At 74.1% G+C, this 44,919-nt stretch carries 45 protein-coding genes, 2 tRNA genes and 2 pseudogenes; 15 read left to right on the forward strand and 34 right to left on the reverse strand.

The window, feature by feature from the left end; genetic code table 11:
- The 6 genes from AB0D08_RS24800 to AB0D08_RS24825 all read right to left on the reverse strand — a co-directional run.
- A partial coding sequence (locus tag AB0D08_RS24800; RefSeq protein WP_359891644.1) for an SRPBCC family protein occupies positions 1–590 on the reverse strand: 590 nt, incomplete at its 3' end.
- A 54-nt stretch (positions 591–644) separates the two neighbouring features.
- On the reverse strand, positions 645–1,451 hold the full coding sequence (locus AB0D08_RS24805) for a thioesterase family protein (RefSeq protein ID WP_359891647.1): 807 nt from the start codon (positions 1,449–1,451) through the stop codon (positions 645–647).
- A 31-nt stretch (positions 1,452–1,482) separates the two neighbouring features.
- Positions 1,483–2,118, reverse strand: coding sequence for an RNA 2',3'-cyclic phosphodiesterase (gene thpR, locus AB0D08_RS24810; RefSeq protein WP_359891649.1), 636 nt, complete (start codon positions 2,116–2,118; stop codon positions 1,483–1,485).
- A 113-nt stretch (positions 2,119–2,231) separates the two neighbouring features.
- Positions 2,232–4,073, reverse strand: coding sequence for a S8 family serine peptidase (locus tag AB0D08_RS24815; protein WP_359891652.1), 1,842 nt, complete (start codon positions 4,071–4,073; stop codon positions 2,232–2,234).
- A gap of 149 nt (positions 4,074–4,222) precedes the next feature.
- On the reverse strand, positions 4,223–5,794 hold the full coding sequence (locus AB0D08_RS24820) for a HAMP domain-containing sensor histidine kinase (protein WP_359891654.1): 1,572 nt from the start codon (positions 5,792–5,794) through the stop codon (positions 4,223–4,225).
- Positions 5,791–6,489, reverse strand: coding sequence for a response regulator transcription factor (locus tag AB0D08_RS24825; RefSeq protein WP_359891657.1), 699 nt, complete (start codon positions 6,487–6,489; stop codon positions 5,791–5,793). Before AB0D08_RS24825 ends, AB0D08_RS24820 begins: the two co-directional genes overlap by 4 nt.
- Before the next feature lie 193 nt (positions 6,490–6,682).
- Here AB0D08_RS24825 and AB0D08_RS24830 point away from each other — a divergent pair, with 193 nt between their 5' ends.
- A complete protein-coding gene (locus tag AB0D08_RS24830; RefSeq protein ID WP_359891660.1) occupies positions 6,683–7,258 on the forward strand; it encodes a dihydrofolate reductase family protein in 576 nt (191 codons plus the stop codon).
- A 20-nt stretch (positions 7,259–7,278) separates the two neighbouring features.
- Here AB0D08_RS24830 and AB0D08_RS24835 read toward each other — a convergent pair whose 3' ends face one another.
- Positions 7,279–8,127 carry a LysR family transcriptional regulator gene (locus AB0D08_RS24835; RefSeq protein ID WP_359891663.1) on the reverse strand — a complete coding sequence of 283 codons (849 nt, stop codon included), beginning with the start codon at positions 8,125–8,127 and terminating at the stop codon, positions 7,279–7,281.
- 95 nt (positions 8,128–8,222) lie between these two features.
- On the opposite strand from AB0D08_RS24835, the gene AB0D08_RS24840 reads away from it, so the two are divergent.
- Entirely contained in the window at positions 8,223–8,954 is a 732-nt protein-coding gene (locus AB0D08_RS24840; protein WP_359891665.1) for an SDR family oxidoreductase, read from the forward strand.
- Positions 8,955–9,184: 230 nt separating this feature from the next.
- Positions 9,185–10,729, forward strand: a complete 1,545-nt coding sequence (locus tag AB0D08_RS24845) for an FMN-binding glutamate synthase family protein (RefSeq protein ID WP_033826150.1) — start codon at positions 9,185–9,187, stop codon at positions 10,727–10,729.
- 92 nt (positions 10,730–10,821) lie between these two features.
- On the opposite strand, the gene AB0D08_RS24850 is transcribed toward AB0D08_RS24845, so the two are convergent.
- Positions 10,822–12,201, reverse strand: a complete 1,380-nt coding sequence (locus AB0D08_RS24850) for a hypothetical protein (protein WP_359891667.1) — start codon at positions 12,199–12,201, stop codon at positions 10,822–10,824.
- 167 nt (positions 12,202–12,368) lie between these two features.
- Positions 12,369–13,724 carry a hypothetical protein gene (locus tag AB0D08_RS24855; RefSeq protein ID WP_359891670.1) on the reverse strand — a complete coding sequence of 452 codons (1,356 nt, stop codon included), beginning with the start codon at positions 13,722–13,724 and terminating at the stop codon, positions 12,369–12,371.
- Between the two features lie 1,038 nt (positions 13,725–14,762).
- On the opposite strand from AB0D08_RS24855, the gene AB0D08_RS24860 reads away from it, so the two are divergent.
- The 3 genes from AB0D08_RS24860 to AB0D08_RS24870 all read left to right on the forward strand — a co-directional run bounded on the left by AB0D08_RS24860 (position 14,763) and on the right by AB0D08_RS24870 (position 17,504).
- Positions 14,763–15,095, forward strand: coding sequence for a hypothetical protein (locus tag AB0D08_RS24860; protein ID WP_359891673.1), 333 nt, complete (start codon positions 14,763–14,765; stop codon positions 15,093–15,095).
- Between the two features lie 144 nt (positions 15,096–15,239).
- On the forward strand, positions 15,240–16,697 hold the full coding sequence (locus AB0D08_RS24865; RefSeq protein ID WP_359891675.1) for an EF-hand domain-containing protein: 1,458 nt from the start codon (positions 15,240–15,242) through the stop codon (positions 16,695–16,697).
- Between the two features lie 81 nt (positions 16,698–16,778).
- Positions 16,779–17,504 carry a class I SAM-dependent methyltransferase gene (locus AB0D08_RS24870; protein WP_033826147.1) on the forward strand — a complete coding sequence of 242 codons (726 nt, stop codon included), beginning with the start codon at positions 16,779–16,781 and terminating at the stop codon, positions 17,502–17,504.
- A 25-nt stretch (positions 17,505–17,529) separates the two neighbouring features.
- Here the strand turns inward: AB0D08_RS24870 and AB0D08_RS24875 are convergent, their stop codons facing one another.
- The 6 genes from AB0D08_RS24875 to AB0D08_RS24900 form a co-directional block, all read right to left on the reverse strand.
- Complete coding sequence (locus AB0D08_RS24875) at positions 17,530–17,952, reverse strand: hypothetical protein (protein ID WP_033826146.1); 423 nt, start codon at positions 17,950–17,952, stop codon at positions 17,530–17,532.
- A 79-nt stretch (positions 17,953–18,031) separates the two neighbouring features.
- The gene (locus tag AB0D08_RS24880; protein WP_033826145.1) at positions 18,032–18,817 is read right to left on the reverse strand and encodes a helix-turn-helix transcriptional regulator; all 786 of its coding nucleotides are present in this window, start codon (positions 18,815–18,817) and stop codon (positions 18,032–18,034) included.
- Between the two features lie 18 nt (positions 18,818–18,835).
- Positions 18,836–19,066 carry a hypothetical protein gene (locus tag AB0D08_RS24885; RefSeq protein WP_033826144.1) on the reverse strand — a complete coding sequence of 77 codons (231 nt, stop codon included), beginning with the start codon at positions 19,064–19,066 and terminating at the stop codon, positions 18,836–18,838.
- Between the two features lie 456 nt (positions 19,067–19,522).
- Positions 19,523–20,500, reverse strand: a complete 978-nt coding sequence (locus AB0D08_RS24890) for a hypothetical protein (RefSeq protein ID WP_359891679.1) — start codon at positions 20,498–20,500, stop codon at positions 19,523–19,525.
- 58 nt (positions 20,501–20,558) lie between these two features.
- Positions 20,559–21,338 carry a hypothetical protein gene (locus AB0D08_RS24895; protein WP_359891682.1) on the reverse strand — a complete coding sequence of 260 codons (780 nt, stop codon included), beginning with the start codon at positions 21,336–21,338 and terminating at the stop codon, positions 20,559–20,561.
- Between the two features lie 135 nt (positions 21,339–21,473).
- Positions 21,474–22,658 (reverse strand): erythromycin esterase family protein, encoded by a 1,185-nt coding sequence (locus AB0D08_RS24900; RefSeq protein ID WP_359891685.1) that lies wholly within the window; start codon positions 22,656–22,658, stop codon positions 21,474–21,476.
- A 78-nt stretch (positions 22,659–22,736) separates the two neighbouring features.
- Between AB0D08_RS24900 and AB0D08_RS24905 the strand changes: the two genes are divergently transcribed.
- Positions 22,737–23,456, forward strand: a complete 720-nt coding sequence (locus AB0D08_RS24905) for a MerR family transcriptional regulator (protein ID WP_359891687.1) — start codon at positions 22,737–22,739, stop codon at positions 23,454–23,456.
- Between the two features lie 31 nt (positions 23,457–23,487).
- Here AB0D08_RS24905 and AB0D08_RS24910 read toward each other — a convergent pair whose 3' ends face one another.
- The gene (locus AB0D08_RS24910) at positions 23,488–24,975 is read right to left on the reverse strand and encodes a carboxylesterase/lipase family protein (RefSeq protein ID WP_359891690.1); all 1,488 of its coding nucleotides are present in this window, start codon (positions 24,973–24,975) and stop codon (positions 23,488–23,490) included.
- Between the two features lie 39 nt (positions 24,976–25,014).
- Positions 25,015–25,683 (reverse strand): TetR/AcrR family transcriptional regulator, encoded by a 669-nt coding sequence (locus AB0D08_RS24915; protein ID WP_033822695.1) that lies wholly within the window; start codon positions 25,681–25,683, stop codon positions 25,015–25,017.
- A 204-nt stretch (positions 25,684–25,887) separates the two neighbouring features.
- On the opposite strand from AB0D08_RS24915, the gene AB0D08_RS24920 reads away from it, so the two are divergent.
- On the forward strand, positions 25,888–26,919 hold the full coding sequence (locus tag AB0D08_RS24920) for a PHB depolymerase family esterase (RefSeq protein WP_359891694.1): 1,032 nt from the start codon (positions 25,888–25,890) through the stop codon (positions 26,917–26,919).
- A gap of 39 nt (positions 26,920–26,958) precedes the next feature.
- Here AB0D08_RS24920 and AB0D08_RS24925 read toward each other — a convergent pair.
- Positions 26,959–27,186 (reverse strand): annotated as a pseudogene (locus AB0D08_RS24925) (FAD-dependent monooxygenase); the annotation flags it as partial.
- 152 nt (positions 27,187–27,338) lie between these two features.
- Complete coding sequence (locus tag AB0D08_RS24930; protein ID WP_359891747.1) at positions 27,339–27,584, reverse strand: hypothetical protein; 246 nt, start codon at positions 27,582–27,584, stop codon at positions 27,339–27,341.
- Positions 27,585–27,684: 100 nt separating this feature from the next.
- On the opposite strand from AB0D08_RS24930, the gene AB0D08_RS24935 reads away from it, so the two are divergent.
- Positions 27,685–28,407: an SDR family oxidoreductase gene (locus AB0D08_RS24935; protein WP_359891697.1), complete on the forward strand. Its 723-nt coding sequence runs from the start codon at positions 27,685–27,687 to the stop codon at positions 28,405–28,407.
- Between the two features lie 29 nt (positions 28,408–28,436).
- Here the strand turns inward: AB0D08_RS24935 and AB0D08_RS24940 are convergent.
- A tRNA-Cys gene (locus AB0D08_RS24940) sits at positions 28,437–28,531 on the reverse strand.
- Positions 28,532–28,635: 104 nt separating this feature from the next.
- Complete coding sequence (locus AB0D08_RS24945) at positions 28,636–29,343, reverse strand: TetR/AcrR family transcriptional regulator (protein ID WP_359891700.1); 708 nt, start codon at positions 29,341–29,343, stop codon at positions 28,636–28,638.
- A 146-nt stretch (positions 29,344–29,489) separates the two neighbouring features.
- Here AB0D08_RS24945 and AB0D08_RS24950 point away from each other — a divergent pair, with 146 nt between their 5' ends.
- Both AB0D08_RS24950 and AB0D08_RS24955 read left to right on the forward strand, forming a co-directional pair.
- On the forward strand, positions 29,490–30,635 hold the full coding sequence (locus AB0D08_RS24950) for an NAD(P)/FAD-dependent oxidoreductase (RefSeq protein ID WP_359891703.1): 1,146 nt from the start codon (positions 29,490–29,492) through the stop codon (positions 30,633–30,635).
- Between the two features lie 122 nt (positions 30,636–30,757).
- Positions 30,758–31,096: a hypothetical protein gene (locus tag AB0D08_RS24955; protein ID WP_359891706.1), complete on the forward strand. Its 339-nt coding sequence runs from the start codon at positions 30,758–30,760 to the stop codon at positions 31,094–31,096.
- On the opposite strand, the pseudogene AB0D08_RS24960 reads toward AB0D08_RS24955, so the two are convergent.
- The 4 genes and pseudogenes from AB0D08_RS24960 to AB0D08_RS24975 all read right to left on the reverse strand — a co-directional run bounded on the left by AB0D08_RS24960 (position 31,055) and on the right by AB0D08_RS24975 (position 34,232).
- Positions 31,055–32,259, reverse strand: a pseudogene (locus AB0D08_RS24960) (transposase). The gene AB0D08_RS24955 and the pseudogene AB0D08_RS24960 sit on opposite strands and share 42 nt — an antisense overlap.
- Before the next feature lie 122 nt (positions 32,260–32,381).
- On the reverse strand, positions 32,382–32,912 hold the full coding sequence (locus AB0D08_RS24965; protein ID WP_359891707.1) for a hypothetical protein: 531 nt from the start codon (positions 32,910–32,912) through the stop codon (positions 32,382–32,384).
- A 109-nt stretch (positions 32,913–33,021) separates the two neighbouring features.
- Positions 33,022–33,116, reverse strand: a tRNA-Cys gene (locus AB0D08_RS24970).
- Between the two features lie 684 nt (positions 33,117–33,800).
- On the reverse strand, positions 33,801–34,232 hold the full coding sequence (locus AB0D08_RS24975; protein ID WP_359891710.1) for a hypothetical protein: 432 nt from the start codon (positions 34,230–34,232) through the stop codon (positions 33,801–33,803).
- Between the two features lie 221 nt (positions 34,233–34,453).
- On the opposite strand from AB0D08_RS24975, the gene AB0D08_RS24980 reads away from it, so the two are divergent.
- Both AB0D08_RS24980 and AB0D08_RS24985 read left to right on the forward strand, forming a co-directional pair.
- The gene (locus AB0D08_RS24980; protein WP_359891713.1) at positions 34,454–35,149 is read left to right on the forward strand and encodes an alpha/beta hydrolase; all 696 of its coding nucleotides are present in this window, start codon (positions 34,454–34,456) and stop codon (positions 35,147–35,149) included.
- A 53-nt stretch (positions 35,150–35,202) separates the two neighbouring features.
- Positions 35,203–36,012 (forward strand): DUF1963 domain-containing protein, encoded by an 810-nt coding sequence (locus AB0D08_RS24985; RefSeq protein ID WP_359891716.1) that lies wholly within the window; start codon positions 35,203–35,205, stop codon positions 36,010–36,012.
- Between the two features lie 65 nt (positions 36,013–36,077).
- On the opposite strand, the gene AB0D08_RS24990 is transcribed toward AB0D08_RS24985, so the two are convergent.
- From AB0D08_RS24990 to AB0D08_RS25005, 4 genes are all read right to left on the reverse strand, one after another.
- A complete protein-coding gene (locus AB0D08_RS24990; RefSeq protein ID WP_359891718.1) occupies positions 36,078–36,482 on the reverse strand; it encodes a hypothetical protein in 405 nt (134 codons plus the stop codon).
- Positions 36,483–36,591: 109 nt separating this feature from the next.
- Positions 36,592–36,759, reverse strand: coding sequence for a hypothetical protein (locus tag AB0D08_RS24995; RefSeq protein WP_359891721.1), 168 nt, complete (start codon positions 36,757–36,759; stop codon positions 36,592–36,594).
- 13 nt (positions 36,760–36,772) lie between these two features.
- Positions 36,773–37,129 (reverse strand): PRC-barrel domain-containing protein, encoded by a 357-nt coding sequence (locus AB0D08_RS25000; RefSeq protein WP_359891723.1) that lies wholly within the window; start codon positions 37,127–37,129, stop codon positions 36,773–36,775.
- Between the two features lie 180 nt (positions 37,130–37,309).
- Positions 37,310–39,148 (reverse strand): glycoside hydrolase family 15 protein, encoded by a 1,839-nt coding sequence (locus AB0D08_RS25005; RefSeq protein WP_359891744.1) that lies wholly within the window; start codon positions 39,146–39,148, stop codon positions 37,310–37,312.
- A 174-nt stretch (positions 39,149–39,322) separates the two neighbouring features.
- On the opposite strand from AB0D08_RS25005, the gene AB0D08_RS25010 reads away from it, so the two are divergent.
- Complete coding sequence (locus AB0D08_RS25010) at positions 39,323–40,090, forward strand: DUF6193 family natural product biosynthesis protein (RefSeq protein WP_359891726.1); 768 nt, start codon at positions 39,323–39,325, stop codon at positions 40,088–40,090.
- Here AB0D08_RS25010 and AB0D08_RS25015 read toward each other — a convergent pair.
- From AB0D08_RS25015 to AB0D08_RS25035, 5 genes are all read right to left on the reverse strand, one after another.
- Positions 40,059–40,499, reverse strand: a complete 441-nt coding sequence (locus AB0D08_RS25015; RefSeq protein ID WP_359891729.1) for a VOC family protein — start codon at positions 40,497–40,499, stop codon at positions 40,059–40,061. The genes AB0D08_RS25010 and AB0D08_RS25015 overlap by 32 nt on opposite strands.
- A gap of 70 nt (positions 40,500–40,569) precedes the next feature.
- A complete protein-coding gene (locus AB0D08_RS25020; protein ID WP_359891731.1) occupies positions 40,570–41,622 on the reverse strand; it encodes a DUF2804 domain-containing protein in 1,053 nt (350 codons plus the stop codon).
- A gap of 59 nt (positions 41,623–41,681) precedes the next feature.
- Positions 41,682–42,095: a hypothetical protein gene (locus AB0D08_RS25025; protein WP_359891733.1), complete on the reverse strand. Its 414-nt coding sequence runs from the start codon at positions 42,093–42,095 to the stop codon at positions 41,682–41,684.
- A gap of 81 nt (positions 42,096–42,176) precedes the next feature.
- Positions 42,177–43,337 carry a glutamate--cysteine ligase gene (locus AB0D08_RS25030; RefSeq protein WP_359891736.1) on the reverse strand — a complete coding sequence of 387 codons (1,161 nt, stop codon included), beginning with the start codon at positions 43,335–43,337 and terminating at the stop codon, positions 42,177–42,179.
- A gap of 165 nt (positions 43,338–43,502) precedes the next feature.
- The gene (locus AB0D08_RS25035; RefSeq protein WP_359891739.1) at positions 43,503–44,147 is read right to left on the reverse strand and encodes a GAP family protein; all 645 of its coding nucleotides are present in this window, start codon (positions 44,145–44,147) and stop codon (positions 43,503–43,505) included.
- Between the two features lie 262 nt (positions 44,148–44,409).
- Here AB0D08_RS25035 and AB0D08_RS25040 point away from each other — a divergent pair.
- The coding region (locus tag AB0D08_RS25040; protein ID WP_359891742.1) for an ATP-binding protein at positions 44,410–44,919 on the forward strand (510 nt) is incomplete at its 3' end.

Here is a 44,919-nt window from a genome sequence, read left to right on the forward strand (position 1 = left end):
TGCTCACGGAGACCCCCGCATTGCTGCGCAGCAACAACCGGCTGGCGTCGAGCAGCGCCCAGGTTCGGCTCCGGGCAGTCCTCGCTGCAGGAGAGCGGCGGCCTTGGGGGCCGGGCGCCCGCCGCGGCCGTGGCCAGCCGGGCCAGGGTGGTGCGGATGCCGGCACGGTTGACCTCGATCCGGCGTTCGGGGCCGGTGCCGGCGAAGACCAGGCCCAGCAGTTCCGCCGCCCGGGCGCCGCGGCCGGTGCGCAGGTCCTGCCAGGACTCGGTGACCCGGGTGCCGGTGCCCTCGGGCTCGAACCGGTACCGCCAGCGCGCGATCGGCAGGCCGAACACGCCCACGTCGAAGGTGAACTCGGCGCCCGGGTCGGCCACCGTCACCCGGCCCGTGGTGAACCACACGAACGGGCCCCGCCGGTTGAACCCGACGAACCGGGTGCCGGGCCGGGCGGCCGGCCCCGCCAGCCAGACCCGGCGGCACTCCGGACTCCACCGGCCCATCGCCCGCAGGTCCGACACCAGCCCGTAGAGCACCTCGGGAGCGGCGTCGACCAGGATGGACTCCTCGATCTCGAACTGACGTGACATCGGCTACTTCCTCACGAAGGGACGCCCGGCCGACCCGGCCGGGCCCGGGTGCCGTCAGCCGCGGGCGGCGACGAACAGGCTCTGCGCAGCGCGGCCGATCGGGCCCCGCTCGTCGTGGAGTCCGGCCTCCGCCGCGCCGATCCCGTCCGGGGCGACGGCGGTCCGGGCATCGATGCAGACCCATTCGCCGACGGGGTGGCGGTGCAGGTTCACCGTCAGGTCCGGGTTGACGAACAGGTGCGAGGTGAAGTCGAGTTCGTTGCTGACCCCGTTGATGGAGTCCGCCGCGACCAGCACCCGGTCCAGCGGGTCGGTCTTCTCCCCCGCCACCAGCGGCACCCGCATCCGCAGCCAGCAGGCGGCCGGCCCCCGCTCCAGGAAGGACCCGGCCGCGAACCGGAACTCCATGGCGCTGTGGTAGCCCTGCTCCCAGGGCACCGCGAAGAACGGTGCCGGGCGGGACCGCCCGACCGGTGCCACCTCGGGCTCCCGCGCGACCTCCGGCACCGAGCCGGGAGCCGTACGGATGCTCAGCGCGGTCGCCCGCATCACCTCGGTGCCGCCGTCCACGGCCAGCGAGACCTCCACCAGCTCCACGCTGCGCCCCGCCCGCAGGACCCTGGTGGCCACGGTCAGCGGCTGCAGCGGCACCGGCCGCAGGATCTCGAAGGTCATCCGGGCCACCCGCAGGTCCTCCCGGGCGCCCGGGCGCAGCAGCACCGCCCGGCCCAGCAGGGCGGCGGGCGGCCCGGCGTGCTGGCTGTCCGCGTCCCACGGCCCCCGGGTGTACCCGGTCGGGGCGAACCGCTCCTGCGAGAGCTGCTCGAAGAACGCCTCGGCCCCGCTGATGGTCCCGGTCATCGTCTGTCTCCCGTCGGTCGCCAGCAGCAGGCTACTCGCCGGTAGCCATAGCTGTCCCGGGTTCCTCCCGGCCGGGGCCGGCACCGTGGCCGGCGCCCAGCCTCCACGCCTCGATGTCGCGGTAGCGGATCGGCCCCGGGCCGCGGCCGATGTTGCTGCCGACGAGGTGCAGCTGCTCGGTGCGCCACGGCCGGCCCACGAACCCGGTCAGTGCGGCCGCGGCCTGCGGCACGCCGACGGGATCGTCACGGCGGGACCGCGCCAGGGTCAGGTGCGGGCGCAGCGGGCGGTCCCTGAACTCGATGCCGCAGGACCTGACCAGGTCGCGGACGTCGGCGGCGAGCAGGTGCAGCCCCTCCAGGTCGCCGTCGATCCCGCTCCACAGCAGCCGGCCGTCGAAGTGGCCGCCGCCCCGCAGGCCCAGCTGCAGCGCGGGGTACGACGCCGCCCGGCGGGCCAGCACCGCTCGCAGCAGCGGCACCGCCGTGGACGGCAGTTCGCCGAGGAAGGCCAGGGTGATGTGCCAGTCCTCGATCCGGTTCCACCGCAGCTGCGGATGCCCGGCGTACATCGGCTGCAGGGCCCGCGCCAGCTCGTCCTTGGCGTCGTCGGGCGGGGCCAGCGCCACGAAGACGCGCACGGTCGGGGGTCCAGGATGATCGTCCACCAGGGATTTCTAGCACCCCACCGTCCCCTCCTGCCGCGCCCGGCCCGCCCGCGCCCGGGCGGGGCGGGCGGTGCTGGTGGGCGGGAGGGGACGGTTCAGAAGGGTCGGAAGGGTCAGAAGGTGAGGTTCCAGGCGTCGATCTTGCCGGTGTCCTGGGCCGCGATGTCGCGGACCCTCAGCTTCCAGGTGCCGTTGGCGGCCTCGGAGGAGGCGTTGACCGTGTAGGTCTTGATGACGTTGTCGGCGCTGTCGCTGTCGGGGAAGTCCTCGAGCAGGTAGACGGTGCCGTCGGGGGCGACCAGCGAGACCACCAGGTCACCGCGGTAGGTGTGCTTGATGTCCACGCCGACTTTGAGGGCGGCGGGGGCGTTGCCGGTCACACCGGTGACGGTGATCGGGCTCTCCACGGTGGCGTTGTCGGTGACGGCGACGTCGGTGAGGTTCTCGAAGTACGGGCCGGCGGGCGGGATGGTGCCGCCGACCGCCTTCAGCGCGTCGACCTGGCCGTCGCCGAAGAAGGCGTTGTTGGCCGTGGTGCCGGTGCAGCGGCTGTCGGACGGGCAGGGCGTGTCGGTGGCGTCGGCGGCGAGCCTGGCCCGGATGTCGGCCGGGGTGAGCGTGGGGTTGGTGCTGGCGATCAGCGCGGCGACGCCGGTGACGTGCGGGGACGCCATCGAGGTGCCGCTCTTGGTGCCGTACTTGCCGCCCGGGAGGGTGGAGTACACGCCGTCGGCGCCGTCGCCGCCGGGCGCGGCGACGTCGATGACGTTGCGCCCGAAGTTGGAGTAGGAGGCCTTGACGTTGCCGTTGCCCATCGCCGCGACCGTGACCACGCCGGGGAGTTCGGTCGGGATGTCGACGCAGGCGTTGGTGATGGTGCGGGTGCCGGGGGTCGAGTCGTTGGGGCTCGCCGAGTCGGTGGTCTTGTTGGCCAGGTCGTAGTTGGAGTTGCCCGCGGCGGCGACCTGGAGCGAGCCCTTGCCCTCGGCGTACGCCTCGGCCCGCCGGACGCCCTCGATGATGGCGGCCTGGTCGACGTTGTCGGGGCAGTTGAACTGCCACGGATCGGTGTAGTAGCTGTTGTTGGTCACCTTGAATCCGTGGTCGCCGGCCCACATGAACCCGCACACGGTGTTCTCCGCGAAGAACAGCGTGGTGCCCGGCTCGGCGATCCGGACCGAGGCGATCTTCACCCCCGGCGCGACGCCGACGACGCCCTTGCCGTTCTTCGCCGCCGCGATGGTGCCCGCGACGTGGGTGCCGTGGGTGTCCACGTCCCGCCAGGCGCCGGTCCGGGTGTCGGCCTTGCCATAGGCGCAGGAGGCGGAGTCGGCGGCGTCGAAGTTGGGCGCCAGGTCCTGGTGCTGGTCGTCGACGCCGGTGTCCAGGACCCCGACCTTGACGGCGGCCGAGCCGGTGGTGACGGCCCAGGCCTGGTCGGCCTTGATCCGGGTCATGTCCCAGCGGTTGGTCTCGGCCAGGGTGGTGGCGGCCTGGGCCGGGTTGGCGGGCAGCGCCGGGTTGTAGGCGTCGGCCGGGACGTCGGAGGTGCGGGTCGCTCCCACCTGCTGGACACCGGCGACCTGACGGAGGGTCGCGGCGAAGGTGGCGGAGGCCGAGTGGGCGACGATCACGCCGATCGCGTCGTAGGAGGCGAAGACCGAACCGCCGTTGCCGGCTACGGCCGCGCGGACGGCGGAGGTGTCACCCGGCGCGGTGATGACCAGGTAGGCCCGGGTGCCGGCCGCCCAGGCGGCGGCCGGCGCGGGGGCCGCCGGGGCGGCGGCGGGCTGTGCGGCCGCGGCCGCGCCCGTGGGGGCGATCAGGGCCGCGGCCGTGCCGAGGGCGGCGACGGCGACAGCGACGGCCGAGCGGGTCAGCCGGCTGGATATGAGCGAGAACAAGTCGTCGTCCTCCGAGGACCAGGTGGCGCGGACCACTCCGGTCGCGCCCATGACAAGTAAGGGTGGGCGCAATGTGTCAGATCCCCCCTCAGGAGGGGAAGGGGTCGAACGTTACAAGTTCTTTTCACTGCCTTGACCGGCCCTGTGCACGGCCCGGCCCGTATCCCTTGCTCCCGGATGCGGGCCGGGCCGACGCACCGTCACTCCGTGTCGGCCGGTACCTTCGGCACCCGCAGGACGAACACCGCGCCGCCCGCCTCCGGCTCCCCGGGACCGCCCGTGGCCGGCTCCGCGGTGTCCCCCGCCGCCAACTCCAGCTCGGCGCCGTGCAGTCGGGCGTTCTCCCGCGCGATCGACAGCCCCAGCCCGTGGCCCGGCCCGCCGGAGCGGGCCGTGTCGCCGCGCACGAAGCGGTCGAAGATCCGCCCCCGCAGCTCCGCGGGCACGCCGGGCCCCGCGTCGGCCACCCTGACGGTGACCGCCGCCGCCGTACCGTCCACCGTCACCCGCACCGGCGCGGCGCCGTGCCGCAGCGCGTTGCCGACCAGGTTGGAGAGCACCCCGTGCAGCCTCCTCGCGTCCACCGCTACGACGCTCTCCCCGGACCGCTCCAGCGTGACCGCGTCCGGATCCGCGCAGTGGGCGAGGACGTCGGCCGCCAGGTCCGCCAGGTCCACCGGCCGGCGGTCGAGATGTGCCTCGCCCGCGTCCATCCGGGAGATCTCCAGCAGGTCCTCGGTCAGCACCGACAGCCGGCGCAGCTGCGGAGCGACCAGCCGGACCGCCTCGTCCCGGGTACCCGGGTGTTCCAGTGCGGTGGCGGCGGCGAGCAGCGAGGCGGTCGGGGTGCGCAGTTCGTGGCTGACGTCGGCGACGAAGCGGCGGTGGCGCGCCTCGTGTGCGGTGAGCTGCCCGACAGCCTCGGCGAGCCGGTCCGCCATGCCGTTGAACTCGCGGCTGAGCGAAGCGAGTTCGTCCCGCCCGCGGACCGGCAGGCGGACCGAGAAGTCCCCGTCCCCGAAGGCCCGCGCCGCCGCGCCCGCGGCCCGGACCGGCCGCTGGACCCGCCCGGCCACCAGCCAGGCGAACACCACACCCACCAGGACGGTCATCCCCGTCACCAGCAGAAGACCGCGCAGGTACGAGGCGGCCTGCTGGTCCACCGCCGCCAGGGAGTGGTACTCGACCGCCAGCACCGGCTGCCCCGGGTAGTGGTCGTCGGGCCCCTGCTGCCCGACCACCGCGCCGACGGCGAGCCAGTCGGTGCCCGGGAGGCGCCGCACCACCAGGTCCCGTTCGCTCAGTGCCTGGTGCCGGAGGTCGGCGGTGAGGAAGTCGGCGACCGGGGTCGCGGTGATCTGGGCGGTGCTCGCGTCCGTGATCAGGGTCGGCCTCGGCCCGGGCCACACCTCGGGCGGCTCGGACGGGCCGGACGGGTCGTCGGGCGCGACGGTCCCCTCCGGCGTCAGGGCGAAGACCGTGAAGGTGTTGAACTTCCGTACCGCCAGCGCCTGGAAGGTCAGGACCACGGCGTTCGGGCCGTCACCGGTGCGGACCGTGTTGGCCGCCGAGGTGAGGTCGGAGAGCGCACCGGACAGCATCCGGGCCCGGAAGTCGCTTTCGATCCTTGCCCGTTCGGCCCCGTAGGAGAGCGCCGAGAGTGCGACCGAGGGCAGCAGCAGGGCGAGCAGGACGCCCACCGCGATCCGGCCGCGCAGTCCGAGACGGCCGTCGGCGGCCGGTGCACCGGCTTTCGGCGTGCGGCGCCTCACGGCAGGTCCAGCCGGTAGCCGACGCCCCGGACCGTGGCGATCAGCCTGGGACGGGCCGGATCGTCCTCGGTCTTCGCCCTCAGCCGCCACACGCAAGCGTCCACGATCCGTGAGTCCCCCAGGTACCCGTAGTCCCAGACCCGGTCCAGCAGGACCTGCCGGGTCAGCACCTGGCCCGGGTTGGTCACGAACTCCAGCAGCAGCCGCAGTTCGGTCGGGGTCAGCTCCACGGGTGCGCCGCCCTTGGTGACGGTCATCGCCCGGGTGTCCACCCGGACCGGGCCCAGGTCGACCGTGCCGTCCGCGCCGCTCTCCCGCTCGACCGGGACCGCCCGGCGCAGCACCGCCTTGATCCGGGCGTCCAGCACCCGTGGCTCGACCGGCTTGGCCACGTAGTCGTCGGCGCCGCACTCCAGTCCGGCGACGATGTCGATCGGCTCCGAACGCGCGGTGAGCATGATGATCGGGAGCCGTCCGAGCCGGCGGACCTCCCGGCACACCTCGAACCCGTCGATGCCCGGCAGCATCACGTCCAGCACCACGCACTCCGCGGCCGGCGCCGACGGCGCGGCCAGTGCCGCCAGTCCGGCCGGCCCGTCCGCCGCCACCGCGACCTCGTGGCCCAGCCCGACCAGTGCCAGGCGCAGCGCCTCCCGCAGCCCGTCGTCGTCCTCGACCAGCATCACGCGTGCCATTCCCGCTCCCCTCTCCCGGTGGATCAGCATGCCCGGAGCGTGGCACCGGTGTGTGTGCGGCCCGTGTGGATCACGTCTGAGCCGTGTCACAGGGCGTCACCGCGCCGTCGGCGCCGGGTTCGGGCGCGCCGTAACGGCTGCTGCGGCGGTCGGCAGCCGTAGGGTCGTAGCTGTTCCCGGCGGAGGAGTTCGGATGCGCAGCGTGACCTACTCGATGGGTGTCTCCCTCGACGGCTACATCGTCGGGCCGGACGGCGACTTCGACTGGACGGCGCCCGACGACGAGGTGTTCCGTTTCGTCACGGACGAGATCCGGCAGGTCGGTGTGCACCTGATGGGGCGGCGGCTGTACGAGACGATGCTGTACTGGGAGACGGCCGAGCAGGATCCGTCGCTCTCCGCTCCGATGCTGGAGTGGGCGGCGGTGTGGAATCCGCTGCCGAAGGTGGTGTTCTCGACCACGCTGCGGTCGGTGCAGGGCAATGCCCGCCTGCTCTCCGGCGGTCTGGCGCAGGAGATCGAGCGGCTGCGGGCCGAGCCCGGGGACGGCGACATCGCGATCGGGGGCGCGGCTCTCGCCGCCGAGGCGGCCGCGTCGGGTCTGATCGACGAGTACCGGCCGCGGGTCCACCCGGTGCTGGTCGGCGGTGGCGTCCCGTTCTTCCCGCGGGCCGAGCGCCGGGTGGACCTCGATCTCGTCGAGACCCGGACCTTCGACTCCCGGGTCGTCTGTCTCCGCTACCGCGTGGCGCGTCGGGCGGCGCGGTAGGCCGCGACGGGGGCGGCTCGCTACAGGCGGGTGGCGGTGCGGACGAGGTCGGCGACGGCGCGGGAGCGGCTGTGCGGCGGCCAGGCGATGACGGTGGTGACCGGTGGGGCGTCGGGTACGGGGACGGCGGCGAGGCCGTCGTGCAGGTTGGTGCGGCACGACTCCGGTGACAGGGCGCAGGCGCGGCCGAGCGCGACCAGCTGCAGCAGTTGCGCGTGGTCGCGGACCTTCGGGCCGGGGCCGGGCGGGTAGCCGCCGTCGGGGTCGGGCCAGCGGGGCAGCGGCAGTCCGGGCAGTGCCGCGAGGTCGGCCAGCCGGACCTCGGCGCGGGCGGTGAGCGGGTGTCCGGCCGGCAGGACGGCGATCTGGCCCTCGGTGCCGAGTTCCTCGGTGTCGAACCCGTCGGTCGGGTCGAACGGCCGGTGCAGCAGGGCCACATCGGCCCGGCCCTCGCGCAGGAGGCGGGCCTGCTCGGCGGGGCCGGACAGGATGACGTCGACCGGGACGGCGCCGGGTTCGGCGGCGTACGCGGCGAGCAGCTTCGCCAGCAGTTCGTTGGACGCGCCGGCCTTGGTGACCAGGACCAGGGCGGGCCGGCCGGTCGTGGAGGCGGCGGCGCGGCGGGTCCGGCGTTCGGCCGCGGCGACGGCGTCGAGCGCGGCCCGGCCCTCGGCCAGCAGCACGGCGCCGGCCTCGGTGAGGGTGACGGTGCGGCTGGTCCGGTCCAACAACGCCGCCCCGAGCCGGCGTTCGAGCTGCTGGACGGCGCGCGACAGGGGTGGCTGGGCGATCCCGAGCCGCTGCGCGGCCCGCCCGAAGTGCAGTTCTTCGGCGACGGCGACGAAGTAGCGCAGTTCCCGGGTCTCCATCCGGCGACGCTACCCCGGATTCATACCCGGAGGGTATCGATGCCCACCGGATCGGTCTTGGACCGCCGGTCGGGGGCCGGGCCAGCATGGTGCCCATGAGCGAACGAACGATTGCGCTGGTCACCGGCGCGAACAAGGGCATCGGGTACGAGATCGCCGCGGGCCTGGGCGCCCTCGGCTGGAGCGTGGGCGTCGGCGCCCGCGACGACGGACGCCGGACGGCCGCGGTGGAGCGGCTGCGCGCGGCCGGCGTCGACGCGTTCGGCGTGCCGCTGGACGTGACCGACGAGGTGGGCGTCGCCGCCGCGGCCCGGCTGATCGAGGACCGGGCCGGGCGGCTGGACGTGCTCGTCAACAACGCGGCCATCGCCGGCGGCGCGCGACAGGAACCCAGCCGGGTCGACCCCGCCACCCTCCGGGCGGTGATGGAGACCAACGTGGTCGGCGTCGTGCGCGTCACCAACGCGATGCTGCCGTTGCTGCGCCGCTCCCGGTCGCCCCGGATCGTCAACATGTCCAGCAGCGTCGGCTCGCTCACCCGTCAGGCCGGGCCGGGCGCCGAGCGGACGGCCGGCCCGGTGGCCGTGGCGTACGCGCCGTCGAAGACCTTCCTGAACGCCGTCACCCTCCAGTACGCCCGGGAGCTGCACGGTACCGGCATCCTGATCAACCTGGGCTGCCCCGGCTACGTCGCGACCGATCTCAACGGATTCCGCGGCGTGCGCACCCCCGAGCAGGGCGCGGCGGTCGCCGTCCGGCTCGCGACCCTGCCCGACGACGGCCCGACCGGTGGGTTCTTCGACGACTCCGGCGAAGTGCCCTGGTGACACCGGCCGGTGACGTGCCGAGGGGTGGGCCGCCGGTGCGGGATCGTCCCGGCGGCCCGCCCCTCTGCGGCCCCCTGGCCGCAGGCCCGGACGGCCGGGCTCCTACTATCGTTCCGCATTCCTTGACGGACGCCGGGGCCCACAAGGCCGGGTGCCCGCCGTCGGGTGCCCCACACGACACAACGGCTCCACCGCACGGTGATCGAGCCGTGCATCGAGGAGGAACGTTCATGCACGCCCGGAAGATCGGCGCGGCCGCCGCAACAGCGGTGGCGCTCCTGGCCGCCCGCGACCTCCTCCAGAAGAGGCACGCGCTGCTCCGCAACTTCCCGGTGGTCGGGCACGCCCGGTACCTGCTGGAGACGATCGGGCCGGAGCTGCGGCAGTACATCGTGACCTCCAACGACGAGGAGCGCCCGTTCAGCCGTGACCAGCGCACCTGGATCTACGCGTCGGCGAAGGAGGAGAACAGCTACTTCGGGTTCGGCACCGACGTCGACGTCGAGCACGTGCAGGGGCACGCCTACCTGAAGCAGCGCACCTTCGCCGGCGCGCTGCCCGACGCCCACGACCCGCAGGCACCCCTGCCGTCGGCCAAGGTGCTGGGCGGGCCGCGCGGGCGCGCCAAGGCGTTCCGGCCGGCGAGCGTGGTGAACATCTCCGCGATGAGCTTCGGCTCGCTCTCCGGCGCGGCCATCACCGCGCTCAACAAGGGCGCGGCGCTCGCCGGCACGATGCACAACACCGGCGAGGGCGGTCTGTCGCCGTACCACCGCAACGGCGGCGACCTCGTCCTCCAGCTCGGGACGGCGTACTTCGGCTGCCGCAACGAGGACGGCAGTTTCAACCTCGACAAGCTCAAGGACGTGGTCGCCGGCGCCCCGGTCAAGGCGATCGAGATCAAGCTCTCCCAGGGCGCCAAGCCGGGGCTGGGCGGGATGCTGCCGGGGGCGAAGGTGACCCCGGAGATCGCCGCGATCCGCGGCATCCCGGTGGGCAAGGACTGCGCCTCCCCGTCGCGGCACTCCGCGTTCGGCGACGTCGACTCGATGCTGGACTTCGTCGAGCTGCTCGCCACCGAGACCGGTGTGCCGGTCGGGATCAAGAGCGCGGTCGGCGAGATGGGCTTCTGGCAGGAGCTGGCCACCCAGATGGCCCGCGGCGACCGCGGTGTCGACTTCGTGACCGTCGACGGCGGCGAAGGCGGCACCGGCGCGGCACCGCTGATCTTCACCGACTCGGTGTCCCTGCCGTTCCGGATGGGCTTCTCCCGGGTCTACGGCACCTTCGCCGAGCTGGGGCTGACCGACGACCTGACCTTCATCGGCTCCGGCAAGCTCGGCCTGCCGGAGAACGCCGCGGTCGCCTTCGCCCTGGGCGCGGACATGGTCAACGTGGCGCGTGAGGCGATGCTGTCCATCGGGTGCATCCAGGCGCAGAAGTGCCACACCGACAAGTGCCCCACCGGCATCGCGACCCAGAACCCGTGGCTGGCCCGCGGCGTCGACCCGACGTCCAAGTCCACCCGGGCGGCCGTCTACCTGCGGGCCCTGCGCAAGGAGCTGATCAAGGTCTCCGGTGCCCTCGGCGTCGCCCACCCGGCCCTCATCACGCCCGACGACATCGAGATCATGAACGGCGACTACGAGGCCCGCACGCTGGCCGGCGTCTACGGCTACAAGGACGGCTGGGGCCGGCTCGGCCCGCACCTCGCCGACGGGATCACCGCGCTGCTGACCGCCGCACCGGACGCCGCCGGGAGGCCGGTCCTCTGACGCGTCGGCGGCGACGGTCCCGGTCCGGGCCGTCGCCGCGTGGTTCGGGGCCGGGACGGCTCGACGCCGCCCGGCCCCGGGGGGGTTGGGGTTCAGCCGAGGTTGGGGGTACCGACCTGGGTGGTGACGTCGAACAGGGACCAGACCCCGGAGGTGGGGAGGTAGGTCAGCTGGAGGTGGCTGTTCAGCGAGTTGCGGCTGAAGATGGCCAGCGTGCCCGAACCGTCCACGACCGAGCTGACGTTGCCGTCGCTGACCGGTGCGCCGAAGCCACTGGTCAGGTCACTGGTGGTCCAGGGGCCGTCGGCGGGCTTGTAGGTGATCCGCAGGTGCCCGTTGGCCGCGTCGGCGGTCACCACCCCGAGGGTGCCGTTGTTCTGCAGGAACGCGGCGGGCGCACCCCCGCCCGGCGCCGGGGTCCCGGCGTTGTTGGTCAGGTCGAAGGTCGACCAGGACCCGGAGGTCGGCAGGTAGGTGAGGTTGGCGTGCCCGTTGAGGGAGTTGCGGCTGAAGATCGCCAGTGTGCCCGAACCGTCCACGATGGCGCTCACCTTGCCGTCGCTGACCGGTGTGCCGAAGTCCGCCGTGAGGTCGCTGGTCGCCCAGGCGCCGTTGGCGGGCTTGTAGGTGATCCGCAGGTGCCCGTTGGCCGCGTCGGCGGTCACCGCGCCCACCGTCCCGTTCGGCTGGACGAACGCGGCCGGCGCGCCGCCCGCGGAGGGCTCGGTGCCCGCCTGGCCGCTCAGGTCCGCCGTCGCCCAACTGCTCGACACCGGACGGTAGGTGACCTGGAGGTGCCCGGTGCCCGCGTCGCGGGTGAAGGTGATGTTGTTGCCGTCGGCGCCGATCACCGATCCGCGGTCGCCGAGCGGCGCCGCCGCCTGGGCGGGCGTGGCGGGGGCCTGCCGGGAGATGGCGTCGACGATCCGCTGGGCGTCGGCGGCCTGGGGCTGGTAGCGGTCGGGGAAGGCCGAGCGCTGGACGCCCTGGCACACCGCGCCGATCTGCTGGCTCTGCCAGGCGTTGCCCGGGTAGATCCTGACCATCTCCTTGAGGAAGGCCCCGGTCGACCAGGCGGGGTCGAGGCGGTCCGCCGTGCTGCCCCAGCTGTCGAGCTGCTGGAACAGGCCGACACTGGTGTGGTCCAGCACGTTGGGGTTGTTCTGCAGCGTCGACTCGACGATGGCCGTCGTGACGGCGATCACGGCGGCGCGGTCGGACATGCCCCGCGCACGGACGGCGTTGACGATCGCCCGTGCGCAGGAGACCCGGTAGGAGTCCATCGCGTTGCTGAGGCTGCCGGTCAGGACCCGGTTCAGGGCCGCCGCCGTGGAGGTGTCGGCGGCGGTCACGGTTCCGCAGGACACATTGGGCATGGCGGCGAGGGCCGGGGTGACACCGGTGCTCACCGCGGCGGCCACGGCCGTTGCCACGAGCAGGGCGGAGAGCGTGCGGCGGCGGTTCCTGGGCAAGGGGGTCTCCTAGGTCGAGGGAGGAGGGAGCACGGACGTCGGTGGGTGCCCGGCCCTGAGCTGCCGGTGAGCTACGGGCCGGGCGGTACAGGTCGGGCGGTGGTACAGGTCGGGCGGTGCTACGCGCCGGGTGGCGGGTACCGGCCGGGGCTTGCCCGGGCGGTGGGTCAGCCGAGGGCCGGGGTGCCCGCCTCGCCGGTCATGTCGGTGGTCCCCCACGCGCCGCCGGTCGGCAGGTAGGCCAGGTTGAGGTGCCCGGTGGAGGCGTTGCGGCTGTAGATGGCGAGGGTGACGTCGCCGCCGATCACCGAGCTGACGTTGCCGTCCGAGGTGGCGGCGTTGAATCCGCTGGTCAGATCGCTGGTGGCCCAGCCGCCGGCGGCGGGCTTGTAGGTGATCCGCAGGTGGCCGTTGGCCGCGTCCGCGGTCACCACCCCGAGGGTGCCGTTGTTCTGCAGGAACGCGGCGGGAGCGCCGCCGCCGGGCGCCGGGGTGCCGACGTTGTCGGTCAGGTCGAAGGTCGACCAGACGCCCGAGGTCGGCAGGTAGGTGAGGCCGGCGTGGCCGTTGGCGGAGTTGCGGCTGAAGATCGACAGCGTGCCGACGGCGTCGACCTGGGTGCTGACGTCGCCGTCGCTGACCGGCGCCCCGAAACTGCTCGTCAGGTCGGCCGTGGCCCAGGCACCGTTGGCGGGCTTGTAGGTGATCCGCAGGTGACCGTCCTGGGCGTCCGCGGTCACCGCACCGAGGGTGCCGTTGTTCTGCCGGAACGCGGCCGGCGCGCCGCCGCCCGACGGGGCGGTGCCGGCGGTGCTGCTCAGGTCCGCGGTCGCCCAGGATCCGTTCACCGGCAGGTAGGTGATCTGGAGGTGCCCGCTGCCGGCGTCCCGGGTGAAGGTCACCTGGTTGCCGTCGCTCGCGATGATGGAGCCCTTGTTGCCCAGCGGCTTGGAGACCGGGGTCCCGGTGGGGCCGTCCTCGATGACCTTCTTGTACCGGAAGGGCAGGAACCCGCCGCCGGTCATCTCGGAGCGGGACATCGTCCGGCTGCGCGCGTTGGTGCCCGTGTGCGCCTCCTCGTAGATCACCGCGGTGGAGTGGCCGGAGTCCGTCCAGCGGCCGAACAGCACCATGTGGGTGCTGATGTTGTTCAGCGCGTCACCGGGCCGCAGGTCGTCGAGGCTGCCCAGCTGCGTCTCGTACGGGTCGGCCGAGTCGGTCGTGAAGCCGAGGTTGGTTCCCGCCGTGTTGATGTGCCACGCCATCGACACGAAGCCCGAACAGTCCTGCCGGTAGGTGCCGTTGCTGTCGGTCCAGTAGGCGCCCTGGTTGTACGGCACACCCTGGCCGACCCAGGACTGGGCCCGTGCCAGGATCTCGCTGCGGGTGATGCTGCCGCCGACGGCGGAGACGCCGACCGCATGGGCGGAGGCGGTGGTGAAGGCCTCGACGGCGATGGCACCGGACGTCGCGATGGCAGCGGCGAGTGCGACACGGACGAGTTTCGAAACCTTGGCAGGCATGGGGTGTCTCCAGGTGGCGGGCGCGGCGGAGCGCGCCGTGGCGAGGGGAGTGTTCGGGACGGGCCCGCCGCGGGCCGGACGGCCGCCGGGCGGGAGCAGCGGCCGTGACGGGCCGGCCGCGGGGGTGGATCGGTGTGGATCGGTGCTGACGGTGTGCCGGCGCGCGCAGGGCCGGCACGGGGACGGCGGCGGGCGGGCGTGTTTCGGGCCGCGCCTGCGTGCGTCAGTGGTGGACGGTGAGGTGGTGGCGGTGGTGGCCGCCGGGCGGGCCCGCGGCGAGCGCGGCAGCGGTGAGGCGCTGCGCGGCGGCCCGAGCGGCGTGGGGTGGCCGCGAGGATGAACGGGACGGCCCCGATCCCGGCCTGCACCGCGCGGATGCGCAGGTGCTCCGGCCCGTGCTCAGGTGTCGCGTGCGCCCACGTCCTCGAGGACGCGGATCTCGTTCCCGGCCCGGCAGTGGGCCCCCGCCCGCGTCGGCGTGAGACGGACGGGGAGCACCGGCTGTCAGTCGCAGCCGATGCCGCCCGCAGCGGGGCCGGCTCCCGCACGGGGCGTCACTGTGCCCGACCGGAGCGCCGCGGCGTTGGCTCTGCTCTGCGTACGGACGGACTCGGACACGGCGGTACCCCCAACGGTCGCTGATCGGAAGCCGGAGACGGGAGGAGGCGGGACCTGGGCCCCGGCGGGGGTTCGTCTCCCCCGCCGCCGTTCCGGTGATCACCATCCTGCTGGCGCCGCCCCGGCGCGGAAAGACCGAGAGGCCGTCCACATCCGGCCTGGCCGAATCAGGACACGACCCGCGGCCCGGCCGGGGCAACGGCGCCTCCCCCGCCCGTACGGGATCGCGGCAGGTCTCAGGACGGCCCGACACGGCAGGCTCGACGACGCTCCGGCACGGGCCGCCACCACTCGGGGCCGACACCCGTCGGCCGCTCCGCCGCCGGTCCACCGGTGTCGACGCCCCTCGGCCCGGCGGGAACCGATCCGCACTGACCGGTAGTCATCTCCCGTGGCACGTCGGACCGTAGGGGGAGCACCGTGACACCGCAGACAGCCGCGCAGCACGGACCGGGCGGCCGGCACCGGGGGCCCAGGACCGGGCTCGCCGCCTGGTTGGGCGCCGCCACCGTCCTCGGCGGCTCGCTGGTGCTGCTCATCGCGCTGCTCGGGACGGACGGCGGCGACATCGGGACCACGTCCTACCGCGCGGGCTACCGGGCGGGCAAGGAGTCCGGGATGCAGGTCGGGGACACCGCCGAGGACGCCGTCGCGGTGGGACGCGCCTGCTCGAACCTGGCCGGGAGGTCCGTGCCGCAGGGGTGGTACACCGGCTGCTCGGACGCGCTGACCGGGAGCCGCCCCAGGCGGTGACACCGCCCCCACGGCGGGAAGTCCGGGCCACCCGGTGCGCCCGCGTGTTCGAGAACCTGCACGCAGGAGTGATCCACGGTGCCGTCCGGCCCCGCACCCAGTTGTACGTGGTGTCGGCCGACCCCCACCCCCCCTGGAGCCTCCATGACGTCCGTGCCCGTGTCCGGCACCCGCAGCCCGCTGCGCCAGAGCCTCGGCGAGTGGCGGATCGGCCTGGTGGCCTGGCGGTTGATCGTCCTCCAGGCAGCCCATCCCGCGGTCGCGGCCGGCATGGGCCGCTACTCGACCTACCGGGCGCACCCGTGGCGGCGCATCCAGCACACCGTGGACAGCGGTGCGAGGCTGTTCTCCGCCGGGCCCGAGGAACGCCGGCTCGAGGTGGCGCGGCTCGCCCGCACCCACCGCCGGATCCACGGCACCGATGACGCCGGGCGCCCGTACACCGCCGAGGATCCCGCGGTCCGCGGCTGGGTGATGGTGACGCTGTACGAGGCGATCACGGCCATGCACGAGCTCTCCGGACAGCGCCTTCGGCCCGCCGAACTCGACGTGCTCTACGCCGAGTTCAGGGAGGTCTGCGAGGCGCTGGAGATCCCCGGCGAGGTCCTCCCGGCGACCGCCGCCGAGGTGCCCGCGTACGTGCAGCGCAACGTCCGCGAGGTCCTGGAGTACGGCGACGTGGTCCGCCACCTGCTGTTCGAGGTGCTCCGCGAGGCACCGGCCCCCCGCCGGCTCGGCCGGCTCCGGCCCGCGTGGCCGCTGCTGCGGGTGGCGGCGGCCCGGCTGCTGAGCACCCTCACGGTGGCCGACCTGCCGCCGGCCTGGCACGACAGGTTCGGTCCCGGTCGCACCCGCTCCGGCGCCGCACTGTCGTGGGCGGTCCACCACGGTGCACGGCACGTCCTGGCCCGCCTGCCCGAGCATCTGCGCTACCGTCACCGCCCCTCGGCCGACGGCGCCGAGACCCCCGCGACCGCCGCGACCGCCGCCGGACGGCCGGTCCCCCGGCGCGCGCCGTCCCGCCCGTCCCGCCCGTCCCGCCCGGCCCGCGGGCCGCGTTCCGCCGACAGCCGCCGGGCCCGCCTGGAGACCTTCTTCCACCAGGTGCTGGACCAGACCGGGGACGGGCGGGTCGACCGGGCCGACCTCCAGGCCATGGTCCACAACGTCTGCTGGCAGCTCGAGGTCCCCGCGGAGCGCGAGGACGTGCTGTACGCCGCGTTCGAGACCTGGTGGCAGGCGCTCTGCCCGACCATGGACGCCGACGGGGACGGCGGCGTGGACTGCGCCGAGTTCGTGTCCGCGATGCTCGCCGGTGCCGACCGCGACCCAGCCCACCTCGACCACGGACTCGTCCCCGCGATGCGGGCGCTGTTCCGGGCCGCCGACACCGACGGCAGCGGTCACCTGTGCGCCGACGAGTACCGCGTCCTGTTCGGCGGTCCGCGCGTGCACCCGGCCGAACTCAACGACGGTTTCCGGCAGTTGGACACCGACGGGGACGGCCGGATCAGCGAGGAGGAGTTCGTCACCGCCTTCACCGACTTCTTCACCGCCCGGACCGACACCATCGCCGGCACGGCCCTGCTCGGCCGCCCCTGACACCTGGACGCCGGGTGGGCCGGCCCCGCCCGGCGCGGGAAATCCGTGGCAGCCGCCGCGGGGCGGGGGCATACTGCCGCGGTGTACTCCGACGCCGATGCCGCCGAGCTGTACGACCGCCTCAACACCTGGGGCCCCGACGACGACTTCTACCTGTCCTTCGTGCTGGACGCCCCGTCCGTGCTGGACGTCGGCTGCGGTACCGGAAGGCTGCTGCACCGCGCTCGCGAGGCCGGTCACACCGGCCGGCTCACCGGTCTGGACCCGGACGCCGCGGCACTGGCCCGGGCCCGCCGCCGGGGCGACATCGAGTGGATCGAGGGCAGGGCCGCCGACGCGGCCGGGGCCTCGGAGTTCGCACTCGCCGTCATGACCGGCAACGCCTTCCAGGTCCTGGTCACCGACGAGGAGTTGCGGACGTCCCTGGCGGCGATCCGCGCGGCCCTGGCCGTCGGCGGGCGGTTCGTCTTCGGCACCCGCAACCCGGGGGCGCGGGCCTGGGAGGGCTGGCACCCGTCGAACCCGTTCGACCTCGTCGACCACGCGGGCCGTCCGCTGCGGCTGATCCACCGGGTCGAGTCCGTCGCCGACGGGGTCGTCACCCTCACCGAGACCACGGCGACCCGCGAGGGCGATCCCCTGCGCACCGACCGGGCGCGTCTGCGGTTCCTGGACGCCGACGGGATCGGGGCGTTCCTCGCCGAGGCGGGCTTCACCGTCGACAGCTGGTACGGCGACTGGGCGCGGGGCCCGCTGACCGCCACCGGCGAGAACATCGTCGTGGTGGCCCGCGCGGTCGGGCACTGAGGCCTCGGGGCCCGGCCCCGGCGGGTCAGCCGCGTGGCCGGGCCGCGGCCAGGGAGCGCAGCCGGGCGTGGACGGCGGCGGGCTCGGTACCGGTCAGGGCCGCGACCGCGGCCGGCGGCAGGCCGAGGACCAGGTGGAGCAGCAGGACGTCCTGCTGGGGCGCGGTGAGGTGGGCGACCGGGCGCAGCGGGCGGGGGCCGGCCAGGGTGCAGACCCGGCTGCGCAGGGTCTGCCAGGCGCAGGCGGCCGGGCTGGCGGCGGCCAGCACGTCGTGCCAGTGCCCGGCGAGTTCGCGGAATGCGTCGCGGACGACGCCGTTGGCGTCGTCGGGGGTGAGCAGCAGGGCGGCGTAGCGCCGGTAGTTGTCGCGGTGGAGGTCGTGCAGAGCCCACAGGTCGAGGTGGGGTGCGGGGCCGGGGGCCGTTCGGGTCCTGGGCGGTGTGGGCATGGGTGTTCCCCGGGGTAGCCGGTGGGTGGGGTGGACGGTCCCGCGGACAGGGCGTGCGGGCCCTGTCCACGGGGCCCGGTCACCGGGCGAGCGCCGCGCTCTCGCCGGTGCCGTCGCGGCCCGCCGGGGCCTGGAGGTGCGCGGTGTCGGCCTTGTCGGCGCTCGCGCTCTGTTTGAGCGCCACCCACAGCCTGAACAGGGTCTCTGTCGGGATGCTGCCGGTGGAGGTCTGCATCGCGCGGGCGAATTCGCGCTGGTAGGTCTTGGCGGTCATCGGTACCGGGGTCCGGGCGTTGTTCGTCCGTTCCCAGGCGGCCGCCCACAGGGCGCGGCGGCTCTCCTTGACCCCGCAGGCCTGCATGTAGGTGGTCAGCAGGGCCTTGTGGAGGGGTGCCTCGCCCTTGAGGACCAGGGCGAGGGTGCTGGAGGGCAGGCGGCCCCCCCGGGCGCGGGCCCGGCGGTCCAGTTCCTCCAGGGAGGGCCAGTCCGCCTTGCGGCGCATCTCGTGCATGGCCCGGCGCAGGTCGGCGAAGGAGTCGACGTGTTCCGGGTTGAGGCGCCGTGGTGCGCGGCGGCGCTGCCCGCCGGACGGGCGCGGGACGTGGGCCCAGTAGTTGGCCTGGGTCCACTTCCTGCGGGCCGTCCTGAGGTCCGCGCCGCACTCGCGGGCGATGGCCTCGGTGACCTCCCAGCTCGGCAGGGAGCGGCCGCTGGCGGCCCGCTGCAGGGTGGTGTGGTGGAAGTTCGTCCGGTCGGCGAGCTGACGGTAGGTCAGCTTGGAGCGGTCACGTTGCTCGCGCAGCCAGCAGGCCAGGCGGCGCAGTGCCGGTTCGCTCGCCGCGACCGGGTTCTCTCTGCGTCCCATCGCGGTCGGCGCCTTCGCTCAGGCCCGCTCCCGCCGCAGCCGGAGTCCCAGCAGCCAGCTGCCGCCGGCCAGTTCGAGCGCCGCGCCGGCCGACATCCCGGCCGCGACCAGGGCGGCGGCGAGGGCGATGACGACGATGATCACGATCGCTTCGGCGCGTCCGGGCAGCCAGGACGGGACCGGGCGCGGGCCGTCGGCGGCGGCGCAGCGGGCGGGGACGGGGGCGGGCTTGTTGCGCTTCCTCGTCATCGAGGAGACCTCCTGTAGCACTGTCTACTCCAACAGGTCGGAAGTTCGATGGTTGGCGTCACCGAAGCATCCGTTCGGGTAACACTCTGTCAGGCGTACGGGTGATTCCCAATCGGTTCGGTGAACGCAGTGCGGATTGATGCGTCACCGTCCGGGCCGGTGCCGGGAATTTCGGAACAGCGGTGCGACACAACCGCAGGCCCGACGGCCGAAACTGAAAATTGATGCGCATTCGCGCAGCATCCCCTTGTCCCCGCCATGCCTGGGTGTGACGATTGCAGCGGCGTCGTCCAGACCTCACGGTCGGGCACCCGGGGCGCTGTTCACTCCAACGAATTCGGGAACACCCGGAGCGGGCCGTGTTGGCGCATGGGCCCGCCCGGACAGCAGAGACCGCCCGGCCGTGAGGCTCGAGCGGTCTCTGTGCATTCCGGTACGGGGCGCCGGGCCGCCGTGTCAGCCGACGTCGGCCGCCGTGGGAGCGGCCGCCGCTCCTGGCGTCGCGCGGCGTCGGCGCACCGCGAGGACCCCGCCCGCCGTCGCGGCGGCGAGCACCGCCGACGTGCCCAGCGCCCAGGGCAGTACGGGACTGCCGTGCGCGGCCGGCGTGGCGGCCAGTGGTACGGCGGCCGGCCGGTCCGTGGGCGTGGGTGCCGGGCTCGGGGTCGCGCTCGGGACGGCACTCGCGCTCGGTGACGGCGCCTCGGGCGTCGGGGACGGCGGCGCCTCGGACGGGACGGGCGACGCCGGGTCGGCGGCGGGTTGCGGCACCGGGGTGCCGGTCGGCGTCGTCCGCGGTGCGGACGTCCTGGTGGCAGTCGGCCGCGGGTCCGGCTTGCGGGTCGTGGCGCCGCCGGGTGCCGGGGTCGGGGCCTGGGCGGGGCCGCCGCCGGTGAATTCGAAGCTCACGCCGCCCATCTTGGTGCCCGTCACCATCGAACAGGGCCCCTCCGGGTAGAGGTAGGCGCCGAGTTCGTACACCCCGTCCGGGCTGCCGACGGGCATCGAGAGGGTCTCGTGCAGCACGTGGTCACCGCGGGTCAGTCCGCCGAACTCGACGCGGTTGGAGTTCCAGGTGCCGAGGTTGCCGGACTGCAGGGCCGGCTTCCAGGTGAACGAGAAGCGGTGCGCCGGGCCGCCGTCCACGCTCAGCTGCACCGACGGCGCCGGCCCCGGAGTGTAGCCGCCCTGCTGCCGGGTGGGGATGACCATCACCTCGAACGCCGTGGCGCTCTGGTCGGGGGCGTCGAGGTGCAGGGTGTTGTCGGTCTGACGGGAGCCGCCCGTGCGAACCTTGGGGACGGCGCCGTACACCCCGTCGATCCGGTAGGTCCCGGACGTCATCGTCGTGCAGACGTCCGCGTGCGCCACGCCGGCGCCGGTCACCGTGGACAGGGGTATCGCAAGGGCCAGGATCAGGCCGCGTCTCGTCATGGCCCCGCATCCTAGGGGTGCCGGCGCGCGGTCCTCGCACCGGTACCCGGGCGGACCGTCAGCCGGCGGTCGCGGTGGCGGGCGGGGCCGTGCGCTCGGTGGCCTTGCGGATCTGTGCCCGGACGATGTCGGCCCGCAGCGCGGGCGATTTGGCGGTGTCGTCGCCGAGCTCGAAGAGGATCCGGTTGTCGCCGACCGCGGCATACAGGACGACGGTGCTGAATCCCCCGGCGGAGGCGACGGCCCCGGTCGGGCTGTCGAGCGCGAAGGCGACCGCCGGTACGCCCGCGTCCTGAAACGCCACCTCCCGGACCCGGATGGTGCGGTTCCCCGCCCCGGTCGGCACCTTGAGTTCCCGGCAGCCGTCGCGGACCGCCGCCGCCAGGGCATCGAACCGCGCCGGGACCTCCCCGGGGGCGAACGCGCCGAGATCGACGGTGGTCCGGTTGCCGAAGGTGTTGTTGCCGATCACGTAGACCGCCCGGGCCCGGGCCCGGGGCTCCTCGGTCAGTGCCGCGACCACCGGCGCGCACCCGGGCGACGCGGCGGCGGCCTGGTCGAACCCGGCCCAGGGCTGCGGCACGGGCGAGGGTTCGACGACCGCCCCGCCGGGCAGGTCGGCGACGCCGAGCCGGGCCGACCACAGCTGGTCCTCCGTCAGCGGGCCGAGCGCCACCCGGGCGGGCTGGGCGGGCCGGGCGGCGGCCGAGGGGGACGTCGCAGCCGAGGGGGAGACGGCGGCAGCGTGGGGCTCCGGTGGCCGCGCCGAGGCGCAGCCCGACAGCGCGACGGCCGTGATCAAGGGCACGGCGGCCCGGGCTGCGACGGTTCTCCGCATGGTCTCTCCTGGTCGGTGGGGGTGACTGCGCGCGGAGCCTAACGCCGCCGGGCCGCCGGACGCCCGTGGTTTTCGATCATGGGGCACTGTCCGCCGTCCCCGGGTCGCGCCGGCCGGGGCAAGGGACCGCGCCGGTCAGACCTCGCGGAGGAACACGACGGCGTCGGCCCGGCCGACGGTGTCCGGGTCGAGGGAGGCATAGGTGTGATCGGCCGGGACGCGGCGCTGCGGCTTCGGGTCCAGGGCCGTGAGCAGCCGGCTCGGGTCGAGGACCGCGCGCGGGTGGGGCAGGTCCGAGAGCACGGCTTCGAAGGTGCCCGGCTGTGGGACGTCGGAGCCGCGGGTGCCGAAGGTGGTGGCGGCGAAGGCGTATCCGTCGCCGAGGGTGGTGCCGATGATGGCGCCGGCGCTCCACCACTCGAGCAGGCGGCCGCCGAACCGCAGGTGGCTCAGGTCGCGTTGCAGGTGGCTGTTGTGGGCGAACGCCAGGGTGGGACCTCGCCCGCTCTCGCGGCGGACGACGGCGGCGAGGTTGTCGGCCATCATCGCGTCGCGCAGCCGCATCAGGGAGCCGAAGCGGGTGGGCGCCGGGTCGGCCAGGGCGGCGTGGTAGCGCAGCAGTCCGGCGGCGGTGCGGGCGTACAGGCCGGCGTGCCAGAGCCCGCCGGGCGAGGTCGCGTCCGTCAGGTGCGGGGCGTGCGCGGTCAGCAGGGCGCCCAGGTCGTCGGTGAGCAGCCGCAGTTGGGCGGCCTCGGGGGTGCGGCCGACGGACCGGGCCGGGTCCGTCATGGCGCCGGGGTCGGTCCAGCGCCCGTCGGGGCCGAGCAGCCCGTCGAGGGTCTCGCGGTCGCAGGGCAGGTCCACGTGGGGGGCGAGGTAGTCGTGCAGTGCGGTCAGGGCCGGGCCCGGGCTCGCTGCTCCGCTGATCTCGAGCGGGCCGTCGAAGCCGTAGCAGCGCAGGCGGTCCCGGTGCGGGTGCTGCTCGTTGTGGGCGCGCATCCAGCGCAGCAGGTCCCGGTTGGCGGGCGAGGCGCCGAAGCCGTGGCTGAAGCCGCGGTCCATGGCGTCGTCGAGGCTGCCGGGGCCGCCGGCCACGTACGCGTCGGCGACCAGGGCCGCCAGGCAGTCGCTCTCGAGGGCGATCGAGCGGTATCCCTCGTGTTCGACGAGGTGGCGGAAGAGCTCGTTGCGCAGTTCGGGGAAGGCTTCCACGCCGTGGGTGGGCTCGCCGAGGCCGAGCAGGCGGGTGGCCGGGGACAGGAGCGCGGTGAGGGAGGCGCCGCCGAAGGGGCGGGCGGCGTCCCGGATCGAGGCCGTCATGGCTTCAACCGTATCCTTGAAGCTTCGGTGTAGACTTTTCCGGCATTTTCGGCCGCTGGGAAGGGGAAAGCTTCAACCATGTGGCTACGGCCCGTTGATCTGGCGCGTGAGCACGGCCTGTCCACCCAGGCGGTGCGCAACTACGAGGACGCGGGGATCCTGCCGCCGGCCGGGCGCTCGCCGCACGGCTACCGCCGGTACTCCCCTCGCCATGCGGCGGCGTTGCGCGCGTTCCTTGCGCTGGTCCCCGCGCACGGCCACCCGACCGCGTCGGCGGTGATGCGGGCGGTGAACGGCGGTGCGGTCGACGAAGCGCTGCGGTTGATCGACGAGAGCCACGTCCGGCTGGCCGGCGACCGGAGCACGCTGCGGGACGTCGAGGACGCCTTGCGCGGCCTGGCGCCGCAGCGGGACCCGGAGGCGGAGCCGGGGGCGACGTTCATCGGACCGCTGGCGCACCGGCTCGGCCTCCGGCCGGCGACCCTGCGCACCTGGGAGCGGGCCGGGCTGGTCGTCCCCCGCCGTGATGCCCGCACGGGGTACCGCGTCTACGGCTCCGCCGATGTCCGGGATGCCCTGCTGGCCCACCAACTGCGCCGCGGCGGGCACGGGTTGGACCGGATCGCGCGGGTCCTGGCGGAGGTCCGGACGGCGGGCGGCCCGGAACCGTTGCAGGCCGCACTCGAGGAGTGGCGCGGCCGGCTGCGGGCCCGCGGCCTGGCGATGCTGACCGCCGCGGCCGCCCTCGACGCCTACCTGTGCCAGGCCGCGGACGCCGTGGCGACGCCCGCCGGGTAGCCCGCCGCACGGGACCCGCCGGCCGGCGGGGTCAGCGGCGGCCGTCCCACAGGGAGCGTTCGTCCGGACGGGGGTCGGTGACCAGCAGGGGGTCGGTGTCGAAGACCCGGGTGGCCCGGCCGTCCGGGGTGTACGGCGGCCAGCCGGGGTCGCCGGTGGTGGCGAAGGACGTCCACGCGCGGCGTACCGCGTCCGCGAGCTGCCGCGGCGGGTGGTCCCCGAGCATGGGCGCGAGCGCCCGATCGTCCTGGACGCCGAAGGTGAACGGGACGTCGACGGCGTGGCACGCGCCGAGCCGGCCGTCGAACGCCGGTGAGCGCCAGGCGAATTCGTACAGGTAGGTGGCGGCGGGGCGGTGCCGGGCGTGTGCCTCGGCCAGGCGGATGGCGGGGATGCGGTAGAACCAGTCGGTGGCGACGGCGGCGAGCAGTTCTCCCGGCGAGGCGTCCGGCCGGCCGGCCCGGTAGCGGTCGAGGGCGCCGGGTGGGAGGCCGTAGCGGGCCGTCAGGTGCGGCAGGGCGGCTTCGGGTACGGCGTCGAGCAGGCCGGTGGGGGCGAGGTAGAGCCGGAACTCCTCGGTGGTGGTCCCGGCCATCAGGTCGATCCCGGCCGCCGCCCCGGCGCTGACGGCGTCGATCGGTGCCCGGGGCAGGATGTCGCCGTCCACCACGGGTTCGAACGGCAGCAGGTTCAGGGCGGCCTCGCCCCACCGCGCGGGGTCGGGGTCGGCGGTGACGGCCGCGCGCAGCCGTTGCTGCGCCTCGACCAGGGTGGCGGTGGGCAGGGCGGCGATAGCGGCCGGTTCCGGTGCGGTGCCGAGGAGTTCGGCCAGCCGGTCGCGGATCAGGCCCGCGGTGGCCCTGCCGTGGGTGTGGTGGGCGGCGCCGCTCTGCAGGATCGCGCGGTGGAACAGTCCTCGGGCCCGGGGCACGGCCAGCAGGGTGGCGATGCTCATGGCGCCGGCGGACTGGCCGAACACCGTGACGTTGGCGGGGTCGCCGCCGAACGCGGCGATGCCGTCGCGGACCCAGGTGAGGGCGGCGATCTGGTCAAGCAGGCCGCGGTTGGGGGTGGTGCCGGGCAGGTCGAGGAAGCCTTCGGCGCCGAGCCGGTAGTTGAGGGTGACCAGCACGACGCCGTCCCGGGCGAACGCGCTGCCGTCGTACATCGGCAGCGAGCCCGCGCCGTTGGTGAAGGCGCCGCCGTGCAGCCAGACCATCACCGGCAGGCGGGCCGCGGTGTCCGGGGTCCAGACGTTGAGGTTGAGGCAGTCCTCGCCGGGGACGGTGATCTCGGGCAGCAGCACGTCCAGCGGCGGGGCGTACGGCGCCTGGGGTGCGGTGGGTCCCGGGGCGGTGGCGTCGCGTTCGCCGTCCCAGCGGGCGGGCGGCTGCGGCGGCAGCAGTCGCAGCGGGCCGACCGGCGGCGCGGCGTACGGGATGTTGCGGAAGGCGGCGACGCCGTCGGCGCTGCGGGTGCCGCGGAGCAGGCCGTGGGTGGTGCGGACGACCGGATGCACGGATGGGTCTCCTTGTCGCGGGGGCGGCCGCGGGGGCGGTCAGCCGGCGGTGGCAGCCGTCGAGGGGGTGGCGCCGAGGATGCGCAGGGCGAACTCGCCGTGGGCCTCGGCGATCCGCTCGGGGGTGAAGGGCTGGTCGGGTCCGGCCCAGTGGGCCACCCGCACGCCCATGGCGCTGATGGCGGTGGCGGCGAGCAGCGGTTCGGGCACGTGGAAGACGCCTTCGGCGATGCCCTGTTCGATCGCGTCGAGCAGGAACTGCCAGCAGGCGTGGCGCAGTTCGAGGGCGGGTGCGGCGAGGTCCGGTGAGAGGGAGTGGATCTCGCCGTCGGTCACGATCGCGAGCAGCGGGAAGCGGGTGTGGACGTCGGCGTGGGCGCGCACCAGTGCCACCACCCGGGTGGCGGGGTCGGCGGTCCGGGTGCTCGCCACGGCTTCGGCGAGCCGGGCGTGGAGTTCCTCGTGCCCGACCTGGACGAGGTGGGCCAGCACGTGCTCCTTGGAGGGGTAGTGCGCGTACAGGGTGGCCGAGTTGATGCCGACGGCGGCTGCGATCTGCCGGATGGAGGTACCGGCGAACCCGGCCTCGGCGAACAGGCCGAGCGCCTCCTCGAGGATGCGTCCCCGGGTGCCGGGCGGGGTCACGCCGGCGGGCAGGTCGGGTCCGACGGCCGCGGTCCGGCGCGGCTGCCAGCCGGGGTGCTCCACGTGGTCCTCCTGGGGTCCGCGGCGTGCCGCCACCGAAGTTCCGACCGATCGATTGGTTGACAGCGTAGCGCCGAGGTCGGATCGTACTCCACAGCCGCGCAGTCACCAACCGATCGATTGGCCGGAGCGAGCGTGTGCCACTCCGCGCCCGGACCGCACCACGCACCTCACGCACCTCACCCCACCCACCCGAGGGAGTGCTCCATGGTGTTCCGCGTCCTGCCCCGGCTGTCCCGAACCCTTCGCCGGGCGGCCGCCGTTGCCGCCGCCACCGCTCTCGCCGCGCTCGGCCCCGCGGCGCCCGTCCGGGCCGCCGAGGCCGCGCCGGGTCTGCCGCACCTCAACCTGACCGGCGCCTACGTCACCGGCGTCTCCTCCGGCGGTTTCCTGGCCACCCAGCTCCAGGTGGCCTACTCCGGCACCTTCGACGGCGCCGGCATCGTCGCCGCCGGACCCTACGACTGCGGCCGGGGCAATGTGGTCGACGCCGCCGTCTGCCTGGTCGGCCACGGCCTGCCGGAGCTCGAGCAGCAAGCCGTCGAATGGGCCGGCCAGGGCCGCATCGACCCGGTCGGCAACCTCGCCGGCAAGCCGGTGTACGTCTACCACGGCCGCCTCGACCCGGTGGTCAACCCGCTGGTCTCGGACAGCGGCGTCGCCTTCTACCAGGACTTCGGCGCGAGGGTTGTCTACCACGACTCGGACTGGGCCGGGCACTCCTGGGTCAGCCCGCAGGGCGTGGTGCCGTGCGGCCTGACCCTGCCCCCGTTCGTCAACGACTGCGGCGACGACCCGCAGCGCGAGATGCTCACCCACTGGCTCGGCCACGTCGACCCGCCGAACCACGCCGCGCCCGCCGGCGCCCTCACCCGCTTCGACCAGAACCGCTACACCCCCGGCGGCTCGGCGCCCCGCCTGAGCATGGACTCCACCGGCCTGCTCTACACCCCGCCCGCCTGCGCCGCCGGACAGCCGTGCAAGCTGGTCGTCGCGCTGCACGGCTGCCTCTCCGGGCAGTACCTGCTCGGCGACCTGTTCCCCCGCCGCGGCAACCTCGACACCTACGCCGACACCAACGACCTCGTCGTCCTCTACCCGCAGGCCGTCTCCAGCCTCGTCCCCGTCAACCCGCAGGGCTGCTGGGACTGGTTCGGCTACACCGGCCAGGACTTCGCCGTGAAGGACGCTCCGCAACTCCGGGCCATCACCGCCATGGTCCACGCCCTCGGAGCCTGATCCGCCGCCGGGTTCGTACGCGGCCGTGACCGCCACCGGTCACGGCTTCCCGGCGAACAGGCCGGTCAGGCCGATCAGGCCGATCAGGCCGCGGGGAGCGTCGTCGTCGAGGCAGCAGAGCCGGAAGATCTCGACGGCCTCGGCGGCGGCCCGGGCGCTGCGGGGGAACAGCTCCTGCTCCTACGCGGCCGGCGCGGCTTCGACGTCACCGGGGTGCGCGGCGACGGCCCTGCCGAGTTCGGCGCCGTCGTACGTGGCCAGGTTGGCCCTCGATGCCGCAGCGGCGTGGGCACAGACCCCGACCGGTACACGTTCCCCCGGGGCGTCGCCGGCCGGCTCCGCGACAACGACGACCGGGCGGCGTTCCTCGCCAGGATCACCGCCGCCGGGTAGCGGGGCCCGGCCGCCGCGCCCGCCGGTCAGAGCGCGAGGAAGCGCGCGAGGACGAAGAGCAGGTACGAGCCGAGCGCGATCCGGTTGATCAGCAGGTGCGGGCGGCCGATCCGCGGGCCCGCGAACGTGTCCTCGGGGCGGCGCAGCTCCGGCCTCCCGGGGCCGGGTCGGGCTCTGCGCGTGGGCAGGACGGCGCATAGTTCGGCGGAGGGGTCGCGCCCCGGTGACGTGCTGGGCCGTCCGGGCGTGCCCGTCCGTCCGGGCCGAGGCACCGGCAGCGGCACCGGCGGTGGCAGCGCGCTGCGGCGGACCCGCGGTGGTCTCCTGGATGGCAAGCACTCCGTCCGTACCTGAACCGAAGAGGGAAGCGCCTTGTCCAAGCCCCTGATCGTCATCACCGGTGCCAGCTCCGGCATCGGGGCGGCCACCGCCCGGCTCCTGTCCTCCGAGGGGCACCCGTTGCTGCTGCTCGCGCGGCGGCTGGAGAGGCTGGAGCAGCTCGGCCTGCCCGAGACCCTGTGCCGCCGGGTCGACGTCACCGACCGGGACGCGCTGCAGGCGGCGGTGCGCGAGGCGGAGGAGCGGTTCGGTCCGGTGGACGCGATCATCAACAACGCCGGGGCGATGCTGCTGGGGCGGATCGCGGACCAGAAGGCCGAGGAGTGGGACCGGATGGTCGACCTGAACATCAAGGGCGTGCTGTACGGGATCCGCGCCGTCCTGCCCGGCATGGTCGCCCGCGGCGCCGGGACCATCATCAACGTCAGCTCCGTCGCGGGCCGCAAGACCTACCCGAACCACACCGCGTACGTGGGCACCAAGTTCGCCGTCCACGCCATGTCGGAGAACCTGCGCGAGGAGGTCGCCTCCGCCGGGGTGCGCGTGGTCACCATCGCCCCCGGCGCGGTGGAGACCGAGCTGCTCTCCCACACCACCGACGCGCGGATCAGGAGCGACTACGAGGCGTGGAAGAAGTCCGCGGGCGGTGCCCTGGATCCGCAGGCGGTCGCCGAGGCCATCGCGTACGCCTACCGGCAGCCGCCCAACGTGACCATCCGTGAGATCGTTCTCGCCGCCACCGGCCAGGAGTCCTGACCCGCACCGCACCACGGGCCCGCGCCGGGCGGAGAGGGCAGGATTCGAACCTGCGCGGGCCCCGGAGGACCCTGCTCGGCCGTTGCCGGCCAGGCACCCGATGAACCGCTCCGGGCACCTCTCCCGGTCGGGGAGCCTCGCTCGCTCCCTGACGTGCCCTCAGCATGTCCCACCGGCCTGACCGCACGCTGACCCCCTCCTGACCCGGCCCGGTACGGGCGCCGTCCCCTACCCGGAGGGGGGCTGGTCCGCGGCGGGTCCGCCGGGCAGGGGGTCGTCGGGGGCAACGGTGGCCGTCCAGCCCTGGTCGAGCAGGAGGCAGACCTGGTCGACGGCTGCAGCGGGGTCGGGGCAGGTGCGGGCGAACGCGAGGGATTCGAGGGTGAACCGGGCGTAGGCGGCGCAGATGACGTCGTCGTGCGGCCGGCCGGTCTGGTCGGCGAGGGCGCGGGCGAGGGCGTGTTCGTGGCGCAGCCACATCGTGCGGGAGTGCTCGCGCAGGGCCGGGGTGTCGTTGACGAGCCGCTCGAAGTCGGCGAAGCGGGGGTCCCTGGTGTGCGCCGAGTCGACGAAGGCGGCGAGGTGGGCGCGGAGGGCCTGGGGGATCGTCCGGCCCGGCGGGCGGTCGGTGACGGCGCCGACGAGGGCGGCCTCGTTGCGGGCGTCCTCGTCGAAGACCAGGGCCTCTTTGCCCTCGGGGAAGTAGTTGAACAGGGTCGACACCGAGACGTCGGCGCCTTCGGCGATCTCGCGGACGCCGACCTGCTCGTAGCCGCGTTCCAGGAACAGCCGCAGTGCCGTGTCCGCGATGGCCCGGCGGGTGGCGGCCTTCTTGCGTTCGCGCCGCCCGGCCGTTCCTGCCCGGTCGCCCGCTGCTGCCCGGTCGCCCGCTGCTGCCTGGTCGCCCGCTGCCGTGCGGTCGGTCGTGTCTGCCATGGCCGTCACCCTATCCGCCGCTTTGGGACCGCGCCAATATTGGAATGATTGCATATTTGCAACCGTTTCAATAATGTGGGCGGTGCCCGACGAGCCGACGGCACCCCGTCCACCGGCCGTGACCGGGCACCCGTGGAAGGAAGACCATGAACCCCCTCGCACCCGCCCGGGCCAGGATCAGCGTCATCGGCGCCGGCCCCGGCGGCCTGACCTGCGCCCGGATCCTCCAGCAGCGCGGCATCGCGGTCACCGTGTACGACCGCGACCCGGGCCCCGGCGCCCGCAACCAGGGCGGCACCCTCGACCTGCACGCCGACAACGGCCAGCTCGCCCTGCGCGAGGCCGGCCTGCTCGAGCAGTTCTTGGAGCTGGCGCGCCCCGAACGGCAGGAGATGTGCCGGCTGGACCCGGCCGGCACGGTCGTCTCCCACCACGTCCCCGAGGACGGCGAACTGTTCAAGCCGGAGATCGACCGCGGGCAGCTGCGCGACCTGCTGCTCGGCTCACTCCAGCCGGGAACCGTCCGGTGGGGACACACCCTCACCACCGTCGGCGGGCCCGCCGACGGGCCGCGCCGGCTGCACTTCGCCGACGGCACGACCGCCGAGGCCGACCTGGTGATCGGCGCCGACGGCGCCTGGTCCCGGGTGCGCCGGGCCGTCTCCCCCGCCGTTCCGGAGTACACCGGGGTGAGCTTCGTGGAGGCCTGGTTCTCCGACGTGGAGAACCTGCACCCCGAGATCGCCGAGCTGGTCGGCCCGGGCAGCGCCGCCGCGGGCGACGGCGACCGCGGCCTGTTCGCCCAGCGCAACAGCGGCGACCACATCCGCGCCTACCTCATCCGCCGCGCCCCGGTCGACTGGATCCGCCGCAGCGGCCTGGGCGCCGACCACACCGACGGCATCCGCGCCCTGCTGCTCGACGAGTACGCCCACTGGTCACCCCGGCTGCGCCGGCTGATCACCGACAACGACGGCCCGTACGTCGACCGCCCGATCCTCGCCCTTCCCGTCCCGCACACCTGGCAGCACAACCCGACGGTGACCCTGCTCGGCGACGCCGCCCACCTCATGCCCCCGCTCGGCGTCGGCGTCAACCTCGCCATGCTCGACGCCGCCGAACTCGCCCTCGCCATAGCCGGATCCGACACCGTCGACGAGGCCGTCCGCAGCTACGAGAAGACCATGCTCCCGCGTTCCACCGAGATGGCCGCGCTCCTCGAGGGCGGCGCCGAGCACCTGCTCTCCGGCGACCTGCCGGAGCACGAGCACGACGGCGACGCCCGGTCCTGAGCCCCGCGCCGGCGATCGACCGTTCACCGGGCGGGTGTTCGGGCACCGCCCGGCGCAGGTGTGGTCGATCCTGGTACCGGCGACCGGACCGGGCCGCCCCCGCCGACGGAGGAGCGAGCAGGATGACCGGAACCCGCCCGGAGCCCCCGGATCCGCTGCCCGCGACGGAACGGGTACGCCTGGCCGTCTACCACGGATTCGCGCGGACCGGCCGCGCCCCGGGTGTACCGGAGCTCGCCGCGCTGACCTTGCTCACCCCGGACGGGGTGCGCCGGGAGCTCCGCGCGCTGCACGGCAGCCGTGACGTGGTGCTGGACCCGCAGGACGGCGACCGGATCGTGATGGCCCACCCGTTCGCGTCCGTACCGCTCGGCTTCTCCGTCGTGACTCCTCCCCGGCGTAAACGCCGGGGCTTCTCGTTAAGCCGGTACGGCTTCGCGACGGACCAGCCCGGCCCGTAGAACGTTGACAGCACCTACCGTGTCAGCGTGCGCCGTGTGGCCGCAGCTGACACAGTGGAACTTCTCCTGTGTGGGCCGGTTCTCCGCTGAGACGTGCCCGCATTCGGGGCAGCTCCGGGAAGTGTTGCGGGGGTCCACGGCGACCAATTCCCGTCCGGCACTCTCAGCCTTGGCATTCAGGATCGCGAGGAACACCCCCCAACCGGCATCCGAGATCGAGCGGTTGAGCCCAGCCTTGGCGGCGGCCCCGTTGGGCAGGAAGCTGCCCGGCATCTCGGGGTCCGGCTTCGGGGCAGGGGCCTTGACGACGTTGCGGATCTTGAGGTCTTCGTGCGCGATGAAGTCGTGCGCGCGGACAAGATGAAGCGCGGTCTTGTGGGCGTGGTCGAGCCGCCGGCGGCGCACCGTGCGGTGCAGGTCGGCAACCTTGCGGACGGCCTTGCGGCGGCGGTTGCTGCGCCGCTTGCACCGGGTCAGGTCCTGCTGTGCGGCTTCGAGCTTCGCAGCGGCCTTCCGGCCGTGGCGCGGGTTGGGCACGAACTCGCCGTTGGAGTCGGCGAGGAAGTTGGCTATGCCCATGTCGATGCCGACCACGGACCCGGTCTTGGGCAGCGGCTCGGGCTCGGCCTGCTCGGCGGTCAGGATCACGTACCAGCGCTTGCCCTCGCGCTTGACGGACACGGTCTTGACCTTGCCGACCACGGGCCGGTGCCGGTTGACCTTGACGTGCCCGACGCCCTGGAATCGGACGTGGGTCACGGGGTCGTGCGGGGTTGCATCCCAGCGGCAGCCGTCGCCGTCCTTGGGGAAGTCGACCGTGTCGAACCAGTTGACTCCACGGAAGCGCGGGTAGCCGGGCGTCCCACCGGTCTTGACCCGGCGGAAGAACGCCGCGAATGCCTTGTCCAGACGGCGAAGCGTGGCCTGCTGGGACGAGAACGACCAGCGTCCCTGACGCTCCGGGTCGAACGCCCGGATCTCGTTGAGCTGCGCGGACTGCATCCCATCCCGTACTTGATGCTGGTCCTCGAGACATGCCGGTAGGCATCCCTACGCTCCTGCAACGCCCCGTTGTAGAGCGAGCAGTGATCACGCAGCATCTCGCCGAGAGCTTGCGTCTGGCCCACGGTGGGCCGCATGAGGAACTTGTACGCACGGATCATCCGGAGCGTCCCGTAGAGCGGCGCACCGGGCTGACGGCGGCCGCCCCCGCCGGGGCAGGGGGCGGCCCTCGGCGGAGGCCACTCAGCGCGAGTCCCCCGGCGCGAGTCCCCCGGGCGCGGGCCTATCCGGGGAAGTACAGCGACGCCTTCTCCAGGACGTGCCCCGTGAACATCCCGCCCCACGCGACCCGGCCCCGGTACATGGTGACCCGGCCGGCGCCGGTGGCCGCCGTCTGCACCGTGACGGGACGGCCGACCAGGGTCGTTCCCAGGATCCGGGCGTCCTTGGCGGCCCAGTCCGTCGCGGATCGCTGGACACTGCCGCTGACCAGGGCGGGGAGGATCATCGCCGCGTTACGGGCGCCGGGCAGACCACTGCGCAGATGCTTGGTGTAGTCCATCGCCCAGCCCGTGTAGTCGGCCAGCACGGCCTGGTCGACCGCGGGCACGGCGGCGGCCAGGACGAACAGCTCGACCTTGGTGCCGAACCATTGGATCCGGCGGTCCGACCGGCTGCCTATCACCACCGGGTGGTCGCCCCAGGTGGTCGAGGTCACCACGCATCCGTCACCCCGCAGCCGCTCGCCGAGCCCTGCGAGGTAGGTGGCGGCCGCCCGGGCCGACGACTCTCCATCGATCTGTTGTTCCGTCATGTGCCGATCCTGCCGCACCGGTACGACAACGGGGAAGGTCCGAACACCGGCGGGGGCTCACCCCCGGCTGCCGGGCGTCGGAAGGGGGGCCGGAACGGGGTGCACGCTGCGGAGAGGGCAGGATTCGAACCTGCGCGGGCCCCGGAGGACCCTGCTCGGCCGTTGCCGGCCAGGCACCCGATGAACCGCTCCGGGCACCTCTCCCGGTCGGGGAGCCTCGCTCGCTCCCTGACGTGCCTTCAGCATGCCCCACCCGCCTGACCCACCGCTGACCCCTCGCTGACCCGTACCGGTGACGCAGCGGCGGCCGGGCCCGCAGCGGCACGACCGGCACCCGGTGGGCCCCCGGGTCGCCGGGATGACGGGTGTGCCGTCGGTGCCCGCGTAGCCCCAGCGGCCGTCGTCGGCCTGGAACCGGGAGAGGCCGTTGTCGTCGAAGGCTTCGGTGCGGCGCAGCGCCGGTGCGGCCAGCCAGGCGCCGTGCTGGTCGAGGTGGCCCCAGCGGCCGTGCGGGTCGGCGGCGGGGGCGACGGGCCCGCCCCGGCCGTCCGGGTGGAACGGCCCGACCGTGCTCAGGTCCGGCGCCCGTACCAGCCGCCCGTCGCCGCAGACCAGGGCGTACCGCCCGGCGGAGCCGTCCGGCCCGGGGCAGGGAACGGCGTACGGCGGTATTGCGGTGGGGCTGGTCGGCACGGGTGCGGCTCCCTCGCAGGGGGCCGGGCCGGCGCGGCACCAGCGGCTGCCCGGCCCGGGGATGATCAGGATTCGCCCGTGCCAGGGGGCCTCGCCGACAGCGCGTCCCGCGCAGGGGCGGACCGGAGGCCACCGCGGGTGTGCGGCGGTCCCGGGCCCGGAGCAGGCCGCGCCGGGGCCGCCGCACGGGAGTGCTCAGGCGGCCGGTGCCGCGACCGGGGCCGCCGCCGGCACCGCGGTGGGCGCCGCCGAGGCCGGCCGGCTCGGCGCGGCTGCTGCGGGTGCCGCCGGTGCGCCCGCGTTCGCCGGGTCCGTGGGGGTGGTCGGCCGCATCATCAACTCGGCGCTCTGCCGAGCCTGTTCGACCTGCGCGGGGACGGCGGGCGCGGCGGGCTGCGCGAGGGCCGGGTTGGCCCGGGCCCGGGCGGGGGCGGCGGTCTCCGGCCGGGAGCTCAGGACGTGGCTGGCCGCCTCGTCGAGGCTGACCGCGCGCTGCAGGCGGGTGGCCAGCCGGCCGGCCTCCCGCCCGAGGGAGGCGACGTCGTTCCAGCTGAGCGTGAGAACGACGTGGAGTTCGGCGTTCCCGTCCGGCAGCGCTTGGAGGGGCGATATGGGCAGATCGTTCACGGGACCATCCTGGTTCGGTGCTGTTCGGTGTTGTTCGATTCGGACGACGGGCGGCCGTACGGCCGTTCCCATCGGAAGAGAGAGCCGTTTCGGCGAACCAGCCCGCCACTTTGCGCACCTTTTACCTTCCGATCCCTCGGGAGATCGCCGAGCGACCTGATGGGCGGGCTGCCGGCACAGCAGGATGGGCCGGGGGAACCGGGACGGACGTGGAGGTGGCGATGAGGGTCGTGTTCGTGCACGGGGCTTGCGTGCGGGACGGGTCGTGGTGGTGGCATCGCACCGCCGAGTTGTTGCAGCAGCGGGGCGTGGAGAGCGTGGCCCCGGCGCTGCCGAGTTGTGGTGAGACGGGGGCTGCCGCCGGGGTCGGTGGCGCCGGGCTGGCCGAGGACGTGGCGGCGGTACGGGAGGTGCTACTTGCGGGCGACGCGCCGACGGTGGTGGTCGCGCACAGCTACGGAGGCATCGTCACCGCGGAGGCGGCCGCGGGCTTCGGGTCGGTGCGCCATCTCCTGCTGGTCTCCAGTTACCTGCCCGAGGTCGGGCAGAGCCTGTCGGACTTCGGGGACGGCGGCCCCGCCCCGTTCCTCGACGTCGACCCCGGCGCCGGCACCTTCGGGGTCCGCCCAGAGCTGCTGGTGGACACGTTCCTCCAGGACTGCGACCCGGCCCTCCAGGTGCAGGCGGCGGACCACCTCGCCCGGCAGAGCGTACGGGTGACCGGAGAGCCGGTCGGCGCGGCCGCCTGGCAGCAGGTGCCGTCGACGTACCTCGTCTGCGCCGAGGACCGGGGTACCCCGCCCGCGCTGCAGCGCGAGTTCGCCCGCCGGGCCGGCCGCGTCGTCGAACTCGACACGGGCCACCACCCGTTCCTGTCCCGGCCCGCGGCCGTCCGGGACCTGCTGCTGAGCCTGTGACGGCGGCCAAATCCCCGGTGCGCCCGGCCGGGTGCGGCGGGTACGGTCCAGCGGTGACCCGTCGAACGCCCCCGCGCCCGCTGCCCGTCGAGGAGCTCTTCCCCGAGGTGGTCCCGTTCCGCCGGGACACCGTGCGGCTGCACCCCCGGCGGGGCGAGCCGGCGCCCGGCGACAGTTCGCTCGGCGGGCCGCTGCTGTGGCCCGCCGGGGAACCGTGGCCGTCGTGCCCCGAGCACTCGGGGTCGCCCATGGTCGCGGTCGTCCAGATCCACCGCGCCGACGTACCGGACCTGGTGCCGTTCCCCGCCGGGTGCGACCTGCTCCAGGTGCTCTGGTGCCCGCTGTACCACGGGGACCGCTGGGTGGTGCCCGCGGTGCACTGGCGGTCGGCGGCAGCCGTCGGGCCGGTGCGGCAGGCCCCACCGGCGCCCGCGCGGGCGGGGTACGGCAACGTGCCGCGGCCGTGCGTGCTGCACCCCGAACTGGTGCCGGAGTACGCGAGCTGGGACCTCCCGCAGGAACTCTGGGACGAGTTGGAGGACCGCATCGACCGGGTGCAACGGGAGACGGGCTGGGACTACCAGGTCCACCTGTCCACCGCGCCCGGGTCCAAGCTCGGCGGCTGGCCGGGCTGGGGTCAGGATCCCGTGTGGCCGTGCTGCCCGGGCTGCCGGCGGCCGATGGACCACCTGCTGACGGTGGAGAGCACCGAGGAGAGCGGCCCCCGGTGGGCGTGGACCCCCGCCGAGGACCGCGACCGCGGCTTCGAAGGTGCCGACCTGAGCCTCGGTGACCTGGGCGGCGTGTACCTCTTCGAGTGCCGGAGCTGCCCGGACCGCCCGTTCGCGCACCGCTTCGACTGATCGGGGACGCGACCGATCGGGGACCCGGCCGGACCGGCCCGGACGGGCCCCGGGCGGGGCGTCGATCAGCCCAGGAACGGGAAGCCCGGCATGGTCCAGCAGGCCTGCTCCTCCGGGGCCCCCGGCGGCACGGGGGCGGGACCGCCCATCCCGATCACGTACAGCCCGGTCAGCACCGCGGTGGCGACGCACATGACCGGCAGCAGCAGGTACCACCGGCTGTGCACCAGGTCGGACACCACCGCGCGGAGCACCACCAGCACGACGAGCATGACGACCCACACCGAACGGGTGGCCGCGGCCATGGTGGGGTCGGGTTCGTGGTCCTGGGTCAGGCACCAGTGCCACGCCTCCGACACCCGGGCGCTGCCGTAGAGGGTGCCCGCCGTGGCCAGCACCAACGCCGTCAGGCCCCACATCACCGTCCGCGCGCAGCCGCCGGCCCGCGCCCGGTCCCCCGTCAACTCCATGCCGCCCCCCGAGATGATCGTTCCCGTGTACCGCGACGCGGCTGCGCCATGTCCGGTTCCGCCGCGGCTGGGAGCGGCCTGGGCTGGGAGCGGCCTGGGCAGCCCGCCGTCAGCGGCTGGGACGGCGGCCGGTTCTGCGGAAGCGGACGACGGACAACACCACGGCCACGACGAACACGGCGATGCCGATGACCAGCAGGAAGGCCAGGCCTTTGGCGACGGCACCGATCAGGCCGAGGACAACGGCCACCAGGAACAGCAGCAGGATCCACGCCATCGGGGACCGCCCCTCACCGGCGCGCCAGGCGGCGTTCGCCGCCCGCGCCCGGGGCGTACGGGAGCTGGTAGTGGGCGAAGACCGCGGGTTCGTCCTCGGCCGGCAGGACACCGTCGGTGTCGATCGACGGCGCGTCCTTGACCGCTGCCTTTGGGAAGGCGACCCGGACATAGCCGGGTCCGGCCTGCGCACCGTCCAGCGGTACGAACACGAGCCGGTGGCGGGTGGGCAGGCCGACGGTGACGGTGGCGAAGGCCGGGTCATCGGTGGCGGTGTCCACGTAGACGGATTCCAGGGTGCCGATCTTCTTGCCGTCCTGGTCGACGACGTCGTGTTCGCGCCATTCCCTGATGTCGACGAGCTCGATCATTCCGTGGCCTCCGATCGTGTCACTGCTGTCCGTCGTCGTACGGCGCCTACCCGGCCGGTCCGGGTTCTCACGCCCCCGGCCGACTTCCGTCCGGGCGACCACGCAGCGCGTCCGGCCCGCCACCACCGGCTTTCCGGGGAGAGGGGCGGAACGCGGCCCGGCCGGACCGGGCCGCCGCCGTCAGCCCAGCGCCCGGTCAAGGTTGAAGGCGGCACTGATCAGCGAGAGGTGGGTGAACGCCTGCGGGAAGTTGCCGAGCTGTTCGCCGGTCCGGCCGATCTCCTCGCCGAACAGACCGACGTGGTTGGCATAGGTGAGCATCTTCTCGAACGCCAGCCGGGCCTCCTCCAGCCGGCCCGCGCGGGCCAGCGCCTCGACGTACCAGAAGGAGCAGATCGAGAAGGTGCCCTCGGGACCCCGCAGTCCGTCCGGGCTGGCCGCCGGGTCGTAGCGGTAGACCAGGGAGTCGGAGACCAGGTCCGAGGTGAGCGCGTCCAGCGTGGAGAGCCACTTGGGGTCGGTCGGCGAGACGAACTTGGCCATCGGCATCATCAGCAGGGACGCGTCGAGGACGTTGCCGTCGAGCCGTTGCACGAACGCGGAGCGCTCGGCCGACCAGCCGCGGGCCATGATCTGCCGGTAGATCGCGTCCCGGGACTGCCGCCAGCGCGGCAGGTCGGCGGGGAGCCCGCGCCGGTTGGCGATCCGGATCGCCCGTTCCAGCGCGACCCAGCACATCAGCCGCGAGTACACGAACTCGCGCCGGCCCGACCGGGTCTCCCAGACGCCCTCGTCGGGCTGGTCCCAGTGCTCGCAGAGCCAGTCCACCACGGCACCGACCTCGTCCCAGTGGCCGCTGCTGATCGGCTGCCCCCACTTGTCGTACAGGTAGATGCAGTCGATCAGGGCGCCGTAGATGTCCAACTGGAGCTGCCCGGTGGCGGCGTTCCCGACCCGCACCGGCGCGGACCCGAGGTAGCCCTCGAAGTGGGACAGCTCGTACTCGGGCAGGTCACTGCGCCCGTCGATGCCGTACATGATCTGCAGCGGGCCGCGTTCCCTGGTGCCCCGCAGGATCCCGTGCTCGGAGATGAATCCCATGAACGCCTCGGCCTCCGAGGTGAAGCCCAGCCGCAGCATGGCGTAGACGCAGAAGGCCGCGTCGCGGACCCAGACGTAGCGGTAGTCCCAGTTGCGCTCGCCGCCGATCTGTTCGGGCAGGCTCATCGTCGGCGCCGCGACGATCGCGCCGGTGGGCGCGTAGGTCAGCAGCTTCAGGACCAGGGCCGAGCGGTGCACCATCTCCCGCCAGCGTCCGTGGTACTGCGAGCGGGACAGCCAGTGGCGCCAGAACCGGACGGTCGCCTCGGCCTGCTCCTGCGCCTCGGCGCGCGGACACGCCCTGGGTGCGAGGTCGTCGCCGATCCGGTCGAGGGCGAACACGTGGGACTCGCCCTCCAGGAGCTTGAAGTGCGACCACACGTCGACGCCGTCGCTCTCCAGGGGCGCCGTGGTGGTCAGCGCGAGCGTCAGGGACGGGGAGCGGAACACCGCCTCGTGCCCGTCGAGGTGTGCGGTGTGCGGCTCGGTGCCGTAGCCGAAGCGCGGGGCGACCTTGGCCCGGAACGGGAGCACCCCGCGGACGCAGAGCACCCGCCGGATCAGCCGGTGGCGGTCGGCCTCGCGGGACTCGTCGACGACGGGCATGAAGTCCTGGATCTCCGCGACCCCGTCCGCGGCGAAGAACCGCGTGATCAGCACGTTGGTGTCGGGGAAGTAGAACTGCCGGGTCCGGGCCGGCACGTCGGCGGAGAGTTCGAAGCTGCCGCCCCGGTCGGCGTCGAGGATGGACGCGAACACGCTGGGTGCGTCGAAGCGCGGGCAGCAGTACCAGTCGATGGTTCCGTCGGTGGCGACGAGCGCGGCGGTACGGAGGTCGCCGATCAGGCCGTGCTCGGAGATCGGCGGATACCGGGAGCCGTCCGGTTCCCCGGGTCCGCCTCTGCCGTCCAGCGCCATGGCCGCCTCCTCACCGGTGGTGCGGGGCATCGAGCCGAATCTCGTCTCTCATGCTAGATCGCGCCGTGCCCCGGCGCCGAAGGAACCGGTACGCCACGGACGGGCACAGGGAGGGCGCCGCAGCCGGCGGACCGGCTGTACCACGGGATGGCGGCCGCGGCACAATGGTGATCCATGTCCCCCTCCGCCGATCCAGCCGTCCTGTATCCCGACATCGCGGCCGAGGGCAGCCTCGGCGCGGCGCTCCGAGCCGCCGCGGCCAGGGACGGCCACTGCGTCCCGTTCACGGTCACGAATACCGACCCGCTGCGCCATGCGACCGTCGCGAGCACGGTTCCGCATCGGACGCCCCTGGCCGTCTCTGCCTGGACGGTCGAACGGCGCTGGTCGATCCGCGGGTGCGAGCCGTTCCAGGGCATGGCACTCGTCGAAGGCGACACAGCGGATCTCGCCCAGATCGTCCGGGCCGCGCAAGCCTGGCACTGCGGGGCGGAGCTGGCCGAGATCCACCGCGCCGCGCCGTTCGTGCACCTGACCGGGCGCTTCGAGGTGCCCGACCACGATCCGGTGCTACTGACCGAGTCGGAGTGGCAGCACCTTCGCACCGAGGCGGGCGAGGTGGACTGGCCCGAATACCACGCACTCGTCGAGGCGGCGTATGCCGAGCCGGCGCTGCGGGGGCTCTACCCGTTCACCAGCCACTGGACGCTGCGGTTCTCCACCACCACCCGCCCTCACCTGACCGTCGTTCCGATCTGCCTGGCCGCCGCGCAGCGGGAGAACCGGTACACCCTCAGCGCGCGCTACATGGGTGAGGTGCTCGTCGGGACAACGACGCCGGAGGAAGCCGTGGCAGCGGCTGTGCGCAACCTGCCCTCCGGCGTTGCCCCTGTCACGGTCGGAGCAGTCGTCAGCTCAGCTGCTCGGCCAGCGCGAGGATGATGCCGCTCGGCCCGCGGAGGTAGCAGAGCAGGTAGCTGTCCTCGTAGCGCGTCACTTCGCCGACGAGTTCGGCGCCGTGCGGGCGGAGGCGGGCGAGGGTGTCCTCGAGGTCGTCGACGGCGAACATGACGCGGTGCAGGCCCAGTGTGTTCGCCGGGGTGGTCGCCGGTTCGGGGGTGATCGCCTTCGGGGTGTGGTACTTCGCCAGTTCGAGCCGGCCCGGGGCGCCCGGGATCCGCATCATCGCGATCTCGCTCCGCATGTCGTCGAGCCCGACGACCTCTCCCGCCCAGCGGCCTTCGATCGGCATCCTGCCTTCCAGCTCCATGCCGAGTTCGGTGAAGAAGGCGACGGCGGCGTCGAGGTCGTCGACGACGATGCCGACGTTGTCCATGCGCTGAATGGTCATGTGCCCCAGGATAGGAAGCGGGTCCGGCGCCGCGGGCCCGGCTTGCCGTCGCCTACGGGATTCCGGCCCGCTACCACCGCATCCGGACGTCCTCCGCCCAGCCCAGCAGCCGGTCGACGGCGATGCGGTGGCCGTCGTCGGTGCGGACGGTCCCCGAGTAGTGGCCGAAGCACTGGTCGGTGCGGTTGGCGAGCAGGCCGAGGTCGGTGCGGGTGGCCCGGTTGTGGAAGGGTGTGAAGGTCAGCTCGATCCCGTGGGGTCCGCCGCCGCGGACGGTCCAGGGCCGCAGCAGATCCCGCCGCGAGTACCGCCACTCCAGCTCCTCGCCGATCTTGGAGATCCGGCCGTCCACGCACAGCGCGTTCTCCGTCGAGCCGGTGCCGCGGGTCCACCGGCCGCCGAACTGCAGGCCCACGGTGTGCCCGTCCGTTCGGCCGGACGCTGCGCCCCAGTTCCACGCCACCCGGTGCGGCCACCGTCCGCGCCCGTGGTCGAGGACGGCCCAGGCGTCTTCGCCGAAGCCGAGCACCTCGTCGCCGATGCGTACCGTCCCCGAGGCCGGCCGGGCCGTGTGCTTGGAGGTGTACTGGAACCGGCGTTCGCCCCAGGGGACGACGACGGACAGGGTCTCGTGCCCGTCCGGCAGTTCGGCGAGCAGGTCCACTTCGACGGGCCGGCGGTCGGGGTCGACACACCGCGCCCGCAGCCGGGTTGCGCCGCCGGCGTCAGCGATCTCGATCCGCACCTGGCCCCGTACGGGCCGCTCGGGCCCGACGCGTACCGGTGGACAGCCCGCTGCCCCCGCGATGCCGTCGGGAAGGCGGACACCGAGCCCGCCGGGCACGATCGCGGTGCGCTCGAACTCCCGCACCGGACCTTCGGTGCCGAACCGCAGGACGTGGACGGAGTTCAACGCCAGGTAGTCGAGATCGCTGACGGTGAGCGCGACCAGGTGGGTCGGCGTGGTCACGCACCAGTACTCCCAGCGCTTGGTGCGGCCCCAGCCGCGGATCGCGCTGCGGTGCAGCGGCCGCCGGGACCAGCCGACCGCCGCCGGGTCCAGCCGACCGTCGTCGAGGCAGAGGTCGACGGGCTCGGTGATCTCGCGCTCGTGCGTGGCCATGGCGGGACCCTACGGTCTGCGCGGCGCACTGGCGATACCGCGCCCCGGCCCGGGGGCGGTCAGGTGCCGAGCCGGGTGAGCATGGCGCCGAGCCGGCGTACGGCGTCCTCGGCGTCGGCGTACTGCTGCGGGGTCGGGAGCACGGTGTTGAAGGCCGGGCGGTCGCCGGCGGGCAGCGCCCGCCAGTGCAGGACGGGTGAGAGTGCGGCGCTTCCCCCGGCGAGGAACCAGGCCAGGCGTCCGTGGGTGCGCGAGAGGGCGATGGCCAGGACGGCGAGGGCTTCGCGCAGGTGCTCCAGCCGGTCGATGTCCGCCGGACGCCCCGCGCCGCCGGGCACGCCGACGGCGGCGTTCAGCTCGGCGGCGGCCTGGCGGGCGAGGGACCGGTCACCCGGTGTCAGATCCCACACCCCGTCGTGCAGTTGCTGCTCCGCCTCGTCGATCAGCAGCGCGACCTCGGCCCCCATGTCCATGCCCGAACGATAGCGGCAGGCAGCACCCCGGATCCCACGGGGCACCACCGACAACCGGGCGCAGCCGGGGCGGAGGCCCGTTCAGGCTGCCGCGCTCTCCGCCGCGATCATCGCGACCAGCCCGGACCGCCCGTGCTCCGCGAGCTCACGGCGCTGGCGTTCGGCGCCGTTGCCTTCCCGCAGCAGGCGTTCGACCAGCGGGGCCACCGCCCGGGTGTCGCCCAGTTCCTCCAGGACCGGTGCGAGCTGCGCCAGCATGTCGCCGGCCAGGTCAGCGGCGGGGCGCGACAGTCCGGTCGCCGGTTCGTGCAGTGTGCCGTCCATGCCGTACCGGGCGGCGTGCCAGGCGGCGCCTTCCAGGCTCTCCGGCGTCCGCTGCGGGGCGGGGCGGCCCGCGGCCGCGTCCCGCATCACGGTGACGACCAGCGCGCGGACCAGCCCCGCCAGCATCACCGCCTCGTCGGCGCGCAGCTGGACGTCCATCGCGCGCAGCTCGACGGTCGGGAACCGGGCCGAGAGCCGGGCCTGCCAGTACAGCTGTCCCCGGTCGCGGATCAGGCCGGCCTCCAGCAGGTGGTCGATCCGGCGGTCGTAGTCCTGCGCGTCCGCGAAGTGCGGCGGGATCCCGCTGATCGGCCAGCGCCCGAAGACCACGGTGCGCCAGCTCGCGAAGCCGGTGTCGGAGCCGTACCACAGGGGCGAGTTGGCCGACAGTGCGGTCAGGACCGGCAGCCACGGGCGGAGCCGGTTGAGCACCTCGACGCCGGTGCGGGGGTCGGGTACCGCCACGTGCACGTGCATGCCGTTGATCAGTGCTTCGTCGGCCAGCCGGGAGACGTCGCGCCGGATGGAGTGGTAGCGCGGCGCGTCGGTGATCTCCGGGGGTGTGGTCGGCGCGTAGGGGGCCGTCCCGCTGGCCGCGAGCCGGCAGCCGGTCGCCTCGGCCGCGGCGGCCAGCGTGTGGCGCAGGCGCAGCAGGTGACCGCCGACCTCCGCGAGGTCCTGGCAGACCGGGGTGGCGATCTCGATCTGGGCCTGGAGGAGTTCGTTCTGCAGTTCCTCGTGGTGCACGGCGGGGTGCAGCCCGGCGACCTTGCGTACCGGGTCGACCCGTGGCAGGAGCAGGCCGCTGTCGGGGTCGATCAGCAGGTACTCCTCCTCGACGCCGATGGTCGGGCCCGCGCCCGTCTCCGGGTCGGCCCGGCCACCGCCCGGCGCGCCGGCGCCGGTGGCAGTGCTCATACCTCCGGGCTACCCGCCCTCCCGGTGGCCACACCTGGCCGGCGGCACCGGACCGGACCGCCGGTCGACTACAGGCGCCGCGGCGAGGGTCCGCCGGGGGGCACCGGGGGCGCTGGGGCCGTCGGGGGCACGGACCGGCACCGGCCGGGTCCGGCCGGGTCCGGCTCAGGTCGCCAGGTCGTAGATGCTCCTGGCCATCAGCCAGACGCCGACCGCCAGCGAGAGCGTGATCACCAGCCGGCTCTGGTGGCCCTCCACCCAGGCCCGCAGTGCGTTGAGCCGCGCGTCGGCGGCCTGCGGCGCCCGGACCGCGTACAGCTCCATCGTGATCAGGCTGAGCGACGCCAGCAGGCAGTAGGCGGCCTGGGCGAGCCGGCCCGCCCAGGAGGACAGGTCCGCGTCGATGACCGTCGCCGCACCCGCGCCGACCAGTGCCCACGGCTGCAGGAGCCAGGCGAGTCCGGCGGCGCTGCCGGGCTTGGCCCGGTCGACCCGGGCGGCCCAGCGCGGCGGCCGGGGCGGACGGGGTGGCCGGCGGCGCAGGTACTCCCCGTACAGCACCAGGCCGAGGCCGATGGCGAGTTTGGCCGCGACCGCCGCGACGGAGGGCGGGCTGTGCTGCGCGGGGGGTGTGCCGCCGGTCAGCAGCAGCACGCAGGTGATCACTGCGACGAGGTTGGCCAGCCAGGAGAGCAGGAAGGCCAGGCCGTTGCGGGTCCCGCGTCCGGAGGAGAGCAGCAGGATGAACGCGCTGTTGTGCAACGGCCCCAGCGTGATGGCCGTTCCGATCACCATCAGGTCGAGGAGCACCGGTGCACCCGTCCGTCCCGGGCTCTGGGCCGCTTCCGTCGGGGCGGGCGCACCGGCGGGCAGGGCCTCGCTGACTGTTCGCGGCCTGGGCCGCAGGTCCGACCCTGTGGGTTCGGGCCGGACGGGTCAAGCAGCCACGCGCGGATCACCCGAAGGCGGGGCCGTGGCCCGCCCGGGGCGCGGGGTTCGCTGCCGGGCGGTGTGGCGGGGGCCGGACGGGGCAGGCGTAGGGCAGGGGGACCGATCCTGAAGGGAGCGGGATGTGAACGCCGGCGAGCCCGCGATGAAGGCCCTCGGCTGGGCGAGGACGCTGCCCGTCGCCACCGGTGTACGGGCGGGGCGGGTGTGGGCCCGCCGGCATCTCGACGAGCTCGGCTGGACCGTGTACGCCCCCGACACCGCGGACGCGGTCGTCCTCACCGTCTCCGAACTGGTCACCAACGCCCATCTGCACGCGCACAGCGACGCGGATCTCGTGCTCACCTGGGACGGCACCTGCCTCTACGTCAGCGTGCACGACGACTCGGTGCGGCCGCCGAGTGCGCGGGAGGCCGGTCCCGGGGCGACCTCCGGCCGCGGGCTGGCGTTGATCGACGCGCTCTCCGACGGGTGGCGCTCCCGGGCCGACCGGACCGGGAAGACCGTGACGGTCTGCTTCCGGCCGCCCGCCCGGCCGGCGGGGCATGCTGGTGCCCAGTTCCCACCAGGCGAGGTCCTGCCGCTCGCGGTCGAGCCGGACCAGGTGATGGGCGAGGTAGCCGAGCCATCGCTG

The organism is Kitasatospora sp. NPDC048540 (genome assembly GCF_040651175.1).
Taxonomy (GTDB): domain Bacteria; phylum Actinomycetota; class Actinomycetes; order Streptomycetales; family Streptomycetaceae; genus Kitasatospora.

Bases quoted from the DNA above. Each gene is read 5' to 3' on its own strand.
- AB0D08_RS24805 (WP_359891647.1), bottom strand. From the start codon at position 1,451: ATGACCGGGACCATCAGCGGGGCCGAGGCGTTCTTCGAGCAGCTCTCG.
- AB0D08_RS24855 (WP_359891670.1), bottom strand. From the start codon at position 13,724: ATGCCTGCCAAGGTTTCGAAACTCGTCCGTGTCGCACTCGCCGCTGCC.
- AB0D08_RS24955 (WP_359891706.1), top strand. From the start codon at position 30,758: ATGACCGGAACCCGCCCGGAGCCCCCGGATCCGCTGCCCGCGACGGAA.
- AB0D08_RS24840 (WP_359891665.1), top strand. From the start codon at position 8,223: ATGAGCGAACGAACGATTGCGCTGGTCACCGGCGCGAACAAGGGCATC.
- AB0D08_RS24990 (WP_359891718.1), bottom strand. From the start codon at position 36,482: ATGGAGTTGACGGGGGACCGGGCGCGGGCCGGCGGCTGCGCGCGGACG.
- AB0D08_RS24945 (WP_359891700.1), bottom strand. From the start codon at position 29,343: ATGGCAGACACGACCGACCGCACGGCAGCGGGCGACCAGGCAGCAGCG.
- AB0D08_RS24980 (WP_359891713.1), top strand. From the start codon at position 34,454: ATGAGGGTCGTGTTCGTGCACGGGGCTTGCGTGCGGGACGGGTCGTGG.
- AB0D08_RS24950 (WP_359891703.1), top strand. From the start codon at position 29,490: ATGAACCCCCTCGCACCCGCCCGGGCCAGGATCAGCGTCATCGGCGCC.
- AB0D08_RS24965 (WP_359891707.1), bottom strand. From the start codon at position 32,912: ATGACGGAACAACAGATCGATGGAGAGTCGTCGGCCCGGGCGGCCGCC.
- AB0D08_RS24815 (WP_359891652.1), bottom strand. From the start codon at position 4,073: ATGGGCGCGACCGGAGTGGTCCGCGCCACCTGGTCCTCGGAGGACGAC.
- AB0D08_RS24885 (WP_033826144.1), bottom strand. From the start codon at position 19,066: ATGACGAGGAAGCGCAACAAGCCCGCCCCCGTCCCCGCCCGCTGCGCC.
- AB0D08_RS24845 (WP_033826150.1), top strand. From the start codon at position 9,185: ATGCACGCCCGGAAGATCGGCGCGGCCGCCGCAACAGCGGTGGCGCTC.
- AB0D08_RS24895 (WP_359891682.1), bottom strand. From the start codon at position 21,338: ATGCGGAGAACCGTCGCAGCCCGGGCCGCCGTGCCCTTGATCACGGCC.
- AB0D08_RS24920 (WP_359891694.1), top strand. From the start codon at position 25,888: ATGGTGTTCCGCGTCCTGCCCCGGCTGTCCCGAACCCTTCGCCGGGCG.
- AB0D08_RS24875 (WP_033826146.1), bottom strand. From the start codon at position 17,952: ATGCCCACACCGCCCAGGACCCGAACGGCCCCCGGCCCCGCACCCCAC.
- AB0D08_RS25025 (WP_359891733.1), bottom strand. From the start codon at position 42,095: ATGGACATGGGGGCCGAGGTCGCGCTGCTGATCGACGAGGCGGAGCAG.
- AB0D08_RS24905 (WP_359891687.1), top strand. From the start codon at position 22,737: ATGTGGCTACGGCCCGTTGATCTGGCGCGTGAGCACGGCCTGTCCACC.
- AB0D08_RS25015 (WP_359891729.1), bottom strand. From the start codon at position 40,499: ATGACCATTCAGCGCATGGACAACGTCGGCATCGTCGTCGACGACCTC.
- AB0D08_RS24825 (WP_359891657.1), bottom strand. From the start codon at position 6,489: ATGGCACGCGTGATGCTGGTCGAGGACGACGACGGGCTGCGGGAGGCG.
- AB0D08_RS24890 (WP_359891679.1), bottom strand. From the start codon at position 20,500: ATGACGAGACGCGGCCTGATCCTGGCCCTTGCGATACCCCTGTCCACG.
- AB0D08_RS24880 (WP_033826145.1), bottom strand. From the start codon at position 18,817: ATGGGACGCAGAGAGAACCCGGTCGCGGCGAGCGAACCGGCACTGCGC.
- AB0D08_RS24900 (WP_359891685.1), bottom strand. From the start codon at position 22,658: ATGACGGCCTCGATCCGGGACGCCGCCCGCCCCTTCGGCGGCGCCTCC.
- AB0D08_RS25010 (WP_359891726.1), top strand. From the start codon at position 39,323: ATGTCCCCCTCCGCCGATCCAGCCGTCCTGTATCCCGACATCGCGGCC.
- AB0D08_RS25020 (WP_359891731.1), bottom strand. From the start codon at position 41,622: ATGGCCACGCACGAGCGCGAGATCACCGAGCCCGTCGACCTCTGCCTC.
- AB0D08_RS25000 (WP_359891723.1), bottom strand. From the start codon at position 37,129: ATGATCGAGCTCGTCGACATCAGGGAATGGCGCGAACACGACGTCGTC.
- AB0D08_RS24830 (WP_359891660.1), top strand. From the start codon at position 6,683: ATGCGCAGCGTGACCTACTCGATGGGTGTCTCCCTCGACGGCTACATC.
- AB0D08_RS25005 (WP_359891744.1), bottom strand. From the start codon at position 39,148: ATGGCGCTGGACGGCAGAGGCGGACCCGGGGAACCGGACGGCTCCCGG.
- AB0D08_RS24865 (WP_359891675.1), top strand. From the start codon at position 15,240: ATGACGTCCGTGCCCGTGTCCGGCACCCGCAGCCCGCTGCGCCAGAGC.
- AB0D08_RS24835 (WP_359891663.1), bottom strand. From the start codon at position 8,127: ATGGAGACCCGGGAACTGCGCTACTTCGTCGCCGTCGCCGAAGAACTG.
- AB0D08_RS24995 (WP_359891721.1), bottom strand. From the start codon at position 36,759: ATGGCGTGGATCCTGCTGCTGTTCCTGGTGGCCGTTGTCCTCGGCCTG.
- AB0D08_RS25030 (WP_359891736.1), bottom strand. From the start codon at position 43,337: ATGAGCACTGCCACCGGCGCCGGCGCGCCGGGCGGTGGCCGGGCCGAC.